At 36.2% G+C, this 57,159-nt stretch carries 63 protein-coding genes, 1 tRNA gene and 2 pseudogenes (1 of these 66 only partly in view); 40 read left to right on the top strand and 26 right to left on the bottom strand.

Annotation, left to right across the window (positions count from 1 at the left end; genetic code table 11):
- The 5 genes from hflK to rimI all read left to right on the top strand — a co-directional run.
- Positions 1–218, top strand: the 3' portion of a protein-coding gene (hflK, locus tag HNR69_RS08220; protein ID WP_075294244.1) for an FtsH protease activity modulator HflK. 1,033 nt of this gene lie to the left of the window's left edge; 218 of the gene's 1,251 nt are visible here — the last part of the coding sequence; the start codon falls outside the window, past its left edge; the stop codon is at positions 216–218.
- A complete protein-coding gene (hflC, locus tag HNR69_RS08215; protein ID WP_012340890.1) occupies positions 218–1,105 on the top strand; it encodes a protease modulator HflC in 888 nt (295 codons plus the stop codon). Before hflK ends, hflC begins: the two co-directional genes overlap by 1 nt.
- Positions 1,106–1,393: 288 nt before the next feature.
- Entirely contained in the window at positions 1,394–3,805 is a 2,412-nt protein-coding gene (lon, locus tag HNR69_RS08210) for an endopeptidase La (RefSeq protein WP_011608646.1), read from the top strand.
- A 177-nt stretch (positions 3,806–3,982) separates the two neighbouring features.
- Positions 3,983–4,387 (top strand): DNA polymerase III subunit psi, encoded by a 405-nt coding sequence (locus HNR69_RS08205; protein WP_012340888.1) that lies wholly within the window; start codon positions 3,983–3,985, stop codon positions 4,385–4,387.
- A gap of 3 nt (positions 4,388–4,390) precedes the next feature.
- A complete protein-coding gene (gene rimI / locus HNR69_RS08200) occupies positions 4,391–4,837 on the top strand; it encodes a ribosomal protein S18-alanine N-acetyltransferase (protein ID WP_075294243.1) in 447 nt (148 codons plus the stop codon).
- 369 nt (positions 4,838–5,206) lie between these two features.
- On the opposite strand, the gene HNR69_RS08195 is transcribed toward rimI, so the two are convergent.
- Together HNR69_RS08195 and dapA are read right to left on the bottom strand one after the other, a co-directional pair.
- Positions 5,207–5,935, bottom strand: a complete 729-nt coding sequence (locus HNR69_RS08195) for a hypothetical protein (RefSeq protein WP_087449182.1) — start codon at positions 5,933–5,935, stop codon at positions 5,207–5,209.
- Positions 5,936–6,118: 183 nt separating this feature from the next.
- Positions 6,119–7,015 carry a 4-hydroxy-tetrahydrodipicolinate synthase gene (dapA, locus tag HNR69_RS08190; RefSeq protein WP_075294242.1) on the bottom strand — a complete coding sequence of 299 codons (897 nt, stop codon included), beginning with the start codon at positions 7,013–7,015 and terminating at the stop codon, positions 6,119–6,121.
- A gap of 110 nt (positions 7,016–7,125) precedes the next feature.
- Here dapA and bcp point away from each other — a divergent pair, with 110 nt between their 5' ends.
- Complete coding sequence (gene bcp, locus HNR69_RS08185; RefSeq protein ID WP_075294241.1) at positions 7,126–7,602, top strand: thioredoxin-dependent thiol peroxidase; 477 nt, start codon at positions 7,126–7,128, stop codon at positions 7,600–7,602.
- Between the two features lie 80 nt (positions 7,603–7,682).
- Here bcp and HNR69_RS08180 read toward each other — a convergent pair whose 3' ends face one another.
- Positions 7,683–8,720, bottom strand: a complete 1,038-nt coding sequence (locus HNR69_RS08180) for a branched-chain amino acid aminotransferase (RefSeq protein ID WP_256692940.1) — start codon at positions 8,718–8,720, stop codon at positions 7,683–7,685.
- Between the two features lie 434 nt (positions 8,721–9,154).
- On the opposite strand from HNR69_RS08180, the gene HNR69_RS08175 reads away from it, so the two are divergent.
- From HNR69_RS08175 to uvrD, 3 genes are all read left to right on the top strand, one after another.
- Positions 9,155–10,048, top strand: coding sequence for a transcriptional regulator GcvA (locus HNR69_RS08175; protein ID WP_075294239.1), 894 nt, complete (start codon positions 9,155–9,157; stop codon positions 10,046–10,048).
- A complete protein-coding gene (gene rlmM / locus HNR69_RS08170) occupies positions 10,041–11,126 on the top strand; it encodes a 23S rRNA (cytidine(2498)-2'-O)-methyltransferase RlmM (RefSeq protein WP_075294238.1) in 1,086 nt (361 codons plus the stop codon). Before HNR69_RS08175 ends, rlmM begins: the two co-directional genes overlap by 8 nt.
- A 147-nt stretch (positions 11,127–11,273) precedes the next feature.
- Positions 11,274–13,454 (top strand): DNA helicase II, encoded by a 2,181-nt coding sequence (gene uvrD, locus HNR69_RS08165; RefSeq protein ID WP_075294237.1) that lies wholly within the window; start codon positions 11,274–11,276, stop codon positions 13,452–13,454.
- Between the two features lie 65 nt (positions 13,455–13,519).
- Here the strand turns inward: uvrD and lpxH are convergent, their stop codons facing one another.
- Positions 13,520–14,224 carry a UDP-2,3-diacylglucosamine diphosphatase gene (gene lpxH / locus HNR69_RS08160; RefSeq protein ID WP_075294236.1) on the bottom strand — a complete coding sequence of 235 codons (705 nt, stop codon included), beginning with the start codon at positions 14,222–14,224 and terminating at the stop codon, positions 13,520–13,522.
- 110 nt (positions 14,225–14,334) lie between these two features.
- On the opposite strand from lpxH, the gene HNR69_RS08155 reads away from it, so the two are divergent.
- Both HNR69_RS08155 and HNR69_RS08150 read left to right on the top strand, forming a co-directional pair.
- Positions 14,335–15,060 (top strand): 1-acylglycerol-3-phosphate O-acyltransferase, encoded by a 726-nt coding sequence (locus tag HNR69_RS08155; protein WP_075294235.1) that lies wholly within the window; start codon positions 14,335–14,337, stop codon positions 15,058–15,060.
- 15 nt (positions 15,061–15,075) lie between these two features.
- Positions 15,076–16,479, top strand: coding sequence for a multicopper oxidase domain-containing protein (locus tag HNR69_RS08150; protein WP_075294234.1), 1,404 nt, complete (start codon positions 15,076–15,078; stop codon positions 16,477–16,479).
- 49 nt (positions 16,480–16,528) lie between these two features.
- Here the strand turns inward: HNR69_RS08150 and rnt are convergent, their stop codons facing one another.
- The 4 genes from rnt to pth form a co-directional block, all read right to left on the bottom strand.
- Complete coding sequence (gene rnt, locus HNR69_RS08145; RefSeq protein WP_012340875.1) at positions 16,529–17,185, bottom strand: ribonuclease T; 657 nt, start codon at positions 17,183–17,185, stop codon at positions 16,529–16,531.
- A gap of 87 nt (positions 17,186–17,272) precedes the next feature.
- The gene (gene gloA / locus HNR69_RS08140; protein ID WP_011608659.1) at positions 17,273–17,683 is read right to left on the bottom strand and encodes a lactoylglutathione lyase; all 411 of its coding nucleotides are present in this window, start codon (positions 17,681–17,683) and stop codon (positions 17,273–17,275) included.
- A 244-nt stretch (positions 17,684–17,927) separates the two neighbouring features.
- Positions 17,928–19,019: a redox-regulated ATPase YchF gene (ychF, locus tag HNR69_RS08135; protein ID WP_011608660.1), complete on the bottom strand. Its 1,092-nt coding sequence runs from the start codon at positions 19,017–19,019 to the stop codon at positions 17,928–17,930.
- Positions 19,020–19,085: 66 nt separating this feature from the next.
- Entirely contained in the window at positions 19,086–19,670 is a 585-nt protein-coding gene (gene pth, locus HNR69_RS08130; RefSeq protein ID WP_011608661.1) for an aminoacyl-tRNA hydrolase, read from the bottom strand.
- A 178-nt stretch (positions 19,671–19,848) separates the two neighbouring features.
- Between pth and HNR69_RS08125 the strand changes: the two genes are divergently transcribed.
- From HNR69_RS08125 to ruvC, 5 genes are all read left to right on the top strand, one after another.
- Positions 19,849–20,283 (top strand): type II toxin-antitoxin system RatA family toxin, encoded by a 435-nt coding sequence (locus HNR69_RS08125; protein WP_041604069.1) that lies wholly within the window; start codon positions 19,849–19,851, stop codon positions 20,281–20,283.
- Entirely contained in the window at positions 20,276–20,608 is a 333-nt protein-coding gene (locus HNR69_RS08120; protein WP_011608663.1) for an RnfH family protein, read from the top strand. The genes HNR69_RS08125 and HNR69_RS08120 overlap by 8 nt, the downstream gene beginning before the upstream one ends.
- Positions 20,609–20,822: 214 nt before the next feature.
- Complete coding sequence (gene nudB, locus HNR69_RS08115) at positions 20,823–21,275, top strand: dihydroneopterin triphosphate diphosphatase (RefSeq protein ID WP_075294233.1); 453 nt, start codon at positions 20,823–20,825, stop codon at positions 21,273–21,275.
- Position 21,276: 1 nt separating this feature from the next.
- Entirely contained in the window at positions 21,277–22,017 is a 741-nt protein-coding gene (locus HNR69_RS08110) for a YebC/PmpR family DNA-binding transcriptional regulator (protein WP_012340870.1), read from the top strand.
- 158 nt (positions 22,018–22,175) lie between these two features.
- Complete coding sequence (gene ruvC, locus HNR69_RS08105) at positions 22,176–22,745, top strand: crossover junction endodeoxyribonuclease RuvC (RefSeq protein ID WP_011608666.1); 570 nt, start codon at positions 22,176–22,178, stop codon at positions 22,743–22,745.
- A 79-nt stretch (positions 22,746–22,824) separates the two neighbouring features.
- Here ruvC and glpQ read toward each other — a convergent pair whose 3' ends face one another.
- Positions 22,825–23,910, bottom strand: coding sequence for a glycerophosphodiester phosphodiesterase (glpQ, locus tag HNR69_RS08100; protein ID WP_011608667.1), 1,086 nt, complete (start codon positions 23,908–23,910; stop codon positions 22,825–22,827).
- Positions 23,911–24,023: 113 nt separating this feature from the next.
- Entirely contained in the window at positions 24,024–25,469 is a 1,446-nt protein-coding gene (glpT, locus tag HNR69_RS08095; RefSeq protein WP_011608668.1) for a glycerol-3-phosphate transporter, read from the bottom strand.
- A gap of 325 nt (positions 25,470–25,794) precedes the next feature.
- Between glpT and glpA the strand changes: the two genes are divergently transcribed.
- From glpA to glpC, 3 genes are read left to right on the top strand one after another with little or no spacing between them, the layout of a single operon-like run.
- A complete protein-coding gene (gene glpA, locus HNR69_RS08090) occupies positions 25,795–27,483 on the top strand; it encodes an anaerobic glycerol-3-phosphate dehydrogenase subunit A (protein ID WP_011608669.1) in 1,689 nt (562 codons plus the stop codon).
- Positions 27,473–28,771 (top strand): glycerol-3-phosphate dehydrogenase subunit GlpB, encoded by a 1,299-nt coding sequence (glpB, locus tag HNR69_RS08085; RefSeq protein WP_041605154.1) that lies wholly within the window; start codon positions 27,473–27,475, stop codon positions 28,769–28,771. The genes glpA and glpB overlap by 11 nt, the downstream gene beginning before the upstream one ends.
- A 10-nt stretch (positions 28,772–28,781) precedes the next feature.
- On the top strand, positions 28,782–30,053 hold the full coding sequence (gene glpC / locus HNR69_RS08080) for an anaerobic glycerol-3-phosphate dehydrogenase subunit GlpC (protein WP_011608671.1): 1,272 nt from the start codon (positions 28,782–28,784) through the stop codon (positions 30,051–30,053).
- Between the two features lie 49 nt (positions 30,054–30,102).
- Here the strand turns inward: glpC and HNR69_RS08075 are convergent, their stop codons facing one another.
- Together HNR69_RS08075 and HNR69_RS08070 are read right to left on the bottom strand one after the other, a co-directional pair.
- The gene (locus tag HNR69_RS08075; RefSeq protein WP_075294232.1) at positions 30,103–30,861 is read right to left on the bottom strand and encodes a DeoR/GlpR family transcriptional regulator; all 759 of its coding nucleotides are present in this window, start codon (positions 30,859–30,861) and stop codon (positions 30,103–30,105) included.
- Positions 30,862–31,133: 272 nt separating this feature from the next.
- Positions 31,134–32,621: a leucyl aminopeptidase gene (locus tag HNR69_RS08070; RefSeq protein ID WP_075294231.1), complete on the bottom strand. Its 1,488-nt coding sequence runs from the start codon at positions 32,619–32,621 to the stop codon at positions 31,134–31,136.
- A 118-nt stretch (positions 32,622–32,739) separates the two neighbouring features.
- On the opposite strand from HNR69_RS08070, the gene lptF reads away from it, so the two are divergent.
- From lptF to HNR69_RS07965, 21 genes are all read left to right on the top strand, one after another.
- The gene (gene lptF, locus HNR69_RS08065; protein ID WP_075294230.1) at positions 32,740–33,843 is read left to right on the top strand and encodes an LPS export ABC transporter permease LptF; all 1,104 of its coding nucleotides are present in this window, start codon (positions 32,740–32,742) and stop codon (positions 33,841–33,843) included.
- A 12-nt stretch (positions 33,844–33,855) separates the two neighbouring features.
- The gene (gene lptG, locus HNR69_RS08060; RefSeq protein ID WP_075294229.1) at positions 33,856–34,926 is read left to right on the top strand and encodes an LPS export ABC transporter permease LptG; all 1,071 of its coding nucleotides are present in this window, start codon (positions 33,856–33,858) and stop codon (positions 34,924–34,926) included.
- Between the two features lie 147 nt (positions 34,927–35,073).
- A tRNA-Leu gene (locus tag HNR69_RS08055) sits at positions 35,074–35,160 on the top strand.
- Positions 35,161–35,429: 269 nt separating this feature from the next.
- Positions 35,430–36,677 (top strand): tyrosine-type recombinase/integrase, encoded by a 1,248-nt coding sequence (locus HNR69_RS08050; RefSeq protein WP_075294468.1) that lies wholly within the window; start codon positions 35,430–35,432, stop codon positions 36,675–36,677.
- A gap of 292 nt (positions 36,678–36,969) precedes the next feature.
- The gene (locus HNR69_RS08045; protein WP_075294469.1) at positions 36,970–37,227 is read left to right on the top strand and encodes a hypothetical protein; all 258 of its coding nucleotides are present in this window, start codon (positions 36,970–36,972) and stop codon (positions 37,225–37,227) included.
- 9 nt (positions 37,228–37,236) lie between these two features.
- Positions 37,237–37,746, top strand: coding sequence for a hypothetical protein (locus HNR69_RS08040; protein WP_075294470.1), 510 nt, complete (start codon positions 37,237–37,239; stop codon positions 37,744–37,746).
- Between the two features lie 167 nt (positions 37,747–37,913).
- On the top strand, positions 37,914–38,135 hold the full coding sequence (locus tag HNR69_RS08035; protein ID WP_012340798.1) for a helix-turn-helix transcriptional regulator: 222 nt from the start codon (positions 37,914–37,916) through the stop codon (positions 38,133–38,135).
- A 9-nt stretch (positions 38,136–38,144) separates the two neighbouring features.
- Positions 38,145–38,390, top strand: coding sequence for a helix-turn-helix domain-containing protein (locus tag HNR69_RS08030; protein WP_075294471.1), 246 nt, complete (start codon positions 38,145–38,147; stop codon positions 38,388–38,390).
- Complete coding sequence (locus HNR69_RS08025; protein ID WP_075294472.1) at positions 38,391–38,630, top strand: hypothetical protein; 240 nt, start codon at positions 38,391–38,393, stop codon at positions 38,628–38,630.
- A 13-nt stretch (positions 38,631–38,643) separates the two neighbouring features.
- Complete coding sequence (locus tag HNR69_RS08020; RefSeq protein WP_081376605.1) at positions 38,644–39,171, top strand: ash family protein; 528 nt, start codon at positions 38,644–38,646, stop codon at positions 39,169–39,171.
- Positions 39,172–39,346: 175 nt separating this feature from the next.
- Positions 39,347–39,805, top strand: a complete 459-nt coding sequence (locus HNR69_RS08015) for a hypothetical protein (protein ID WP_232451467.1) — start codon at positions 39,347–39,349, stop codon at positions 39,803–39,805.
- Positions 39,798–40,016, top strand: coding sequence for a hypothetical protein (locus tag HNR69_RS08010; RefSeq protein ID WP_075294474.1), 219 nt, complete (start codon positions 39,798–39,800; stop codon positions 40,014–40,016). Before HNR69_RS08015 ends, HNR69_RS08010 begins: the two co-directional genes overlap by 8 nt.
- Positions 40,003–40,371: a hypothetical protein gene (locus tag HNR69_RS08005; RefSeq protein ID WP_041604074.1), complete on the top strand. Its 369-nt coding sequence runs from the start codon at positions 40,003–40,005 to the stop codon at positions 40,369–40,371. The genes HNR69_RS08010 and HNR69_RS08005 overlap by 14 nt, the downstream gene beginning before the upstream one ends.
- Positions 40,368–40,895 carry a hypothetical protein gene (locus HNR69_RS08000; protein WP_183405666.1) on the top strand — a complete coding sequence of 176 codons (528 nt, stop codon included), beginning with the start codon at positions 40,368–40,370 and terminating at the stop codon, positions 40,893–40,895. The genes HNR69_RS08005 and HNR69_RS08000 overlap by 4 nt, the downstream gene beginning before the upstream one ends.
- Before the next feature lie 2 nt (positions 40,896–40,897).
- The gene (locus tag HNR69_RS07995; protein ID WP_075294476.1) at positions 40,898–42,808 is read left to right on the top strand and encodes a DNA primase family protein; all 1,911 of its coding nucleotides are present in this window, start codon (positions 40,898–40,900) and stop codon (positions 42,806–42,808) included.
- A 528-nt stretch (positions 42,809–43,336) separates the two neighbouring features.
- Positions 43,337–43,618, top strand: a complete 282-nt coding sequence (locus HNR69_RS07990; RefSeq protein ID WP_011608691.1) for a type II toxin-antitoxin system RelE family toxin — start codon at positions 43,337–43,339, stop codon at positions 43,616–43,618.
- A 35-nt stretch (positions 43,619–43,653) separates the two neighbouring features.
- Positions 43,654–44,049, top strand: coding sequence for a type II toxin-antitoxin system RelB family anti-toxin (gene relB, locus HNR69_RS07985; protein WP_011608692.1), 396 nt, complete (start codon positions 43,654–43,656; stop codon positions 44,047–44,049).
- A gap of 138 nt (positions 44,050–44,187) precedes the next feature.
- The gene (locus HNR69_RS07980) at positions 44,188–44,481 is read left to right on the top strand and encodes a type II toxin-antitoxin system HigB family toxin (protein WP_075294477.1); all 294 of its coding nucleotides are present in this window, start codon (positions 44,188–44,190) and stop codon (positions 44,479–44,481) included.
- A 12-nt stretch (positions 44,482–44,493) separates the two neighbouring features.
- Complete coding sequence (locus HNR69_RS07975; RefSeq protein ID WP_075294478.1) at positions 44,494–45,081, top strand: Panacea domain-containing protein; 588 nt, start codon at positions 44,494–44,496, stop codon at positions 45,079–45,081.
- Entirely contained in the window at positions 45,074–45,520 is a 447-nt protein-coding gene (locus tag HNR69_RS07970; protein ID WP_075294479.1) for a terminase, read from the top strand. The genes HNR69_RS07975 and HNR69_RS07970 overlap by 8 nt, the downstream gene beginning before the upstream one ends.
- A 176-nt stretch (positions 45,521–45,696) precedes the next feature.
- Positions 45,697–45,891 carry a hypothetical protein gene (locus tag HNR69_RS07965; protein ID WP_136122091.1) on the top strand — a complete coding sequence of 65 codons (195 nt, stop codon included), beginning with the start codon at positions 45,697–45,699 and terminating at the stop codon, positions 45,889–45,891.
- A gap of 624 nt (positions 45,892–46,515) precedes the next feature.
- Here the strand turns inward: HNR69_RS07965 and HNR69_RS07960 are convergent.
- The 14 genes and pseudogenes from HNR69_RS07960 to HNR69_RS07895 form a co-directional block, all read right to left on the bottom strand.
- A pseudogene (locus tag HNR69_RS07960) lies at positions 46,516–47,655 on the bottom strand (hemagglutinin repeat-containing protein); the annotation flags it as partial.
- A gap of 280 nt (positions 47,656–47,935) precedes the next feature.
- A complete protein-coding gene (locus HNR69_RS07955) occupies positions 47,936–48,364 on the bottom strand; it encodes a hypothetical protein (RefSeq protein ID WP_075293969.1) in 429 nt (142 codons plus the stop codon).
- A 173-nt stretch (positions 48,365–48,537) separates the two neighbouring features.
- Positions 48,538–48,819, bottom strand: coding sequence for a barstar family protein (locus HNR69_RS07950; protein ID WP_041605126.1), 282 nt, complete (start codon positions 48,817–48,819; stop codon positions 48,538–48,540).
- Complete coding sequence (locus HNR69_RS09695; protein ID WP_198351458.1) at positions 48,810–49,685, bottom strand: ribonuclease domain-containing protein; 876 nt, start codon at positions 49,683–49,685, stop codon at positions 48,810–48,812. Before HNR69_RS09695 ends, HNR69_RS07950 begins: the two co-directional genes overlap by 10 nt.
- Before the next feature lie 47 nt (positions 49,686–49,732).
- The gene (locus HNR69_RS07940; RefSeq protein ID WP_075293970.1) at positions 49,733–50,119 is read right to left on the bottom strand and encodes an immunity 41 family protein; all 387 of its coding nucleotides are present in this window, start codon (positions 50,117–50,119) and stop codon (positions 49,733–49,735) included.
- 2 nt (positions 50,120–50,121) lie between these two features.
- A pseudogene (locus HNR69_RS07935) lies at positions 50,122–50,274 on the bottom strand (toxin C-terminal domain-containing protein); the annotation flags it as partial.
- A 64-nt stretch (positions 50,275–50,338) separates the two neighbouring features.
- Positions 50,339–50,584 carry a MafI family immunity protein gene (locus HNR69_RS07930; RefSeq protein ID WP_012340764.1) on the bottom strand — a complete coding sequence of 82 codons (246 nt, stop codon included), beginning with the start codon at positions 50,582–50,584 and terminating at the stop codon, positions 50,339–50,341.
- 4 nt (positions 50,585–50,588) lie between these two features.
- A complete protein-coding gene (locus HNR69_RS07925; RefSeq protein ID WP_147590743.1) occupies positions 50,589–53,153 on the bottom strand; it encodes a hemagglutinin repeat-containing protein in 2,565 nt (854 codons plus the stop codon).
- Between the two features lie 569 nt (positions 53,154–53,722).
- Positions 53,723–54,151: an Imm42 family immunity protein gene (locus tag HNR69_RS07920; protein ID WP_075293973.1), complete on the bottom strand. Its 429-nt coding sequence runs from the start codon at positions 54,149–54,151 to the stop codon at positions 53,723–53,725.
- A gap of 141 nt (positions 54,152–54,292) precedes the next feature.
- The gene (locus HNR69_RS07915; RefSeq protein WP_075293974.1) at positions 54,293–54,616 is read right to left on the bottom strand and encodes a hypothetical protein; all 324 of its coding nucleotides are present in this window, start codon (positions 54,614–54,616) and stop codon (positions 54,293–54,295) included.
- Positions 54,617–54,739: 123 nt separating this feature from the next.
- On the bottom strand, positions 54,740–55,210 hold the full coding sequence (locus HNR69_RS07910; RefSeq protein ID WP_075293975.1) for an Imm42 family immunity protein: 471 nt from the start codon (positions 55,208–55,210) through the stop codon (positions 54,740–54,742).
- Position 55,211: 1 nt separating this feature from the next.
- A complete protein-coding gene (locus HNR69_RS07905) occupies positions 55,212–56,582 on the bottom strand; it encodes a VENN motif pre-toxin domain-containing protein (RefSeq protein WP_157665521.1) in 1,371 nt (456 codons plus the stop codon).
- 13 nt (positions 56,583–56,595) lie between these two features.
- Positions 56,596–56,811: a hypothetical protein gene (locus HNR69_RS07900; RefSeq protein WP_041605136.1), complete on the bottom strand. Its 216-nt coding sequence runs from the start codon at positions 56,809–56,811 to the stop codon at positions 56,596–56,598.
- Positions 56,808–57,159, bottom strand: a 352-nt coding sequence (locus HNR69_RS07895) for a hypothetical protein (protein ID WP_183405665.1), incomplete at its 5' end; no start/stop codon positions are given. The genes HNR69_RS07900 and HNR69_RS07895, both read right to left, overlap by 4 nt.

The following is a 57,159-nucleotide window of genomic DNA, read 5'->3' as shown; positions in this document are numbered from 1 at the left end:
AAGTCATGTTAGATACACAGAGTGGAAATAATTTAACCGTATTGCCGTTAGAGCAGATCTTGAATAGTAAAACGTTAGCAGAGAAAAGCAATACGCTCGTTAAAACTGATCAATCAAGTGAAAAAAAGGTTCCTGAAAGAGCGGTAACAAATCCGGAAATTTCGCAACCGAACAGTCTTTATCAAGTTATAGAAGGTCGTCAAGGGAGATTTAATTAATGCGTAAATTCTTAACTCCTATTCTTATCGTATTGGTCGCACTGATTTATTCAAGTGTTGTGATTATTGATGAAGGAACTCGTGGCATTATGCTACGGTTTAGTAAAGTACATCGTGATGCAGATAATAAAGTGGTTGTTTATAGCCCTGGCTTGCATTTTAAAATCCCATTTATTGATCACGTCAAAATCCTTGATGCTCGCATTAGAACTTTAGACGGTCAACCTGATCGTTTTGTGACTGTAGAGAAAAAGGATCTATTAGTTGATTCTTATGTTAAATGGAGAATTAGTGATTTCGGTCGCTTTTATACAGCCACTAGTGGCGGAGATTATGTACAAGCCTCGAATCTTTTACGCCGTAAAGTAAATGATCGTTTGCGTTCTGAAATTGGCTCCAGAACTATTAAAGACATTGTATCCGGTACTCGTGGTGAATTAATGGAAGATGCGAAGAAAGCATTGAATACAGGACAAGATAGTACTGCTGAATTGGGTATTGAAGTCGTAGATGTTCGTGTAAAACAGATCAATTTACCTGATGAAGTATCTTCTTCAATTTATCAACGTATGCGTGCTGAACGTGATGCAGTGGCTCGTGAACATCGTTCACAAGGTAAAGAAAAAGCCGCATTTATTCAAGCTGATGTTGATCGTAAAGTTGTGGTTATTTTGGCAACAGCAAGTAAAAAGGCACAAGAGTTGCGAGGTGAAGGCGATGCAACAGCAGCAAAATTATATTCAGATGCGTTTGCTCAAGAACCGGAGTTTTTCAGTTTTATGCGTAGTATGAAAGCCTATGAAAACAGCTTTGAAGGTTCGAATAATATGATGATTTTAAAACCGGGTAGTGATTTCTTCCGTTTTATGGATCACCCTAAAAAGTAAAATCCTTATAAAAACACACCGCACTTGAAAATGATCTGCACACTAAAAGTTGGAGTAAATAAACAACTGATTAAGGTGCAGATTTTTATTTCTAAAGATACATCACTCTTCGTACAACAGGTGCTTGAATTTTCTTCGAAATAAGCAAAAGAAAGTGCCGGAATGTTTTGTAGCATTTTAGATAGAATGATGTTGATTGTTTTAGCAGGTTGGGTTTCGCTTGAACTTTAACAAAAAGCCCCCATATCCTGTGCATTCAGTCTATTTTTAAGAAAGAGAGTAAATTATATGAACGCAAAACGAACTAAGCTAGAGCATCTTCCGGTTCTACCATTGCGTGATGTGGTAGTTTTTCCTTATATGGTCATGCCATTGTTTGTTGGTCGTCCCAAGTCTATTCGTAGTTTAGAGGAGGCGATGGAAAATAATAAGCAATTATTATTGGTTTCACAAAGAAAACCTGACATTGAAGAACCTAAGATCGCTGATCTTTATAAGATTGGTACATTAGTCAATATTATTCAATTGTTAAAATTGCCGGATGGTACTGTAAAAGTTCTTGTTGAAGGACAACAAAGAACTAAACTTATTGATTTGCAAGATAATGGGGAATTCTTTTTAGCGTCTCACGAATTAATTGAAACACAATGGAGTGATGAGAAAGAATTAAGTGTATTGAAGAAAATTACTTTATCCGAATTTGAAAAATATGCGAATTTAAATAAAAAAATTCCCGCAGATATTATTTCTGCATTGCGACGTATTAATGATATAGAGAGATTAAGTGACACGGTTGCAGCTCATCTTCCGGTATCTATTAATGAAAAGCAAAATATCCTAGAAATAGGAGATTTGTCGGCACGGTTTGAATATTTATTAGGATTAATGGTAAGCGAAGCCGATATATTGCAAGTTGAACAACGTGTGCGTGGCAGAGTTAAAAAACAGATAGAAAAAAATCAACGTGATTACTATCTGAATGAACAAATTAAGGCATTACAAAAAGAGCTGAATGATGATGAAAACACAGTTGATGAAGTTGAGCAATTACGCAAGAAAATAGAAGAGGCTAAGATGCCGATAGAGGCTCGTGAAAAAGTGTTTGCCGAATTGCAAAAATTAAAGATGATGTCGCCAATGTCTTCCGAAGCAACGGTTTTGCGTAGTTATATTGACTGGATGGTTCAAGTTCCTTGGCATAAGCGAACTAAAGTTAAAAAAGATCTTGCCAAAGCACAGGAAACCTTAGATGCGGATCACTATGGCTTAGAACGTGTTAAAGAGCGTATATTGGAGTATTTAGCGGTACAAAGTCGCTTAAATCAATTAAAAGGCCCTATTTTATGTTTAGTTGGCCCTCCGGGTGTGGGAAAAACATCGCTAGGGCATTCTATTGCCAATGCAACGGGGCGTAAATATGTACGTATGGCATTAGGCGGTGTGCGAGATGAAGCAGAGATTCGTGGACATCGTAAAACGTATATAGGTTCTTTACCCGGCAAATTAATTCAAAAAATGGCAAAAGTGGGGGTAAAAAATCCGCTGTTTTTACTTGATGAAATTGACAAAATGGCAATGGATTATCGAGGTGATCCAGCATCTGCATTATTGGAAGTGCTAGATCCTGAACAAAATTCACATTTTAATGATCATTATCTTGAAGTCGATTATGATTTATCTGATGTAATGTTTGTTGCTACGTCCAACTCAATGAATATTCCAGCACCTTTACTGGATCGTATGGAAGTCATTCGTCTCTCCGGTTATACGGAAGATGAAAAACTCAATATTGCGACACGTCACTTATTGAATAAACAAATTGAGCGTAACGGATTGAAGACTGATGAGTTGGTTATCAATGAAGAGGCTATTTTAGATATTATTCGCTATTATACTCGAGAAGCCGGTGTTCGTTCTTTAGAGAGAGAGATTTCTAAAATTTGCCGCAAAGCAGTGAAAAATCTGCTATTAGATAAAAGTTTGAAATCTATTCAAGTGAATTCTAACAATTTGCAAGAGTATCTTGGGGTTAGACGCTTTGAATTTGGTCGAGCAGATACACAAAACCGCATTGGTGAAGTGACAGGATTAGCTTGGACCGAAGTTGGCGGTGATTTATTAACAATAGAAACGGCATCTGTAATCGGTAAAGGTAAATTGATTTATACCGGTTCTTTGGGCGATGTGATGAAAGAAAGTATTCAAGCTGCGATGACTGTTGTAAGAACTCGAGCTGAAAAGTTAGGTATTGCTAATGACTTTCATGAAAAACGTGATATTCACATTCATGTACCGGACGGTGCGACTCCGAAAGATGGACCAAGTGCGGGTATTGCTATGTGTACAGCATTGGTTTCTTGTTTAACCGGTAATCCGGTAAAATCTGAAGTGGCAATGACGGGGGAAATTAGTTTACGTGGCAAAGTATTACCGATTGGTGGGTTGAAGGAAAAATTATTAGCAGCTCATCGAGGTGGTATTAAAACGGTGATTATACCCAAAGAAAATGTCAAAGATTTGGAAGAAATCCCTGAAAATGTGAAAAATAATTTAACTATTCATGCGGTTGACACTATTGATGAAGTCTTAACAATTGCACTAGAAAATCCACCGGAAGGAGTTGATTTTGTGAAGCTTTCTCCAATTCATAAAATTAAATCTTCTCGTAAGCGTTCTTCTCGAACAAAAAGTTTGAATTAAAATTCTACTGGAGTGTAGAAGGTCAAAACTAATTTAATGATTTCTTATTTAGGTTTGATCTTCTACGGTTGAGTTTCTTCACTTTATATCAAATCCAAGAGCTAAAAATGGACACAATTATTGCTTAACCTCATTTCGGTTACGGTTTAAAATAGCCTGTTATTTAGGAAAATAGAAATGAACAGACGAGATAAACTCTTACAAGAAATGGGTATTTCACAGTGGAAATTACGCCATCCCGAGATTTTAAAAGGGTTGGTAAATGTCTCTGTGGCAAAAAATATTCGTTTGATTATGATTTCTGAACAGCCGGTTTTAAAAGAACAACCGTTTTTACAAGATATTTTTCGTAGTCTTGAGCTAATGAAAGAAGATTGTTTATGTATTGACTTTGATTTTTTGCCTTATCTTCAAGTCGAACATGAAGTGATTTATTGGTTACTCACAAACGATCAACAGAAAATAGACCGCACTTTAAGCGATAAGCAATATATGCCTTGTTGGAAAAGTAATGAACTTGAGAGATTAAAGCAAAGTCCTCAGGAAAAACGTCAGTTTTGGCAGCAAATTCAGGAAATATAGAAAATGATTTCATATATTGATGAACAAGATTTTGCCGAATTATTTGCGATCGAACAAAAAGCACATATTGTTCCTTGGTCATTAGGCACATTAAAAAATAATCAAGGCGAACATTATCTTAATTTAAAGAAAGTGGTTAATGGAAAAATTGTTGCGTTTGCCATTTGTTATCTTGTGTTAGATGAGGCAACGTTGTTTAATATTGCCGTCGATCCTGATTATCAAGGATTGGGGTTAGGAAAAGAATTACTGAAAGAATTAATTCAACAATTATTAGAACGTAATATACAAACCTTATGGCTTGAGGTGAGAGAAACGAACATTAAGGCAAGACAGCTATATCACAATTTGGGATTTAATGAGGTGGATATTCGTAAAAATTATTATCCTTTACCTGACGGAAAACGGGAAAGTGCGGTGGTAATGGCATTTTATCTAATCGTGCCGTAAAACCACGTCCTTTAGGGCGTAGATATAAGGCACAAATATGATATACTTCTTACTGCTAACAGAGGTCGCTTTAGACTCTCAATGACGGCATAATCAGGGCAGGACGTGCCCGTAGCGTCTGTGAAGTGAATCGCATTGGCGGTCAGCAGCAGAAACCCACCGAGAGTAGCCCATTGCTTGCAATGGGAGCTGGTAGGAATCTCCTTGCTTTAGCTAGGGGAGGACGTCAATTCGGTATGATGTAGCGTTTTTGTAAAGATTTAACCGATTGAAAATATTAAAATCCCTACTGAATTGAAATGTTATTCAATAGGGATTGTTTATTATGGTAGAAAGTTTAGCTTAAAGATTTATTCTGTTTTGTGTTGTTTAGAATTTAAATCCAAGCGTTAAACGTATAGCATCGTTGTTGTAAGGGTGCCATGAATAGCTTCCGTCGCTTTTATAATTAACTTTTGCATGAGTATGATAATATCCAATATCTGCTAAGAAAAACTTATATTCAAATCCAATGCCTAAACCTAAATATAGACCGTTTTGAGCTTTAAAATTTTGAAATCTACTGCTAAGGCTATCTAGCTCAAGTTTACCACTTACATCTGTATAGTAATTATATTTTGTGTTATCAATTTTGTTGATTGAATAACCTATATCCCCTTTTAGATAAAATTTGCTGTTTGCATTTAACGCATAATTTTGTTTCAACGTGAAATAAATTGGTAGGGAGGAATAACGATTTATTCTATAGTTTTCCACTGCATTGTTATCACCAAAACCAATATTACCTTGGTTTGAGATCTTCCAAGTAGCAGAATGATCAAAGCCTTTGCGTTTAATATAGCCTAGTCCGAGACCGATTTCTGTTTGTGGTAAAATATTGTAGGTGGTTTCAAGAAAGATACTTGGTGAGAAGGTGTTTTGTCTTGAACTTGCAGGAACATTTGCCTCTTTATTGATGTTCGGCAATATTATTTTCATCGTTTCAAAACGAGACGTTAAATCAATCCCCGCCTTGCCATAAAAATTAAAATTACCCCCCCCCGCATGGGCAAAGGCTGGAAGCGTAAATAATAACGCTAACGACAGTTTGTATTTCATAAAAAGTCCTTATTTTGTAAAAAGATAAGCGTAGATTGTACGCATGACATTAGGTGACGAATTATACAATACAAACCTTCAGAAAAAAATAAAATTTATTTTGCCCTTCAAAACAACCGCACTTAACCTAGAAATCGGTTAAAAAATAGGGTCGTTTGCAGACCCTAATGTTTAGTAAGAAGACTATAGCAATCCGGCATTTTTTAATGCTTCAATAACTTTCGGTTGCGATTGTTCGCTTAAAGTTGTCAGCGGCAAACGTAATATCGGATCAGGGACTAATCCTAATTTATAAGCTGCCCATTTTACCGGAATAGGATTTGATTCGATGAATAAATCTTTATGTAAAGCTCTTAATTTATCATTAATGATTTCTGCTTCATCAAATTTTCCGGCTAATGCCAATTCACACATTTTTGCCATATCAGCGGCGGCAATATTATTTGTGACGGAAATGACTCCTTGACCGCCAAGTTTCATACTTTCAAGCCCTGTTGCGTCATCGCCGCTGAGGAAAATGAAATCTTCCCCCGCCATCTGTTTAATTTTCGCTACACGACTGACATCACCTGTTGCTTCTTTAATTCCAACAATATTTGCAATTTGAGCTAAACGACCAACGGTTTCAGGCAATAAATCACTACCTGTACGGCTAGGAACATTGTAAAGAATTTGCGGAATATCCGTACATTCTGCAATGGCTTTAAAATGTTGATACATACCTTCTTGAGTTGGTTTATTGTAGTAAGGTACAACGGATAAACAACCTGCAACACCACTATCATTTAACAGCTTGGTCATCGTAATCGCTTCGCTGGTTGCATTTGCTCCGGTACCTGCAATAACAGGTATTCTTCCATCGGCAAACTCAAGAGTTTTTAAAATTGTTTTTACATTTTCAGCGATGCTTAATGTGGCGGATTCTCCGGTTGTACCGACAGAAACGATACCGTGAGATCCTGAAGTAATATGGTATTCAACCAGTTTTTTTAATGCGTTAAAATCAACTTCCCCATGATCATCCATTGGCGTAATAAGTGCGGTGATACTGCCGTAGAATAAAGGTCTGTGTGTGGTCATAAAAATCTCCTTATTATGTTTGCATATTAGCTTGAAAAAGTCCGTTTAGGATCGTTAAAATGGCAACACTTTGCAAGTATTTTTTTATATTTTTTAAAAGGTAATATTTTATGAAAACATTAAAAGCCGGCGATTTTGCACCGCACTTCAGTCTATTAAATCAAAATAATGAACAGGTGAGTCTTGAGAATTTTCACGGGAAAAAAGTATTGGTCTATTTTTATCCAAAAGCGTTGACGCCTGGTTGTACAACGCAAGCCTGTGGGTTGCGTGATAGCAAAGCGGAGCTAGAAAATAAAGGGGTTGTTATCTTAGGAATTAGTCCGGATTCGCCGAAAAAATTAGCCAATTTTATAGAAAAGAAAGCATTGAATTTTGATCTTCTTTCAGATGAGCAACATATTGTGGCAGAACAATTCGGTGTTTGGGGAGAAAAAAAGTTTATGGGAAGAACCTTTGATGGTATTCATCGCATTAGTTTTTTAATTGATGAACAGGGAAAAATTGAAAAAGTTTTTGATAAATTTAAAACTACGGATCATCATCAAATTGTCTTGGATTATTTAAATTCATTGGAACAACGTTAAGATATTTTTATGTCAGAAAAAATCTGCAATTTCATCGGAAAGTTACTTGATTAAATTGCAGATTAGTTGTGTATTTTTTATTATTCTACTTTAACAATCCAGCCTTCTGGTGCGTCAACATCACCAAACTGAATACCGACCAGCTCATTATAAAGCTTTGTTGTTATTTCACCTACATCAGTTTCAGAATAAAAAACATGGAAATGATCGCCATATTGAATACCACCGATAGGCGTGATGACTGCCGCTGTTCCACATGCACCGGCTTCTTTAAATTGATCTAATTGATCAATATAAACATCGCCCTCAATCACTTCCATTCCTAACCGCTCTTTTGCTAGATAGAGTAGAGAATATTTAGTAATGCTTGGCAAAATTGACGGCGATAATGGAGTAATAAATTTATTGTCTTTAGTTATACCGAAGAAGTTTGCAGAACCGACTTCTTCTATTTTTTTGTGTGTAGTCGGATCAAGATAAATACAATCTGCAAAATGACGTGTTTTCGCCATTTTCCCCGGATAAAGACTGGCGGCATAATTTCCCCCCACTTTTGCCGCTCCAGTGCCTTGTGGTGCGGCACGATCATAGTCAGAAACGATAAAGTTAGTCGGTTTCATACCGCCTTTAAAGTATGCACCAACAGGACAACAAAAGATTGAGAATATATATTCAGGAGCCGGACTAACCCCGATATTATCACCAACACCGATTAAAAATGGGCGTAAGTAAAGTGTTGCACCGGAACCGTAAGGACCTAGCCAATCTGCATTTGCTTTGACGACTTGTTTACAGGCATCGACAAACATTTCCACCGGAATTTCGGGCATCAACAAGCGTTGGCAACTTTTTTGCATGCGTAGTGCATTTTGTTCAGGGCGAAATAAGTTAATTGAGCCGTCTTTGCAACGATAGGCTTTTAAGCCCTCAAAACATTGTTGACCGTAATGGAGTGCGGTTGAACCTTCACTGATATGCAAAACATTATCTTGTGTCAATTCACCTTTTGACCATGCTCCATTTTTCCAATAAGCAATGTAACGATAATCTGTTTTGATATAACTAAAACCGAGATTTTCCCAATCAATATTTTTATTCATTTTTACTTCCTTCTTGATGTTTATAAAATAGTGAATTTAATCTACACTATTCTCATCAGGTTGGAAACTGGATATTTAAAATATAAAGGGATTTTTATCGCTCGGAATGATAGAGATGGGAAATTTTATGATAGAATTTTGCCCATAAAAAAATACCGCTCATAAAGAGCGGTACATAACCTAAAAAACGGTTTAAATATACATACAGGAAGTAAATGAGTAACTTAAAATTTGTTACTCGGTTCGGTTTCCCGAACAATATGCAAACACAACATCATACTTAAGTCCGAAACTCTTTAACCAGTAAGGAATTACCAATCGTTAAGTATGCGTGCATTCTATGGAGAATGGATAGGTCAGACAAGATATATTTTTTTATATATGGTATTAGAAAAACTAATCTGATAGCAATTTCAACCGTTATAATTTAAACAATACAATTGGGAAGAATGATGATTAAACGTTTGCCTCCTTTAAATTCATTGAAATCTTTTGAAAGTTCAGCAAGGCATTTAAGTTTTACTAAAGCCGCAGATGAACTTTTTGTTACACAGGCTGCAGTTAGCCATCAAATAAAATTATTAGAAGATTTTTTAGGTGTTATATTATTTAAGCGTAAAAATAGAACATTAGAATTAACCGATTTGGGTCGGGCTTATTTTTCCGATGTCAGCAAAATTCTAAATAATTTAGCCGATGCTACAACAAAATTAATGGCTCAGAAAAATGAGCAATATCTTTCAATTAGCGTTCCGCAAACTTTTGGTATGCAATGGCTTGTACCAAAATTAAGTGAATTTAATCAACGATATCCGGATATTGAGGTGAGATTAAAAGGGGTTGATCAAGACGAAATACCTTTGAGTAATGAAATTGATATTGCCATTTATTATGGCAAAGGAAATTGGGTGGGATTACAAGTTGAAAAATTGGCAGAGGCAAAATTGTTGATTTTGGCTTCCCCTAAATTACTCGCTAAACAACCTGTTACGCAAGCAACAGATTTGTATCACCATAATCTTATTCATGTTCATACTAGAGATAACTGGCGTAATATGGCGAATTTACTTCAACTGGATAAATTAGATATTCGACATGGACCGGTATTTAGTCATACATTTATGGCATTACAAGCCGCTGTGCATGGACAAGGTATTGTGTTGGCAAATAAAATTCTTGCTCAACACGAAATAGAGAACGGAAACTTACAAGTTGTGTTATCTATCTCTCTACCTGATCCAAAATCTTTTTATGTGGTAAATTCTCTTAATCGAACCAATACAGAACAAATTAACGCATTCCGTCAATGGATTGTGCATGCAATGAAGCAAAATAAACATGAATAAATTAGCGTTATATTGCCGTAGCGGCTTTGAAAAAGAATTGGCGGCGGAAATAACCGAAAAAGCCACCGCACTTGGTGTTTTTGGCTTTGCCAGAGTAGTAGAAAATTCAGGCTATGTTATTTTTGAATGTTACCAAATCGGTGAGGCGGATCTCCTCGCTAGAAAGATTACATTTAGTCAACTGATTTTTGCTCGACAAATGATTGTCGTATCTGATCTTATTAGTAATCTTTCCGTGCAAGATCGTATCAGTCCGATTATTGAATATTATCGTCAACAAGAAAAAATCCTCAATCTCAAACAGAGTAGTGATATTTGGGTAGAAACCGCCGATACCAATGAAGCTAAAACACTGGCCGCTTTTTGTCGAAAATTTACTGTACCGCTTAGACAAGCTCTCAGAAAGCAAGGCTGGCTACAAGCAAAAAACAAAAAGAGCGGTATTACTCTGCATATTTTTTTCACTCAATCCAACAGTTGTTACATTGGCTATTCCTATAACAATAACCATGCTGAACATATTATGGGGATTCCACGACTAAAATTTCCGGCAGAAGCGCCTAGTCGTTCAACATTAAAATTAGAAGAGGCAATTCTTTATTTTATTCCCCGCAATCAAGAAGCAACACGTTTTAACGAAAATAAATATGCTGTTGATTTAGGGGCTTGTCCGGGAGGGTGGACTTATCAATTGGTTAGACGAGGTGTTTTTGTGTATGCAGTGGATCATGGCAAAATGGCAACAAGTCTACATGAGACCGGCAGAATTGAACATTGTGCTGAAGATGGCTTTAAATTTCGGCCTCCTAAGCATTGTAAAATTGACTGGCTGGTTTGCGATATGGTTGAACAGCCACGTAGAATTGCTGATTTAATCAGTCAATGGCTCGTCAAAGGTTGGTGTAAGGAAACTATTTTTAACTTAAAATTACCTATGAAAAAGCGTTATTTTGAGGTTAAGCGGTGTTTACAACAAATTAAAGAAAGACTAAATGAACAACATATATCTTTCCAAATACAAGCAAAACATCTTTATCATGATAGAGAAGAAATAACCGTTTATATTCGACTTATGTAGGAAATTTGTTTGATATTTAAATGGATTGGAAATTTGGGAAGGAAAGTTGGCGAAATATGCTTCAGCATTTATTCGGTGATTCTTATCTTGCTTTTTCCGGTTAAAACAATATAATCAACTGTATAAAAACACAGTTTATGGGCGACAATGGATATTTCAGAATTACTTAATGATCTTAATGAAAAACAACGCAATGCTGTTGTTGCACCTTTGGGGAATTATCTCGTACTTGCTGGTGCTGGAAGCGGAAAAACTCGAGTATTAACGTATCGTATTGCTTGGTTAAGTGCGGTAGAAAAAATACCTGAATCAAGTATTATGGCGGTAACTTTTACCAATAAAGCAGCGACGGAAATGCGTCATCGTATTGAGGCGACTTTAGCTCGTTATTCCCATCAACGTTTATTCGGTATGTGGATTGGCACTTTTCATAGCATTGCAAATCGCTTATTGCGATCCCATTACGCAGATGCCGGATTGCCACAGGATTTTCAAATTTTAGACAGTGAAGATCAACTTCGCTTAGTTAAGCGTTTGATGAAATTGCATCAATATGATGAAAAAGCCTTTCCCTATAAACAAGCTTGTTGGTATATCAATAATAAAAAAGAAGAAGGATTACGCCCTCATCAGATTGAAGATAATAATGATCGTCAAGAGCGAGAGTGGATCAAGATCTATAAAATTTATCAAGATGCTTGTGATCGATCAGGTCTAGTAGATTTTGCTGAATTATTATTGAGAGCTTATGAATTGTGGCTAAAAAATCCACATATTTTGCAATATTATCAACAGCGTTTTCAGCACGTTTTGATCGATGAATTTCAGGATACTAATAAAATTCAATATGCTTGGATTAAATTATTAGCCGGTTCGCAAGGCAATGTGATGATTGTCGGAGATGACGATCAGTCTATTTATGGTTGGCGTGGTGCTCAAGTTGAGAATATTCATCGTTTTCTTAAAGATTTTGCAAAAGCGAAAATTATTCGTTTAGAGCAAAATTATCGTTCAACCGGCAACATTTTAGAAAGTGCAAACCGTTTAATTTCCAATAATAGTAACCGGTTAGGTAAAGATCTTTGGACTGCGGGTGAAAAAGGAGATCCTGTGGGGATTTATGCGGCTTTTAACGAGTTGGATGAGGCTTTGTTTGTCTCCGGTCAGGTACAAAATTGGCTGGATAACGGCGGTAAGGTTGATGATTGTGCAGTTTTATATCGTAGTAATAGCCAGTCCCGTGTCATTGAAGAGGCATTTCTAAGGGCTAAAATTCCTTATCGCATTTATGGCGGTATGCGATTTTTTGAACGACAAGAGATTAAAGATGCTTTAGCGTATTTGCGTTTAATTGCCAATCGACAAGATGATGCGGCTTTTGAACGTGTTGTAAATACGCCACCACGAGGTATTGGTGAGCGTACTTTAGATATTTTGCGTAATTTAACTCGTGAAAGACAAGTGACTTTATGGCAAGCAACTCAGCTTGCCATTCAAGAAAATTTAATTCCTATCCGTTCGGTAACTGTTTTGTTACGTTTTATTGAATTAATCAATTCCTTACAACAAGAAACCGCAGAAATGCCCCTATTTGTACAAACTGATTTTGTGATTAAACATTCCGGTTTATATGACATGTATAAACAGGAAAAGGGGGACAAAGGGGAAGTGCGAATTGAAAATTTGGAGGAGTTGGTTACCGCAACGAGAGAATTTATAAAACCGGATGAGGCTGAAGATATGTCTGATTTAGTGGCGTTTTTAACACATGCCTCTTTGGAAGCAGGAGAAGAACAAGCAGACTCTCACCAGCCTTGTGTGCAAATGATGACATTGCATTCAGCGAAAGGCTTAGAATTTCCAAGAGTATTTATTGTTGGTATGGAAGAGGGGCTTTTCCCAAGTTTTCGTTCGGGTGAAGACTTGGCACGTTTGGAGGAGGAACGCCGTTTAGCTTATGTAGGGATTACTCGAGCAAAACAGAAATTGACATTGTGTTATGCGGAAGTTCGCCGCTTGTATGGTAAAGACGAAAAACATATTCCTTCTCGTTTTATTGCTGAATTACCGCAAGAATGTATTCAAGAAGTTCGTTTACGTGGCACAGTGACTCGAGCTTATAACCGAAGTGCAGTGGGTTCTATCGTCAAAACTGATTTATCGGATAATAGTTGGAAAGTTGGACAAAAGGTGAAACATGAAAAATTTGGTCAGGGAACAGTGATTAATGTTGAGGGGGCTGATAATAATACCCGATTGCAAATCGCTTTTCAGGGACAAGGGATTAAATGGCTAGTCGCTCATTTAGCCAAATTGGAAAAAATTTAGTTGTGATGGAAAAAGGGCATATTTTGATCTCTTTTTCTTTATGTTTAGGTTTTGTGCCTGACGAATTAGATAAACTGAAACCCATTGGCTGAAACCTCTAAAACAGAAGCTGTTGCTCCCCAATCACCTAAAACTATGCGAGTAAAGTGCGGTGGATTTTGATGAATATTCTGCTTGTGCGTATGTCCATGAATCAAAATGTTGACCTGAAACTGTTGCATAATCTGTTCTACAAAATCCTTGTTGACGTCCATTATTTCAATACTTTTATGTGTTTTATCCGTTTTGCTTTTTTGGCGAATTTTTTCTGCAATTTTTAACCGCACTTTTAAAGGTAAGTGAAGAAATAGCCATTGCAGCCATTTTTGTTGTACTTTTTTGCGATATTGTTGGTAATCAAGATCGTCAGTACATAGCGTATCACCATGGCAAATAAGTACTTTTTTACCATATAAATTAACGATCTGATAGGTTGGTAATAACTCCATTCCGCAACTGTTGGCAAAATGTCTTCCCACCAAAAAATCACGGTTTCCATGAATAAAATAACAAGGAATACCTTTTTGGCTGAGCTGTAATATTTGTTGTTGAACTGTTTCGATCAAGGCTGATTGTTCATCATCACCAATCCAAAAATCAAATAAGTCGCCTAAAATATAAAGCTTTTCTGCTTGTAGTGCTTGCGTTTGCATAAAATGAACAAAGAGTTCAGTTAAATGCGGTCGGTTTTCGCTTAAATGTAAATCTGCAATAAAGAATGTTTTTTTCATGCTGAGGTTCCTAAAATATTTGTGCTAGCCTAGCACTTTTTTATGCTTTTCTACACTTATTTTTAGATTTTCGTTATACTTGGCGTATACAAATTTTTAGGGGTATATTTATGTTGATATTATTAAGAGCCATCGTTGTTATCTTCTGTAGTATTTTAATTTGTGTAGTAGGATCTCTTTATTCACTTATTCGTTTTAAAAATCCAAGTAATGTAGGTGTGATGGCTCGCTGGTTTGGGCGTTTATATCCTTTTTTTGGATTAAAAGTTGAACATCGTTTTCCTGAAAATGTCGATAGTATCGGTAGGTGCATCTATATTGGTAATCACCAAAATAATTATGATATGGTGACTGTTTCTGCTATGGTTCGCCCTCGTACAGTCAGTGTAGGCAAGAAAAGTTTGGTTTGGATTCCCTTTTTTGGTCTTCTTTATTGGGCAACGGGAAATATTTTGTTAGACAGAGAAAATCGCTCCAAAGCCCATAATACAATAAACCAACTTGCTCGTCGTATAAATGAAGATAATTTGTCAGTTTGGATGTTTCCTGAGGGGACACGTAGTCGTGGGCGTGGATTATTACCTTTTAAAATGGGGGCTTTTTATGCGGCAATTACCGCTGGTGTGCCAATTGTTCCGGTCGTTTGTTCAACCACCCATAATCGCATTGACCTAAATCGGTGGGACAATGGTAAAGTGATTTGTGAAATGATGTCTCCTGTAGATACATCAAACTACACAAAGGATAATGTACGGGAATTAGCTGAATATTGTCATCAAATTATGCAACAACGCATCGCAGAGCTTGATGCAGAAATTCAACAGCAATCTGTATAAGCAGCAAGGTAAAATATGAGATCTTTGACTCGACGGGATTTTTTGAAAAGCGGTATTTTAGCCGGTTCTTTATCATGTATCCCTCAATCAGTAATGGCTGCTAGCCGTTTGCCTTTATTTATTCCACCGTTATTGGAGGCAAAACGTGGGCGACCGATATTTTTAACGATGCAAGCTGCTCAAACTTCATTCATAGAAAAAAAGCTAACGGAAGTTTGGGGATTTAATGGGCATCATTTAGGTCCTACCGTAAGAGTTGAGCAAGGTGATTTTGTGAAGTTAAATTATCGTAATAATTTAACGCAGGCAGTTGCTATGAATATACAAGGTTTACAAGCACACAGTGAATTAATTGGTGGTATTGGGCGAGTATTGATGGCAGGGGAAGGATGGGCTCCAATTTTACCTATTACTCAACCGGCATCAACTTGTTTTTATCATGCCTGCACTTTAGCTAATTCAGCGTATCAAACGTATCGTGGCTTAGTTGGCATGTGGATTATAAATGACAAAGATACTCATCAATCTAAACTGCCAAAAAAATATGGCGTTGATGATATTCCACTTATTTTGCAAGATGTACTGTTAAATTCTAAGGGAGAGCAAGTATTTCAAAATCAACCGCACTTTCTAGGCGAGCGGTTATTGGTCAATGGTGTTGAAGCACCTTATTTGAATGTACCTAAAGGATTGGTACGTTTACGTTTGTTGAATGCCTCTTTATCTCGTTCTTATGATTTAACATTTGATGATGAGCGGGCATTTTTCTTGATTGCCAGAGAACAAGGTTATTTGCCACAAACAAAAATTGTCAAAAAAGTTTCTCTTGCACCTAGTGAAAGGGTTGAATTATTGGTTGACTTAAGTGAGGGCGGAAATGCTACCTTAATTACTGGTAGTAAAAGAAATCTTTTGAATAAGATAGGTACAATATTCAGTTCTGATATGCTGGTTGATAATGTTATTGTTGAGTTGAGAACAGAGGGGGTTAAATCAGTATTTTATAATCCAAGTCATTGGCAATTTCATACTGATGCACCTAGTTTATTGGCAAAGAAAAATATGAAAACGAGAGAGTTTTATTTTGATGTGAGCAATGCAACCATTAATCAACAACGGTTTGAACCGAATAGAATAGATATTAGTACCAAAAGAGGGCAGATAGAACGCTGGATTCTAAGTTCTTCAAGGCCCGTCGGATTTAAAATTCAAGGTGCTCGTTTTGTCATGAAAAGCATAAATGATCAGCCGGTAGAACAATCGGATATTGCATGGAAAGATAGTCTTTGGATTGACGGCAAGGTAGAAATTTTAGTGCAATTTAATCATGCGTCCTCTACTAAATTCCCTTTTATTTTCGGTTCATCTGATTTAGTGTTAGCTGATCAAGGTTGTTTAGGGAGTATTGTTGTACAGTAATTTGAATAATGAGTAACGCAAAAGAGCGGTGCTTTGTTAGCACCGTTTTTTATGAGTTTATTGCCACATGGGGAAAACCGCCCAGTTTTTTTAAATGATTTACCATATAACAAAAAAGTTCAGCTGTTCGTTCCGCATCATATAAAGCAGAATGTGCTTTTTTTCCATCAAAAGAAATATTGGCAACCTGACAACCTTTGACCAACACTGTTTGTCCGAACATAAAACCGCTTAACGTTGCGGTATCAAATATCGAAAAAGGATGAAACGGATTGCGTTTTATTTTCGTACGTTCTGCTGCTGCCATAACAAAACTTTGATCAAATGTCGCATTATGAGCCACGATAACTGAACGTTGACAGTCAGCCTTTTTTTGCCCATGACGCACCATTTTAAACAATTCACTCATAGCAACATTTTCTGATATAGCACCACGCAACGGATTGTCTATATCAATACCATTAAATTTGAGTGATTCAGGATTAATATTAGCCCCTTCGAACGGTTGAATATGAAAATGGCATTTTTCATCCGGTACTAATAGACCGTTTTCATCCATTTTCAGTGTGAGTGCAGCTAGCTCCAGCAAGGCATCTGTTTGAGCATTAAAGCCTGCTGTCTCCACATCAATAATGACAGGAAAAAAACCCCGAAAGCGATTTTTAAGTAAATTATAATCCACTGCTTGTTCTGAAAGTGCGGTCACGAAATATTACCTTATAAGAATGAGATAAATGTAATACTTAAAATAGGCAGATAAAAAGCCCATTTTTTAGGATAAAAATTGTTGAGGTTATTGATTACCTAGCCCTGCTTGTGCCATTTTATTTTCAATAAACTCAATTTTATAGCCATCAGGATCTTCCACAAATGCGATGACAGTTTTTCCGCCTTTTACTGGACCAGGCTCACGAGTAATTTTCCCACCTGCTTCTTTAACCGCTTTACAAGTGGCATAAATATCTTCAACTCCAATAGCAATGTGACCATAAGCAGTCCCCATTTCATATTTACTTACACCCCAGTTATAAGTTAGCTCAATAACAGATGAGTTTTCTTCATCATCATAGCCTAAAAAAGCTAAAGAATATTTATATTCAGTGTTTTCGCTTGTACGCAATAAACGCATGCCTAATACCTGTTGATAAAAGTGGATCGAGCGATCCATATCGCCCACACGTAACATAGTATGTAAAATTCTCATGTAATCATTCTCCTCTAAGTCGCTGAAAAAACGATGCCTATTATGACACAAGCCACACTAAAGATCATTCATTCGGTTATTGTCTTCTCGCAGGATCATCTGCTAAATCTTCAAAATCAACAAACCTCTCCCAGTTAAAAACTTTAATGGAAAACTGGATAATAAAATGCGATTTTATTTTACTCCATAAACAATACCGCACTTTTTCAACTTGAAAAATGCGGTATAAAATTAGTTGTGAATATTAAACATTAAAACGGAAGTGCATTACGTCGCCATCTTGCACAATATAATCTTTACCTTCCAAACGCCATTTACCGGCTTCTTTTGCACCTGCCTCGCCCTTATATTGAATAAAATCATCATAAGCGATGACTTCTGCTCGAATAAAGCCTTTTTCAAAATCTGTATGAATAACGGCTGCCGCTTTGGGTGCCGTTGCACCGACGGAAACTGTCCAAGCTCGCACTTCTTTTACACCGGCGGTGAAGTAGGTTTGTAAATTTAATAACGCATAGCCTGCACGAATAACACGATTTAAACCGGGTTCTTCAATACCGAGATCTTGTAAAAAATCAGTTTTTTCATCATCATCCAATTCAGCAATTTCCGCTTCAATTGCAGCACAAACTGGTACCACAACAGAACCTTCTTTTGTAGCAAACTCACGCACTTTGTCGAGATATGGATTATTTTCAAAGCCATCTTCATTCACATTAGCAATATACATAGTTGGCTTTAAAGTTAAGAAGTTGTAGCTTTTAATGGCATGTAATTCGTCTTTATCTAAATCCAAAGAACGAATCATACCTGCATTTTCCAGTACAGGTAGAATTTTTTCCATGACCGACAACTCAAATTTTGCCTCTTTATCGCCACCTTTTGCACGCTTTTGCAAGCGTTGAATAGCTCGTTCACAGCTATCTAAGTCTGCTAAAGCTAATTCAGTATTAATTGTTTCAATATCATCTAACGGATCAATTTTACCGGCAACATGAACAATATCATCGTTCTCAAAACAACGCACAACATGACCAATAGCATCCGTTTCCCGAATATTTGCCAAGAATTTATTCCCTAAACCTTCACCTTTACTGGCACCGGCAACTAATCCCGCAATGTCCACAAATTCCATTGTGGTCGGTAGTATACGCTCAGGCTTAACAATGTCTGCCAGTGCATCAAGACGAGGATCGGGCATCGGTACAACGCCCGTATTCGGTTCAATAGTACAAAACGGATAGTTTGCCGCTTCGATACCTGCTTTAGTTAACGCATTGAAAAGAGTGGATTTTCCTACATTAGGTAAACCGACAATACCACATTTAAATCCCATAAATTTTCCTATTTTTTATTAGTAGAGTAGAAGAGTTATTTCAGCCCAAAGATTGGTGAATTTTGTTTATGCTTTAAAAGCATTCAGTCTATTTGTTGCTTTAGTTATTCCCTCTTTCATGAGGATTTCAATACAATCCGTCGCCTCCTCTAAAGAGCGGTCAATTAATTGCCGATCTGTGGGAGATGGCTTATTAAGAACGTAAGACGCAACTAAATTTTTATCACCCGGATGACCAATACCTATGCGTAATCGATAGAAATTTTTATTATTCGCTAGTTGAGCAATAATATCTTTCAAACCGTTATGTCCGCCATGTCCTCCGCCTTGCTTAATTTTAGCGATGCCCGGGGAAAAATCCAATTCATCATGAAGCACTAAAATTTGTTCCGGCGGAATACGATAAAAATTAGCTAAAGCACTTACTGCTTTGCCACTTAAATTCATAAAAGTGGTAGGAACAAGAAAACGCATTTCTTGACCACTAATGACCGCTCTTGCCGTTTTTCCTGAAAATTTGGATTCAACAGAGAGATTGAAGTTAAAGCGTCTTGCCAAACGTTCAATTAACCATTCTCCTGCATTATGACGAGTATCGGCGTATTTATCGCCCGGATTGCCTAAACCTACAATTAATTTAATTTCTGACATTGGTATTTTTGTTCGCTAAAAATAGTGGGCTATTGTAGCGGAAAATTGATGTATGCTCAATTAGAAAGCCAACGACATTAACTGCTTGTTGTATGAATCATTCTTTTCTATTTTGTCTCTTATTTCTACCGCACTTTTCCGCTATAATTGCAACATTTTTTGTTCAACATCTTATTTTATGCCAAGTATAAATCAGCGAGCTTTAGTGTCTTATAGTGCTAAACAAATGTACGATATTGTTAATGATTACGAAAGTTATCCACAATTTTTACCCCATTGCATTGCGGCAAAAGCATTGCAGTCGATAGACAATGAAACGATCGGAGAATTAACCATTAGTACAGCCGGTATCAAACAGGTTTTTGCGACTAAAAATCAATTAATTCCCAACCAAGAGATTACGATGCAGTTAGCTTCCGGACCTTTCAAATATCTGCAGGGTAAATGGGTTTTTCGTGAAATTGATGAGCAAAGTTGTGAAATTGCGTTGCAATTGGAGTTTGAATTTTCCAACCCTGTTATTGCTTTTGCTTTCGGGCGGATTTTTTCACAATTGACAACGAAAATGATCGAAGCGTTTAAACAACGAGCAAAGGACGTTTATCTTGATTAATATAGAAATTACTTATGCGTTACCGCATAAATATTATTTGAAAAAACTTCAAGTTGAGAAGGGGACAATCATTCAAGCAGCCATTTTCCAATCTGGTATTTTGCAGGAATTTACGGAAATTGATTTACGTGAAAATAAAGTCGGCATTTTCAGTCGCCCGGCAAAATTAACGGATATAGTGAATGAAGGTGATCGTATTGAAATTTATCGCCCATTATTGGCGGATCCGAAAGAAATTCGTCGTAAACGTGCAGAGCAACAACAAAAAGAATTAGAAGAAAAGAAAAAGGCAGAAAAATTTGCTAAAAAAGTCGGTACTATGTAGCAATGATACGAAATTTAAAATACTATCTTAATTATTAATGATGTTTTAATATTTTGATTTATTAAGAGATTTTGGGGCAGATCAATTGTTGTTTTTTCATTTAACATTATTTTGGTTAATGTGAGTGATGATGACTTTAAGAAGGTAATCCAAATGAACTATTAACATTATTTTGGTTAATGTGAGTGATGATGACTTTAAGAAGGTAATCCAAATGAACTATAAAAATCCCAACAGTATTTTGGTCGTTATTTATGCCAAGAAAAGCAACCGTGTTTTAATGCTGCAACGTCAAGACGATTCGGAATTTTGGCAATCCGTAACCGGTACGATGGAAATAGGTGAAACACCTGTTCAAACAGCAATCCGAGAAGTGAGGGAAGAAACCAGCATAGATATTCTTGCGGAAAACTTACCGCTCTTTAATTGCCATAAACAGATAGAGTTTGAAATTTTTCCGCATTTTAGGTATAAATATGCGCCTGATATAACTCACTGCATTGAGCATTGGTTTTTGTTGCCGTTAGCTGATGAAAGAGTAATAAATTTAAGTGAACATTCAGCTTATCAATGGTGTTCGGTACAGGACGCAATTAAATTGACTAAATCGCCCAACAATGCAGAGGCGATTAATGAATATAAAAGTACAATCATAAAAGGAATATAAAATGGCAGGACATAGTAAGTGGGCCAATATTAAACATCGTAAAGCAGCACAAGATGCACAACGTGGTAAAATTTTTACTAAATTAATTCGTGAATTAGTAACAGCGGCAAAATTAGGAGGCGGAGATGTTGGTGCTAACCCTCGTTTACGTGCCGCAGTAGATAAAGCTTTATCTAACAATATGACACGAGATACTATCAACCGTGCTATTGAGCGTGGTGTAGGCGGTGGTGATGGCACCAATATGGAAACTAGAATTTATGAGGGCTATGGTCCGGGCGGGACTGCAGTGATGGTTGAGTGTCTCAGCGATAATGCTAACCGCACCATTTCTCAAGTACGACCAAGTTTTACAAAGTGCGGTGGTAATTTGGGAACAGAAGGCTCAGTAGGGTATTTATTTAGTAAAAAAGGGCTAATTTTAGTTGAGTCTGCTGACGAGGATGCCTTGACAGAGGCAGCCATTGAAGCGGGTGCTGATGATATTCAAGTACAAGAAGACGGTAGTGTTGAAATTTACACAGCATGGGAAGATTTAGGCTTAGTGAAAGACGGTATTGAAGTAGCCGGATTTAAAGTTGTTAATGCTGAAGTAACAATGATACCTTCCACAATGGTTGATTTGGATGCAGAAACCGCACCTAAATTGTTAAGACTGATCGATATGCTGGAAGATTGTGATGATGTACAAAACGTTTATCATAATGGCGAGATAAGTGATGAGGTTGCTGCTTTACTTTAAAAGTTAGCTTCATTTTTTCTATCGGGAACATTTATGAAATTAGTTGAGAGGCATGATGAAAAACGTTTCATCAGCTCAATCTCTTAAACTTGCAAAATAATTTTTAGTCTATATTAAATGGATCTCAAATGAGGTTCATTTATTTTTTGGAAAATAGGATGTCTATTATTTTAGGAATAGATCCGGGATCTCGAGTAACCGGATATGGTGTTGTTCGTCAAGTTGGGCATAAGCTAGAATATTTGGGAAGTGGCGTTATTCGTACCTCAATAGATGATTTACCAACTAGATTAAAACGAATTTATGCCGGAATAACAGAAATTATTACGCAATTCAATCCCAATGAATTTGCCATTGAACAGGTTTTTATGGCGAAAAATCCTGATTCTGCTCTAAAATTGGGGCAAGCAAGAGGAACTGCGATAGTTGCCGCAGTCAATCAAAATTTACCCGTATTTGAATATTCACCTAGAACGATTAAACAAACGGTCGTTGGAACAGGTGCGGCTGAAAAATCACAGGTACAGGAAATGGTGGTTCGGTTATTACAACTTTCCGATAAACCGCAGGTTGATGCAGCAGATGCGTTGGCAATTGCCATTACCCATGCAAATTCTATTCATAACTCATTACAGATTGCTAATTCTATTGCAATAAAAACACCGGATAAAATAACCGCACTTTTACGCACGAAATATCGTAGGGGGAGGTTGAGGTTGAAAGGCTAGGATAATGGAGAAATGGTTATTTACAACAAGAACAAAAATCTGTCATTCATTTAAAAGAATGACAGATATTAATGTCGAATTATTTATGGGTTTTTAAGTAATTTACACCTGTATCAGGGAAATCAGTAAATACTCCCGTTGCACCGCCTTTAAATAGAGCATCATACATTTGATCTACATTATCAAAAAAGTCAGGTAAAGCATCTTTGCGAACGGTATAAGGATGTACCTCTAATTTATATTTTGCCAATTCTTCTGCTAATGGAGTATAAGCGACGGCATTCGGTTTAGATTTTTCTTGATCGATCATCATGTACCAGCCAGGGCCTATACCATCAGCATATTTTGCAATTTTTTCTACCGCACCCGGTTTAAACATCCAATCATAATCGTAATTAACCCACTTGCCTTGAGCATTTTTTTCTTGTGTTTCACCCCAATCAGAATAAGCCACTAATTGAACAAGTTTTACATCCATACCTAGTTTAGGCAACAATTCTGTTTTAATTCGTTTTAGCTCATTAAAATCAAAAGTTTGTAAATAGACTAAGTCATCTTTTTTCGTATAACCGTATTTTTTCAAAACTTTTAATGTTGCTAAAGCAATATCTTTGCCTTCTTGATGATGTAACCAAGGTGCTTTAATTTCGGGATAGATACCGATTTTTTGACCAGTTGATTTTTCAAGACCTTGAATAAATTCTAATTCATCTTCAAAAGTATGAATACGGAAATGAGATTGCCAAAGCGGGAATCTATTTGGGTAAACCTGAACCTGTTTTCCGTCTTTCAGACTAAAATTTTCCGTCATTTCTAATGATTGAATTTCTTTCAGCGTAAAATCTACTACATAATAACGTCCATCTTTTCTATGACGATGTGGAAACTTTTTCGCCACATCTGTTAAACCATCTAAAAAATGATCATGAATGACGATGAGATGATTATCTTTGGTCATTGCAAGATCTTGTTCTAGATAATCAGCGTGTTGGCCAAAAGCAAGTGCTTTACTTTCTAACGTATGCTCAGGTAAATAACCGCTTGCTCCACGGTGAGCAATGATAATTTTATCTTTTTGGTTAACGTTGTTTTCAAATTGTGCAGAACAACCTGATAGTGTTGCAGCTACTAAAGCAATTGCACAAAGAGGGGTAGCTAATTTCATTGTATTTTCCTTAAGCAGAAGTAAAATCTGTGATAAAAATGTGGTTAAAATTTGAATACATAAACCTAATAAAGAAAAAGGAAGGACAGTTTCCTGTCTTTCCTTTTTAACGATTATTTACCGTAATGATCGTCTAGTTTTGCTTTATGTTTACCTTCTTCTATCATGGTGATAAACATTAACAGGATGGCTAAAATACCACCAGTTATCATGACGTAGAAGCCACCGTCCCAGCCGTAGTATTCTGCAGCCCAACCTACAACGGCTGAAGCGGATACTGTACCACCGAGATAACCGAATAACCCTGTGAAACCTGCTGATGTGCCTGCTGCTTTTTTCGGTGCAAGTTCAAGTGCATGTAATCCGATCAACATTACCGGTCCGTAAATTAAGAACCCAACTGTTGTCATTAAAATGAAGTCAGTTAATTGATATGGATTTTGATACCACGCTTTTCCTGCATACTGTGCTAATTCATGTTCTGGTGTTGCTGGGTTCATCCATAATGCTACCACTGCAATAGTAGTTAAAATCATGAAAATGAAACCGGTTAAACCACGTTTACCTTTAAATACTTTGTCGGAAACCCAACCACATAATAATGTACCCGGTACCGCAGCTAACTCATAAATAGTGTATGCCCAAGCAGTACCCTTAATATTAAAATGTTTTACTTCTCCTAAATATACAGGGGACCATTTCAACACTCCATAACGAATGAGGTACACAAATACGTTTGCAATAGCGATATACCACAACAATTTGTTTTTTAGAACATAAGTAACAAAGATCTCTTTTGTTGTTAAATTGTTTTCATAGGTTTTTTCATTATAGTCATCAGGATAATCATTACGCCATTTTTCAATTGCAGGTAATCCGCAAGATTGTGGTGTATCTTTCATCACAAAATAGACCGGAATTGCACAAATCATAGCGGCAATACCTGGATAATATAAGGCTTGTTGCCAAATATCTTTTGCAGTTGCCTGTACTCCAAACTCGCTGAAATAAATCGCACTTGCCAACAATACCATTAATCCCGGTACCATACCTCCGATATTATGTGCACAGTTCCAAATAGAAACGATTGTTCCACGTTCGGATTTAGACCACCAGTGAACCATTGTACGACCACATGGAGGCCATCCCATTCCCTGAAACCAGCCATTTAAGAATATCATCACAAACATAACAGCAATACCGGAGGTTGCCCAAGGCATTAAGCCCATCATTGTCATACATAACCCTGACAATAATAAACCGAAAGGCAAGAAAACTTTCGGATTTGAGCGATCAGATATACCTGCCATCACAAATTTTGACAATCCATATGCCAAACCTGCTCCCGTACCGATAATTCCCAACTCCGCTTTATTGTATAAACCGGCTTCAATTAACCCTTTTTGAGCTAGGTCAAAGTTAGCACGAACGAAATAATAAGCCGCATAACCGAAAAATATTCCCATGAATACTTGCCAACGCAACCGTCTATAAGTTGGATCGATTCTATCTTTTGATAGCTCCTCAATATACGGTGCGGGCTTAAATGGACCAAACATAATAAATCTCCAGTAGTTTAGTTAGATTAAAATATAGCAATTATCAAACCAATCTTATGTATAAAAAATTAGGAGCGATAAATGCACTTTTTTGAACGTTCACTCATATAATAACCAAAAAGTGAAATCTAAAAAGCTAATTTAATTTATGTTGTGATGTAAATCACAAAAAAACACAAAAAAAATTCAAATCGAAACTAATAAAGTGATCTTAATCACATTATTTGATAAGAAATCACTCATTTTATTTTCTAAAACGAACATTTAACGTATTATATAATCACTTTCTAATAGTAATTTTTTACATTCAATGTGGGGGATGATTATGTCAATGTCGTCTCAAAAATTTTCTAAAGATTTTCCACCGCTCAGTGCTGATGTCATTATTATCGGCGGTGGGGCAACAGGAGCCGGTATTGCACGAGACTGTGCACTACGTGGGATTGACTGCATATTATTAGAGCGTTATGACATTGCCACAGGTGCAACAGGACGTAATCATGGTTTATTGCATAGCGGTGCAAGATACGCTGTTAATGATCATGAATCGGCAGAGGAATGTATCTTAGAAAATAAGATCTTAAAACGTATTGCACGTCATTGTGTTGAAGATACCAAAGGGCTTTTCATTACGTTACCTGAAGACGATCTTAATTATCAAAAGATATTTATTCAATCCTGTACAAAAGCAGGTATTGAAGCAGTACCGATTGAGCCTGACCTTGCCAGAATAATGGAGCCTTCAGTAAACCCGGAGCTTATAGGTGCGGTTGTTGTTCCCGATGGTTCAATTGATCCGTTTCGTTTAACCTCTGCCAATATGTTGGATGCACGTGAGCATGGAGCTAAAATTTTTACCTATTGTGCAGTTACTCAACTGATTCGTGAAGGCGGAAGAGTGATTGGTACAGAAGTATATGATCACAAAAATAAAATAAATCGCCGTTTTTTTGCTCAGGTTATTGTTAATGCGGGAGGAATTTGGGGACAGGGGATTGCTGAATATGCCGATCTCAAAGTCAAGATGTTTCCTGCTAAAGGTGCATTACTTGTCATGGGGCACCGCATTAATAATTTGGTAATTAATCGATGTCGCAAACCAGCTGATGCGGATATTTTAGTTCCTGGCGATACTATCTGTGTTATCGGCACCACATCAGATCGTATCCCTTATGATCAAATTGATAATATGATTGTTACTCCCGAAGAGGTGGATATTTTATTTAGAGAAGGCGAAAAACTTGCACCGAGTTTACGTCATACTAGAGTACTTCGTGCCTATGCAGGTGTTCGTCCTCTGGTAGCGAGTGATGATGATCCATCAGGACGTAATGTTAGTCGTGGTATTGTATTGCTTGACCATGCAAGCCGTGATGGTCTTGAAGGTTTTGTCACTATTACGGGAGGTAAGTTAATGACTTATCGTTTGATGGCGGAATGGGCAACTGATTTAGTTAGTAAAAAACTTGGCAAACAAACTGTTTGTACAACTGCCCAAGAATTACTTCCAGGTTCTGAATCTGATCAAAATGTTCCTCATATTAATAAAATCATATCGTTACCAACACCTCTTCAAATTTCCGCACGTTATCGTCATGGGCAACGGGCTTCTCGTTTGATTGGAAAAGAGCGGTCAGATTGTACACTTGTTTGTGAATGTGAAGCGGTGACTGCCGGTGAAGTACGTTATGCTGTAGAAGAATTGAAAGTCAATAATCTTGTTGATTTACGTCGTCGTACACGTGTGGGCATGGGAACTTGCCAGGCTGAACTTTGTGCTTGCCGTGCGGCAGGATTAATGGCACGTTTTCATATGGCAACACCTAGACAATCTACACTGCAATTATCATCTTTTATGGAAGAACGTTGGCGAGGTATTGAACCGATTGCTTGGGGCGAAGCAATCCGTGAAGCGGAATTTTCCAGTTGGATATATTACAGTTTATTAGGCTTAAATAGTGTTCAATCTTTAACTGAACAAGCACAGCAAGGAACAGATGGCAATGAAATTTGATGTAGTGATTATCGGAGGCGGGCTTGCGGGGTTAACTTGCGGAATTATGCTTCAACAAAAAGGGAAATGTTGTGCGATTATTAATAATGGTCAATCAGCCATGAATTTTTCATCAGGTTCAATGGATCTTTTAAGCCAATTACCAAACGGTGAAAAGATAAATTCTTTTGAACAAGGTTATGACAGCCTTGAAGAACAACTTCCAAATCATCCGTATTGTTTGTTTGGTAAACAACATGTTTTACAAAAAGCCAAGCAATTTGAACAATTAATAGAGAAAATTAATCTCAATGTGACGGGAAGCTATAAGCAAAATCATTTTCGTGTTACACCGTTGGGCGGATTACACCGCACTTGGCTGTCCGCTGATTGTATTCCAACAATGGATCTTCATGATGAACATTTCGGATACCAAAAAATTACTGTGTTGGGCATTGAAGGGTATCATGATTTTCAACCGCACTTACTGGCTGAAAATTTAATACAGCATCCGCAATTTACACATTGTTCGATAACGACCGCACTTTTACATCTTCCCGAGTTGGATCAATTGCGTTTAACTTCTCGTGAGTTTCGCAGTGTCAATATTTCCCAATTACTTGAACATCGTTTGGCGTTTCGAGAATTGGTACAGGAAATAAAACAAGCCTCCGGAGATGGGGAAGCAATTTTTTTACCGGCTTGTTTCGGTTTGGATAATCAAGATTTTTTCAATAAATTAACGTTGGAAACTGGATTAAATTTATACGAATTGCCTACATTACCGCCTTCATTAGTGGGATTGCGTCAACATAAAAAATTAAAAACGTATTTTGAAAAACTGGGCGGTTTTATTTTAAATGGTGATAAAGCATTGCGTGCCGTTATTGAGGATCAACAGGTTAAACAAATTTACACTCAATTACATCAAGAACATGGTATTTTCGCAGAACATTTTGTTCTTGCTTCCGGTAGTTTTTTCAGTAATGGTTTGGTGAGTGTTTTTGATCGTTTACTTGAACCTATATTTGACGTGGACATGATTGGCAATTCAATGATTGATATACAAAACAGACTCACTTGGACTGCTCGGCGTTTTTCTTCACCTCAGCCTTATCAGTCTGCGGGCGTTGCAATTAACAGCCGTTGCCAATTAAAAAAGAGCGGTCAGATTATTAAAAATTTATATGCTGCTGGAAATGTTATTGGCGGATACAATGCATTGGAACTAGGGTGTGGTTCCGGAGTGGCAGTTGTTACTGCACTAACAGCTGCCGATAACATTATCGAAGCACAAAATCGAGTATAAGGGGCAAAATATGAATATTCAACAACTCATTGAAAATGCAAAACAACATGCTGCTTTTCCTATTACTCAGCACCATACCGATGAAAGTTTTGAGAGCTGTATAAAATGTACTGCTTGTACTGTGGTTTGCCCTGTTTCTCGTCAAAATCCTTTTTATCCCGGACCTAAACAGGCGGGACCGGACGGTGAACGGTTACGCTTAAAAAGTGCGGCACTTTATGATGAAGCATTAAAATATTGTATCAATTGTAAACGTTGTGAGGTTGCTTGTCCGTCAGACGTTAAAATTGGTGATATTATCATTCGTGCTAGAAATAAATATCTTGACCAACAACATAAATCACCAATACATAAATTACGTGATGCTGTATTAAGTAATACGGATATCATGGGTAAAATGAATACGCCTTTTGCTCCGATTGTAAATGCGATTACCGGATTAAAAGCAACCCGATATGTTTTAGATAAAACCCTTAAGGTCAGTAAGCACCGCACTTTACCAAAATATTCATTCGGTTCGTTCCGTCAATGGTATAAAAAATATGCTCTTGACCGTCAGATCTATTTTCGGGATAAGATAGTGTATTATCACGGTTGTTATGTAAATTATAATTATCCTCAACTTGGCAAAGATCTCATTAAAGTACTTAATTCGATTGATATTGGCGTGATTTTGCTTGAAAAAGAAAAATGTTGCGGTTTGCCGCTCATGGTGAACGGTTTTCCTGAAAAGGCTAAAAAACAAGCAGAGTTTAACATCAAACAAATTGAACGGGTGATTCAAGAAAAAGCATTGGATATTATTGGTACATCTTCAAGTTGTACAATGAACTTACGTGATGAATATCATCATATTTTGGGGATGGATAATGCGAGAATTCGTCCTCATGTCAATATTGCAACCAAATATCTTTACCGACTATATCTTGATGGAAAAATACCGCACTTTAAGTCTACACCTCTTAAAGTTGCCTATCATACCGCCTGCCATGTAGAAAAAGCGGGGTGGGCACCTTATACGTTGGCATTGCTTAAACAAATACCGGATCTTGATGTTACTATTTTACCGTCTCAATGTTGCGGTATTGCTGGAACATATGGCTTTAAATCTGAAAACTATCAGACTTCACAGGCCATCGGAAAAAGTTTATTTGAGGTTATTGAACAAGGTTGTTTCGATTATGTCATCACTGAATGTGAAACTTGCAAATGGCAAATTGATATGTCAACAAGTGCTTCTTGTTTACACCCTGTCAGTTTATTGGCGAGGGCATTAAATTGATTATTGTGTAGAAGATAAAATCTTCTACACATCTCTATTGATAAAATTTCTATTGACAAATATGCAGTTTTACATTGCTTGAATGAATAAGGCTAAGCATGGAGTCAGGTGGTGTGGTGTCTGTAAACAAATAGTCTACTTCTGTTAACGAACCTAAATATACCATTGCTCGGCGAGTAAATTTGGAATGATCTGTTACTAAAATAGTATTTCTTGAGCTTTCCATAATTGCACGTTTCACTTGCACTTCATGATAATCGTAATCCAATAAAGAACCGTCCAAATCAATACTGCTGATGCCTAATATTCCGAAATCCAAACGGAATTGTCCGATAAATGCAATTGTCGCTTCACCAATAATACCACCATCTTGACGCAAAGATCCGCTAGCCATCGTAATATCAAATGTTTTGTTTTGCATCAAAATATAGGCTGCGTTAAGATTATTTGTAACAATTCTTAAGTTTTGATGATCCAATAATGCTTTAGCAACAGCTTCCGGTGTTGTACCAATATCAATGAATAAAGATGAACCGTTAGGAATAATTTTTGCCACCTCTTGACCAATACGCCGTTTTTCAGACGAGAAGAAATGTTGACGTTCACTATAATCACTGTTCTCTGATGTTGAAAGTGAAGTAGCTCCACCGTGATGACGTGTAATCAGATTATTTTCAGCCAATTCATTTAAATCTCGCCTAATAGTTTGAGGGCTAACGTTAAGAATGTTAACCAATTCCTCTGTACTCAAATAGCCTTTCTGTTTTATTAATTCAATTATCTTTTTATGACGCAGAGATTGTTTCATGAGGTATCCTTAAAAATCATCCTTGCTAAAAAACTCGGCTACTTTAGCTCATTTCATTCATAAAATCATCTTTTATACTGAAATTTTATAGATCAAAGTTTAATAAAATTCTGGATTAGTTGTATTAGTTAAGTAATGATGGCGATAGATAGAAGGTAAGTGCGGTGGAAATCTCAGCCAAATGGATCAGTGGAATAAAAAATGAGAGTCTCCTTTTGTTTAGATTGAATTTTGATACTCATATTCTAAAAGAGAAACTCTCACTTTTGCAGTTATTTAGATTGATTAATTAAGAATTGCGTTAGTAAACTTACCGGTCGTCCCGTTGCACCTTTGTTTGTACCTTGTAACCAGGCAGTTCCTGCAATATCTAAATGAGCCCAAGGATAATTTTTCGTAAAGTTAGCTAAAAATGCACCGGCGGTAATGGCTCCACCCCAACGTCCACCAATATTAGCTAAATCAGCAAAATTAGATTTTAACTGTTCCTGATACTCTTCGCTTAAAGGTAAACGCCAAGCTTTATCGGTCGTTTCTTCTGCCGCATTTAATAATTTTTCAGCAAGTTTTTCATCTGTTGCGATTAAGCCACTGTTATGTTGACCTAATGCCACTACACAAGCACCTGTTAGTGTTGCTACATCAATGACCAACTCAGGGTTAAACCGCTCAACATAAGTGAGTGCGTCACATAAAACTAAACGTCCTTCCGCATCAGTATTTAAAACTTCGACGGTTAATCCTGACATAGTGGTTAAAATATCTCCCGGTCGATATGAATTTCCGTCCGGCAAATTTTCACAACCAGCCAATACACCAATTACATTTAAGGGTAATTGTAATGTTGCCAGAGCGTACATAACACCGAATACAGAAGCTGCACCGCACATATCATATTTCATTTCGTCCATACTATCAGCGGGTTTTAATGAAATACCGCCGGCATCAAAGGTTAAACCTTTTCCAACTAAAACAATAGGTTTGGCATTTTTATCGGGGTGATTACGATATTCAATCACCGACATTTTTGCTTCGTTAGCACTTCCTTGCGAAACAGCTAAATACGAGAACATGTTCAATTCTGCCATTTCTTTTTCACCCAAAACTTGCACGTTAATCAAGTTTGAGTGTTTAGCGAGGGATTGTGCTTGTTCGGCAAGATAAGTTGGGTTGCAAACATTAGGCGGGCAATTGGCAATATCTTTTGCATATTTGACTCCTAATGCAATAGCTTGTGCGTAACTAATTGCTTGTAGTGCATTTTGTTGTAATTCGGTTGGCACATTAAAAATAAATCTATCCAATACTAAACTTGCATCAGTTTTTTTACTTTTGAAAGTATCAAATTGATAATGACTTGCTTCAATGGTTTCAATTGCAAAACGAATATTCCAATGAATATCACGATTTTTTAGTTCAATTTCATTTAGAAAGCTCACAACTTCACTTGCTTGAGTCTCAAGAATCGTTTGAATTGTTTTTTGAATAATCTGTTTATATTGACGTTCTGTTATTTTATCTTTTTTACCGCACCCTACGATAAAAATACGTTGTGCTTGGCAATTCGGTATATCCCGTAAAATAAGAACTTGTCCCTGTTTTCCGCTAACTTCACCTACTTGAATTAAGCGAGTTAGGTAGCCTTGACTGAGTTGATCAAATTGCATTGCTGTCGGAGAAAGTTTTCCGCCCTCAAATACGGCTAAAATAATGTTGCTGTCAATTTGAGAAAGTGCGGTATTTTTTGCACTATATTTCATGTAATCCTCACGAATTTACTGTTTTCAATAAAAAAATACGTTATCATACATCGCCATGTATGTGATTTCGTAAATTACTGCTTTTTTTTAAAATTGCAAGAGAAATATAGGTAATTCAGTGATATTAATTCGATATTTAACCAAAGAAGTTTTTAGAAGCCAAATTGCAATCTTATCTATTCTTTTACTGCTTTTTTTTAGTCAACAACTTGTGCGTGTATTAGGTTCTGCATCTGTTGGTAAAATTCCGGCTGATTTGGTTTTTGCTTTGCTTAGCTTGGGTATGCCGACGATGGCACAACTTATATTTCCCCTTTGCTTATTTATTGCTATATTGCTGACATTTGGACGTTTATATGCAGAAAGCGAAATTACCGTCATGCGGGCTTGTGGTGTTGGTCAGCGTATTCTTGTTGGTGTTGCGTTAATTTTATCTTTATTGACAGCAGGATTGGCAACCTATAATGTGTTTTATCTGTCCCCTTGGGCAATGCAAAAACAAATTCAACTTATTGATGATGCAAAAGCAAATCCAACAATGGGGGCTTTAGCGTCGGGACAATTTGTTAATGTCGGAAATACTGATGTTGTGCTATTTATCAATGAAATAAAAAACAATCAAATTCAAGATATTTATGTTTTCCAAATGGAAAATAAAAAAAATCAGAAGCCTTCCGTAACGGTAGCTGAAACCGGTCAGTTGAAGGCGTTACCCAATGGCGATCAAGTTCTTAGTCTAGAAAATAGTCAGCGAGTTGAAGGAACCGCACTTTTACCTGACTTTCGTATTACGCATTTTGACCAGTATCAAGCCTATTTAGATTATAAGACAACAGATAAGGATACATCTGAAACGGAAATTTTAAGCCTAAAGGAATTAATTAATTCTAAATCACCTGCAGCTAAGGCGGAATTGCATTGGCGTTTGACCTTAATTTTTGCTGTTCCGATTATGGCACTTATTGCAGTACCGCTCAGCCGAGTCAATCCGAGACAAGGGCGGTTTGCTAAGATTTTGCCCGCACTTTTATTGTATTTAATTTATTTCTTGTTACAAAGTTCATTAAAATCAGCGGGGGCTTCCGGTAAAATTGAAGCACATATTTTTATGCCGTTAGTCAGTATTTTCTTTTTATTTTTAGCTGTTTTATTGAACAGTTGGAATAGTGTTTTTATGTATAAAATACGTTATTTATTTAACTTTAATTCAAGTAAAAGGTAATCAGGAATAATGATGATGAATACCTTAGACCGCTATATTGGAAAAAATATTTTAGGTGCTATTTTGGCGACATTGCTGATGTTGGTGGGTTTATCAGCGATTATTAAATTTGTTGAACAATTTCGTAGTATTGGAAAAGGAACTTACGATGTTATTCAGGCAACACTGTTTACTTTATTAACTATGCCAAAAGATATAGAAACATTTTTTCCTATGGCTGCATTATTAGGATCACTTATTGCACTTGGTAACCTTGCAAGTCGTAGTGAACTTATTGTGATTCAATCTGCTGGATTTTCTCGCTTTAGAATCGGTTTAGCCGTGATGAAAACCGCATTGCCATTGATGCTTATCACAATGATTATTGGCGAATGGGGTATTCCACAGACGGAACACTTTGCCAGAGATATGCGTGCAAAAGCAATTTCCGGAGGCTCCATGCTTTCAGTAAAAAATAGTATTTGGGCAAAAGATGGTAATGATTTTATCTATGTTGGTCGTATTACTAATGATATTAGGTTGAATGATATTTATATTTATAGTTTTGATGATAAGCGTCAATTGAAACAAGTTACACATGCGAACCAAGCAAGTTTTGAACATGGCAAATGGAAATTAAGCGGAATTAATCAATCACAAATTTTTGCTGATGAAATTAAAACGATTAATCGCTTGAAAGATAATTGGAGTACAACGTTAACACCCGATAAGCTGGGGATAGCTTCTTTGCGTCCAACGTCGTTGTCTATGACCGGATTATACAACTATATTAAATTCATGAAAGAAACGGGACAAGATGCTAAACGTTTTGAACTTACTTTTTGGCAAAAAGTCTTTCAACCGGTCTCTGTTGCGGTGATGATGTTGTTGGCACTTTCTTTTATTTTCGGATCTTTACGCAGTGTTACTGCAGGAGCAAGGATTGTAACAGGTATTTTTTTTGGGTTTCTATTTTATGTTATCAACGAAATTTTAGGGCGATTAAGCCTTCTGTATGATATACCAATTGTACTTGCAGCCCTCATTCCAAGTTTACTTTTTATGATTCTCATTTGGTGGCTTCTTAATAGAAAAAGAGAGTAAAAAAACAACCGCACTTTACTATAAAATATTTTTGTAAAGTGCGGTTGAGGTAACTTTGTTGAAAATTAAAACAAATAAACCAAAATATTAAATTACCACTTGCAAGGTAAGTTTATAAACGTATAATGTCGAGCAATAAAGCACACAGCCAGTGTGACGAAATTGGTAGACGTAGCGGATTCAAAATCCGCCGCCCTTAAAAGCGTGTCGGTTCGAGTCCGACCACTGGCACCAACTTCAATTTTCCATTCTTTCCCACTCTTTCAAATTCATTAAATAAACCCTTGTAAATACTGGCTTTAACGTGCTTTTATTGTTTTTCTTCTTTTGTGTTTATTCGTATTTATATGTTTAAAGCAATGAATTTTAGTAGTATAAATGGTAGTATAAAATCAAAAAATACATTTTTATCTAAAAAATTATACTACTAAAAACCGCTAGAGCCTTGATTTTAAAGGGTGCAAAGCACTTTATTTTTTTTCTTTTTTTATACTACTAAACTTATGGCAAGATTAATCAAACCTCTTTCAAATACAGAAATAGAAAAAGCGAAGATTAAAAAAAAAGCTTATCCATTAAGAGACGGCAACGGGCTTTTTTTATCTGTAGAAATTAGCGGTTCAAAGATATGGCGTTTTAACTATTACAAGCCTTATACTAAAAAGCGGACAGAAATCAGCATTGGCAAATATCCTGAAATATCACTACTACAAGCAAGAAAGATAAGAGACGAGTATTTAGCCCTGCTCGCTCAAAATATCGATCCTAAAACACACAGAGACCAAAAACAAAACACACAGGCATTAGAACGAAACACTTTTAAATATGTTTGTGCTAAATGGTATGCTGAAATATACCCAACAAAAGCACCCAATGAAGACACTAGAACGAGGAATTGGCAAAGGTTAGAAAGGCATATATTCCCCAAGCTCGCAGAAATACCACTTTCAGAAATAACACCTAGATTATTAATAGACGTTTACAGAGAAATAGGGGCTAGCAATACTCTTGATAAATTACATAGACTTGTCAAAGCTACTCTAGATTATGGCATTAAGCTAGGCATTATAGAGGGGCATAATTGCAATTTAGCAAAAGATGATTTTATAGCACCACTGGCAAAAAATCACCCAGCTATTACACCTGCAGAGCTACCGGAGCTATTAAAGGCAATAAACACCGCTTTCAAGGAGGGTAAGCTAGAGTTTAACACACTCTTTGCATTTAACTTGACTTTGCTCACAGGGTTGAGACAGAAAGAGCTAACACGCATTGAATGGGTTTTTATTGATGATGATAATAAGTTGCTTATTATCCCCTCGGAGAACATGAAACAAACTAGAAAGCTAAGAGAACAGCCCAAAGATCATATAATTCCTTTATCCTCACAAATGATTAAACTTATAGGCACAATTAGGCAATTTAACGGCTCAAGCCCTTATTTATTCCCCAGAGTGAGAAACAGAAATAAAACCATAGGACTAGATACTGTAAGTAATGCGTTAAGGGATAACGGCTATAGAGATAAACAAGACGCACATGGGTTGAGGGTAGTATTTAGATCCTATCTTAGTCAGATTGGCTTTTCTGTTGTCGTTGGAGAGTTGGCAATAGCACACAATTCAACAGGGAAAGGGAAAATACAGGCTATATATGATAGATATGATTACCTAGAGGAAAGAAAGCAAGCATATCAAGCATGGGGGGATTATTGCGAAAAGTGCGGAATATTATTAACACTTTCTGAATAATCTAAAATCAATTCAATGAATAATAGCCTTGTTATCTAGCAAGGCTTTTTATGACGCATTTATTACGATTGTTTAATTTAGTTGATGACTGTAAAAATAAACAGTAAAATAGAAACACAACCGAAGAAATACAAATAGACAAGAAGAAAGGATTGTTTTATATATAACAACAAAGCATGAATTTTCAAATTGGTGCAACTAGGCACGGAGTAATTAACCGAGCCGAAAGGGAATAGCCCTATCTATCTCTTGTTGCACCCTCACTAGATAGGGAAACGAATAGGGGCGTTTTATGAACCAAATAAGTCAAAATGAAGATGATTACATTTCTGTTTATGAATTGATAGAGTGGGCGAGAGAAGTCGGTGATGGAAGTATAATAAATGCCACTTATCTTTTATTAAAAGACCTAGACGAGAAAACTATTCAAACTTACAGAAAATCGCCACTCACTAATAGAATTTCCAAAACAAATACAAACCTATTTGACATGCTAAAAGAAGCTAACAAATTTAATAGCTATGATTGTGATTGTGATATTCCATTTTAGGCAGAAAATATGATATTTCGTGAATATGATTTTAAAACCACGCTAATTAACAGGGCAGAAATTGAAAAGGTATTAGGAATTTCTATTCCCAATAAAGAAAAACAAGATGGACATAGAGCGGTTAAAATTGATCAAACTAAAAACTATGATAACGAGGATATAAAGCAGGTAGTAACCGCTAAAGATGAAGAAATAGCAAAGCTAAAAGCAGAAATAGAAAACCTGTTAAAGTCTATTGATCAAAGTAAAAGTGCAGTAGATTATAAAAAACATTCTATTCATGGGCATTTTAGTGATAATTTTGAGGTACTATTCAAAATATCCAAGCTAATAGCCGAAAAATGCGATCCTGATAATCCTCACTCTTACCCAAACAAAGAACAAATTAGGGAGCATGTAAAAAAATATTACTCAGATAGTAAAGAGCTGGCAGACGCATTTTATAAAATAATTATTCCTGAAAAAGTAAAAAATAGAGGTAGACCACCGCAAGGGGTAGAAACCTTTAAAGGCTTTTAATAACAGGGCTTTCAGTGTTTTACAGGGCTATATTTTAAAAGGTGGTATAGCCCTTTTTTAACCTCTCTCTATCCATACCTTAGGAGCTGTTACAGACTATTCACATAATAAAAACAAGTATCTAATTCCCCTCACAAACAAACACAAATAAACCGAAAGGGGAAATTATGACAACACAAAGCGAAACTATCCAAACTATTGAACAAGCTCAATCTGTTCAACCTTACCAAAAGAAACTAATTAATATTGAAGATGTGAAAGCAATTACAGGCTTTTCTACTACCACAATTTACAAGCTAATGAATAAGGGCGAGTTTCCAAAGGCGAAGAAGTGTGGGCGTTCTACTCGTTGGCGGTTAGCTGATATTGAAAGCTATATCGCAAGTTAAGGGGGGAGCATGGTAGGAGTTCTAAAAGACAATTCAAAAGCGACACAGTGCAGAACTATTTTAAAGGTATTGAGAGAGCGTAGCTCAAGTACTTTTGATTTTAGGCAGATGGGGATTGTCTCGCCCGCACAGAGAATTAAAGAGTTACGTGAGAAAGGCTATCAAATCGAAACCACAAGAATTAATAGCATAGACCATACAGGGCAACCACATGGCGGAATTGCACTTTATCAATTAATTAGCGAGCCTGATTAAATGCAAAAACCAAAACGCAGAATAAAGGCTTTTTATGTGGTAACAGGCAAAACCATAGACGGCAACAATGAAAATATTGCGGAGTTTACGCACAAAGGGCAGATATTTAAAGGATTGAGAAAGATAGGATTAGATTTTGATAAATATCAATCTATCACAATTCACAAAAGCCCTATTGTCGTTTATGAGTATGCGAAAGAGCCTAACAGCAATCACTACAGACCAAAATTAATCAAATAACAGGATTATTTCAATGATTTTAAAAAAATGTGATTTAGATCACTTTACAAAGTGCGGACAATTTTTTACTATTTCCACGCACTTGAACAAAGCAAGTGCCAGCCGTGAGAAGCTGAAAAATACAAAGGCGAATAGCACGCCTCAAGCGTGTTTTTTTATTCGTAATTTACGCACACCTAAAATAAATCTAGCAATAGATCTATTCTCAATGGTAGAGCGTAAAGGGCAACCGCTTGCGGTTGGCTATGTTCCTTTGTACGTAGTTTCTCACCCCTTTACGCTTTACCGCCCGACCGTGAGAAGTCTAGCGGAAAGCCTTTTAAACATTACAAAGGACACCGCAAAAATGCTTTATAAATTCATTTTATTAGGAGAAAACCGCCTACACCTCACTATTTTAGCCGACAGCGAGCAACAAGCACGCAACCGCCTAATCCTTACCCGTGCTATCTGTTACGCACGTATTAACCCAAATCATCACCGCACTTTTAAGCCTTGTAAGCGATTGGAGATGATAGCAAAAACGATAGAAGAACCCTAAGGGACAACACCAAGATTACACCCAGTTTAGTGGAAATAACCCAACAAAAAAGCCCTCAACCAAATGGCAAGGGCACAAGTAAATTAACTTAACTCATAGGAAAGAAATAAATCATGGAGTTCTAAAAAGAACGTCATGGATTATAGCCTAAATGAGTTTGAAAAGGTACAGAAACATGACAAAAATCAAATTTTCAGTATTGCTAAAAAATCAAAGTGCGGTTAGTATTGGCGACACTACTACAAAGAACGGCTACCGCACCCGTAAGACTTGCGGAATTTTTTTACCTCAAATTCCTATGATCAATGGCTTGAGCCTACTAAGCTCAATCTGTTTATCTGAATTTGTGGCAAGGTTGATAAGCGGAAATAAGGCGAGCACTCGCACGAATAACGCTAGCCGTTTCTTTGCGGTAGTTGAAACCTTGCTACACCCTTTAGGGAACAGCAATTCACATTTACTAAACAAAGAGACAATCAAAATGCTATTCAAATTTATCCTATTCTTAGGCGAAAACCGTCTAAAACTGGCTATACGTGCTAATTCAGAACAACAGGCACGCCAATTATTAAACCTTCAATCTAACGCTTTATTTATCGCACGCATTAACGACAAAGGGGGTATTTATGCTTAATGAGATAGAACAAAATCACCGTTACGGCGTAATCCTAACCTATGAAGACGGGAGAACGTTTGAATGTGCTGAGGGCGTAACCCTGGCAAGAGCCTTAGAGATTAAAGCTAATGCTAAAAAACAAATTCAAGCAAAAGAGTTAGCTTTTTTTGATGTAGTTAATATCGAAATCATTCCAAGCACCACAGGGGGAGATAATGAACAGAAATAATAAAACCTACTGGAAATTATTGACGGCTTTTGTTTTTAAAGAGTTCACAATCCCCGTAATTTATCGTTTCGCACACACGGAACAACAGGCACGCAAATTTCAAGAAACCTTTTTACTTGAACGTGGCGAATTGTTACGAATTGAGCCAATGCGAGAAAGTGAAGTTTTATTGATGTGTGAACTTGCCAATGTTGAAAATATAACAAGGGCTTTTCTGCTCAATTCAGTGAAGAAAAAAGAGGTTCAAAGCGTGATTAAAAACTTTTCTATTGCTTTCCCGATATTTAGCAATTTTCAACAGAAAACTATCCATGATTTAGATGTGGCTAGATTTATCTTACAGGGGGACAAATGAGAACGACTATTAACGCCTTGAGCGATTTAAGCCAATGGAAAGGACGGTTCAAGCCGTCCACCAACAAAAAAGGGCATATCTCAAAAACGCAATATAAATCTCATGACGAAGATTTAGCAAATAAACAGCCCAACACAAATACAAAAGCTAAAAACACTGATACGGCTCAATCTATCCCCTTTAGATTTACATTATCGCAAACTAACCGATTATTTGAGCTAAACAAGCAAGCTATTGAGCGTTGCAAGCTAAATTTTCCCGATCATTATCATCACAAGTACAAACTGGCGGAAGAGTGTACAGAGATAGCAAAAAGATTAGCTACAGCACGCTATTTAATTAAGTGTTTGAAGAGCTATACATCCGAGCAATCTCAAGAACAAGACAGCATGACAAAAGAAAGTCTAGCAGTTTTGCACTATTTAGCCGATAAATTCGGGGAGATATCTGAGTTTGTTAAGCTGGTGGACGAAAACGGCAACAAGCTAGAAAGTTTTGATAATAAGAGCGATTTAGAGGGGTAACAATGAGTAAGCTAATTAATGCACCTAACCTAAAGAAAATCATTAAGCAAAATATTCACCCAGCACAAGAAATTTTGATTTTAATTGGCGATAATCCTTGGAGTTTTTACCGCAAAAACCCGAAAGATGAAAAGACCAACGGGCAGGGCTCAGGCTGGATGTTATTAGCCGACAATATCGACGGAGAGAACCCGAACAGATACAAAGAATTACCGATTATTATTGATGAACGGAATTATAAAGAATTGGATAAATTGGCACTTTTACCGAATGAACATAAAAGTGCAAGTTTAGTAGATACTAGCGGGCTTTTTAAGGTTAAAAGCAATAATAACGGTATCACAATTAGAGAAAATGAAGAGCTTTTGCGTAATATTTGCATTAATTTAGCGAAATATACGCAAGTAAACGCATTCAGCCTTAGAGATTTGTTAGGTCAACACTTGGAGGATTTAAGCACTTATATTGAGCGATTGAGAGATGAATATTCACAGGAAAGCGAGGGAGAACCCGAGCTTATCGAACTAGATGCGGACACACTCAAAAAAGCAACGCCAAGCGATAAAGCGGGGTATTTTTTGAAATGGCTGAAAAAGCCATTAGCCTATAATCAAACTCAAGGGCTTATTTATTTTTACAATGGGCAAATATGGCAAGTTAAGGACGAAAACGCACTACAGCGAGAAATTAAAAAATTTTTTGCGGAATATAAATCGAATTATGGCAGCGTTGAAACTATAAACAATATGATCAAATGTTTAACCGTTGATTTACCGCTATTTGATGACGAAATAAAAGCAGCGATGGATTATCAATTCTTAGCCTTTAAAAATGGCGTTTTGAATAAGCGTACGCTTGCTTTTTTACCGCATAAAAAAGAATATTACCTTACAGCGATCAACCCTTGCGATTATCTAGAAACACAGACACCAACACCGAATTTTGATAAATGGCTTGATTTTATCAGCAATGACAGCATAGAGCGGAAAAAAGCACTTTTAGCCGCTTTATATATGATTTTAAATAATCGCAGTGATTGGCAATTAACTCTTGAATTTATAGGCGAGCCGGGGAGTGGTAAATCGACTTTTTTAAACGTGGCAAAAATGCTTTCAGGCGATGCTAACCATGTAGCCATTGACTTAGAAACCTTGCAAAGAGACAGCAAGACAAGAGACATGCTATTAAATAAAACTTTTCTATATGCACCAGACCAAGGGCGATACATTGGCGAAAGTTCTGTTTTAAAAGCAATTTCCGGGGGAGATGAAATTCTAGTAAACCCGAAAGGAAAGAAAACATTTAGCGTAAGGATAAACGCTATTATTGCTATCTGTTCTAATACCTTGCCAATTTATAAAAATGACGGGGGCGGAATGGAACGCAGAAGAGTGGTATTTCCTTTTTACAAGGCAATAGACGACAGTGCAAGAGATGACAAGCTCACCGAAAAAATTCAAGCCGAATTAGGGGGAATTATTAGAAAACTTTACGATGAGTTCAAAGACCCTGAGGACGCAAAGCAAGCATTAAAGCAACAAAAAGCAAGTGCGGAGGCGTTAAAGATGAAAACAGAAAACGATCATATTTTAGAATTTATACAAGAATTTGAATTAATATCTCAACCCTCAAATGATTGTTTGATTTTAGGCAGTAGCCGAGGCATTCCAGCTTATGAAAGCCCTTTAATATTTGAGCGTTTTTACTGGTGCTATTTGTACTATTGCTACATCACAGGGCGGGAAGGGAAATTTATATTAAAACCAGTAGAATTTAAAAAAGAAGTTATCCAAGCATTTAAAACCATAGGCGAAAAACCATTCACAGCCCGACAATTAGGAGGGGGATATAACTACACAAACGCAAAATTCAAGAATAAACATGAAACTGTTAACAAATGGCGAAACGCCTAAAAACTCAGTAAAGCCGGATATATACCGGCTTTTTTATACGCTTTTTTCACTATTCAGAACCTTGACAATAAACTCTATTCACTTATTCACCTATTCACTTTTTTAACTTAACTATATGATATATAAAGAGTTTTAAAGAGTGAATAAGAAGTGAAAAAGTGAAATAGTGATAAAAATAGCAAAAAGGTGAATAATTTTTAATCAATTTATTTTATTCACTCTTGTTTTTTTCTTTTAAAATCAATAAATTAAATTCAAAAAAAAGAAAAAGTGAATAAGTGAATAAAAAAGTGTTTGTTGACTCGGTTGCGTTGTTAGTAAGGGAATTAATTGCATAAATTTGAAATGGTATTTAGCAAAATTAGCCCCAAGAGTTCATTAAAACATCATATTAAGCCTTGTTATCAGACAGGGCTTTTTATTTTAGAGCTAAATATTATTAGATAAAATACAACTAATTAGATTAATTATTAGTTTTATGTTGCATTTATTAGATATTTTACTTATAATATAAAGCATGAAAGGCAAATGAATGCTAGTGCAATGAATAATAAAATTATCATTACTTCAAAAGCAGATAAACAGCTTGAACGAATTGATAGCAGATATAAAAAAGCAATTATTGAAACTATCTCAACACTAACTAACTTTCCTGATTTAGTGCTAGATATAACTAAATTAAAAGGGTATATGAGCAAGTACAGGGCTAGAGTTGGAAAGTATAGAATTTTGTTTGAGTGGATAGAGGGAGAGCCGAGAATAATAGAAATTCAAGAAATTAAAAAGCGAGATGAAAGAACTTACAACTAGGGTGATAAAAGCCCTATAAACACAGGAGCAAGACAATGAACAATTTACAATATATCAGAGACAACAGCGGAAAGCCTTTATATGTGATTTTACCTATAGCAGAGTTTGAAAAACTGGTAGAGGTTGATGAGTACGGCTTTAGAATTGAAGAAGATGATAGTGAAGAATGGCAAGATGTACCCTATGAAAAAGATGATAATGATGCAGTTACTATCCCTTTTGATGTTGTCAAAATCAAGCATGAGAATAATATAAATCTTTTAGGTGCATGGCGTATCTATAGAGGGCTATCGCAGAAAGATGTTGCGGTTAAAGTTGGCATCACTCAAGGGGCTATTTCACAAATGGAACAGCCCGACAATAAACCACAGAAAAAGACATTAGAGAAGTTCGCAGCAATCTATGAATGTGAAGTAGAACAGATGTACTAATCACAATCCACCACCAACAGAAAGGGCTATAAAGCCCTTTTTTACTCTTAACCACATTAAAGCATAAAAAATAACAATTCTTGTTATAGTCCCTAAATGGGAGATAATAAATAAACTTGATCAATACTTAGGCTTATTATGAGAATAATCGCTATATCTACTTTAGTTAGGTACTATCATGCACACCCTGAAGCAGAGCAACCGCTAAAGGCTTGGATAGCAGAAGTTAAAAAAGCAGACTGGCAGAACGCCCACGATATAAAAGCAAAATATAAAAACGCTAGCGTGCTAAAAAATCGTAGAGTAGTTTTCAATATTAAAGGGAATGAACACCGCTTAATAGTTGCAATGGCGTTTAAAATTGAGAAAATTTGCTTGATACCGTTTTTAAAAATAATACAATACGAACCAATTAAAACCCAACAAACCTAATAAGGGATAAATATGTTTAATGAGTTAAAAGTAGCTCAAGCAACCGCTTATTTGTTACATAAAGCAGGCGGAACAATGGAACATATAAAGGCAATGAAACTTCTTTATCTTGCCGATCGTTTATCGTGGCAAAAATATAACTACTCTATTTCTAACGATGAATATTACTCTTTGCCTTATGGTCCTGTGCTAAGCAATACCTTAAATCTTATGCGAGGAGAAGAAGCAAGCCTATATCAGAATAATAGCATATGGGGCGAATGGATAGCAGATAAAGAAGATCATAAAATCAGTCTAAAAAGAACGGTAGATACTGCAGATGAATACTTTTTTGATTGCTTATCAGAAAGTGATACAGAAATTTTAGATGAAATCTTTGCGACTTTTGGGAGTTATAAGCCTTTCGCCCTAGTAGAATATACGCACAATCCTAAATATATCCCCGAATGGGAAAACCCACAAGGAAGAAGCAAACCGATATATCTTGCTACACTCCTTTCAAATCTAGGAAAAACAGAAAGAGAAATTGCCGATATATTAGAACAGATCGAAGAAAAAAAGAAGATGGATAGTTTTTTTACAGGTGTGGATAATGCCTGAAATTAAAAGACAAGTTACCATTCTTAGACCGACTGACTACGGCAAAGACGAAAGCAACTACAAGCATTTATATATTTTACTTACTGACCCTTGTTTTGACGGGGAAAGCGGCAAGGAGGATATGATTTTAAGTGTTAGCTGCTCAAGTATAAAAGATGGCAAAGCCTTAGATGAAACTTGTATTTTAAAAGCTGGTATTCACGAATTTATCACTAGAGATAGTTTCATTTTCTACCGTCATTTAAGAATTGATTCATCAAAAGAGATACAAGCGAATATAGAAGCTGGATATTTCATTCAGAAAGCATTAATCAATGATGAAATCTATCAGCAAATATTAAGGGGCGTATTATCTTCTAAATCTGTAGATCGCAAGTATAAACGCTTTCTTAAAAATGCTATTCGCCAAAATGCTTGCCATGATATTAATGAATATTAAGCCTTAATCTAATGATTAATGGCTTTTTTCTTGCCTGTTATACTTGAAAACACCTCTATCACTGTAATAAACATTTAGGCATTGCCGCCGATGTACTTATTCAAACCTAACAAACTCAAATTTGAGGAAATCTAAAACGACGCTACATTAGAAATTGCGAAAAACTACATGAGAAATTGCGACGAAATGGACGGAAAAACTGCGAAACAGCGAAAAGATATTTTTTCAGTCGCTTTAATGCTGTAAAGCATGGTGGCTATGCAAGTAGTAATTATTTTACCGCCATTGCCAACAATGAAAGACTACAACAACGCAAACAGGGGCGTTTTGTGGACAAAATAAGCTATGCCACTTATCAAAAAACCGCATAAAAAAAATCAGATCCGCCACCTGAAAAAATCTATTTTTACCCACTATATAGGAAAAATAGATAAAATTGAAATGATTAAAAAACAGGCGTTTTATAGGGGTACTTTTGATTTTAGTAGTATAAATGGTAGTATAAAATTAAAGATAATAAAAAAATAAACATAATAAACAATGACTTATATTATCAATTCGAGTCCGACCACTGCACCAGCTTCAATTTTCCATTCTTTCCCACTCTTTCAAATTCATTAAATAAACCTTTGTAAATAATAACGTTAAGTTGCTTTTTCATGTCTCAATCTGCTCAAAAGCCTCTGGAAGAGTGGCGAAAGAAACAGATCGGGAGCCCTGATAAATAAAGGGATTAACGATAAAAAACGGATTGGTGAAGCATACGAAGATTTAAGTATATTTAACGGTATTAAGGACAAGAACGAGAGCAAAAAACTAATTTTACATACCTATTTCCCATCATGGCACATTTCTTACGCTTGTTGTAATAACGTTAGAGGTCGATTTTCCTGTTAATGGATTGCTGTTCATATATAATGGTGTATTATTTTCATCTTCATAATTAAATGCTAAAAAATCAAAAACCTCTTCTAAAGACTTAGAAAATATATTATTTATCTATTGAAAACCGCATCCGAAAGGAACATTGCCGTAGCCTCACCTGCCACACCGGTAGTCGCTCCGACAAGGGCATTTGTACCTGATAGATGTGCTTCAGTAGTAGAAAGTAAAGCGTGAGCTAACAAATTAGCCATTTTACTGTCTTTTGTCATTGTGTGAATTTGTGCATTCAGCTCAGGGGAAATCGCAACAACGACAACTTGCCCAGCACTGCCACCACTTAAAATTGCCCCTACCGTAGCAACGACAGCATCAAGTTTACGTCTTTTTGAACCGCCCTCTTGCCATTCCACATCTTGTGTTTCTTTTGCCTTGTTATTGGCATAAATATTTACTGCCGAACTAATATGTGACACTGCCTGAGCAATCTCCTTTTGCTCCGCCAGTAGTTTTTTCACCTCTTTTGGTTTTGCCACTTGGCTGTTTGCTTGGCTAAGGTCGGTATTAATTCCCAACGCTTTTGCTGTGGTTTTGATTGGGTTTGTGTCTTTGTTTAAGGTGATTTTCCCTTCCGTAAGCGTCGCTTTGGTGATTGAGCTGTCATTACTTTGACTATGCATCGGTAAGCTCGGGGTTATGTTCGGAGCGGTTTTTCCTTCAACCAACATCGCATTTTCTGCTCCTTTTTTGCTCAGTTTGCCGGTTTCACTATCTTGGTAGTAATCTGCTCCTTTACCGTAAGTGCCTGAGATTGAAACACTTGTTGCCTTATGACTTGATTCATTTTGAATGTCATTAAAAGTGAGGCGATTGGTTCGCAGTTCACTGTTGTTTGGGGTAGTTGAAGCAATGGTACTGCCTTTCAAGTGGACGTTGTTTGCCTCTATATGATAACCGCCTTTGCCTGCAATTAAACCTGCCTGTTCATTAACTTGTTTATAACTGCTTTTGCCTTTCTCACCTGAAGCAAAACCGCTCACACTCCAAGCATTACCAAAACTCACATCTACACTAATCCCTGCCTGACTACCTTTGCTGTTGTAATTGTTGATGTCTTGCTTGCTTTCAATCCGAAGGTCGCCTTTAGCATTCACATCAATTCGCTCAGCAGTAGCGGTTGTGCTGTTGAGGGTAATATCCCCTTGGCTGTTAAACTTAATATGTTCTGCATCTAAATGGCTGTTATGAAAGCTCGTGTCAGCACCTGCAGATTCGTATCATCATAATCTTTGGCTCGGTAAACATTATTGTAATTAAACATTGGTTTTAATTTTACCGTGTTGCTGTCATCCAAACTCTTTACCCCTAGAATTTGCAAAATCTTAATCATAAACAACCGCTTGTATTACTCTCGTATTCTACATTGTATGCAATGAAAAATTCTTATGGTAAAGAAACCTATATTTTCAAGGTTTTCAAAAAGGAAAATTTATAAACAATATACCTTGTAGAATATCTCTGGTATCTAACAAACTATAAAAATAAAACTTTTATAATAGCTAACAATATAGGTATAACAAACCAAATTCTATAATATAAAAAACGGATAAATCTTTTTATTATTGATTCAGTTTGTTCTTGATATATAAGTTCACTTGCATATATATCAGATAAATTTTTATATATTTCACCATTATCTCCCATGACTATACTTTCATCATTAAATGATTCAGCAATTTCCATTAAGACTTTTAATGAAATTTCATCAGGATTAGAGAGCCATAAGCTATTATCATCATAAGATATAAAAAATTCATACTTATTTTTATAAAAAATTCTTTTTTCATAATCTACGGAGAATCCTAAACTCGTCATCTTGTTTATAACCCGCTCAAAATCATATAATATTTTATCAGTGCTAAGTTTATCTGACTTATTTACAATAGATACATGATAGCCCATATTATTTTTCCTGCTTATCTGTAACTGTTTTATAAAGTTCTATCTAACAAATCGGGTTATTACCACATTCCTCAAGCATAGCTTTACGGTTAGATTCGCTTATGCCTTTATATTTCTCAAAAATCGCTTTCGGCTCTTTACCTTCTTTCTCAGCTTGAGCCAGTTCTCTAATATCACAATAGTATTATATTTATTTTGCCATTCTTTATTTGTTTCAATTTTTCATTTCTTGCTTTGTATATATTTATTATTTTATAAACATATGATCCGATATTTTTTTCAGACATCAAAAAATCTTTCCATATAATAGTTTTACCATCAAAAATATCTATATAATCCCAAAGGGCATCCAAGTTATTTCCAAAATATTCTCCTAATTCTGGAACTTGCTTGGATAATTGCTTATAAAAATCATCTGGAGAAAAAATTTCCTTTCCTTCAATTATTATTTCCATCTTCCAACCTCTTTAAATGTTTTATAATGATCTGTAGTAATAAATAATAAACCGTCACTTGAATATAATAATCTCGTTCCTAGTTGTTTATTTCTACCTATATTGTTATTAATACCAATATCAGCCTCATACCAAACTCTTCCATCTTTACTAGGTAATAAGTTACTTTCGTTTCTAAAAATATCCCCACCAATTTGCCCTTGTTTTAAAGGTTTGCCACTTGACCAATTATATAATTCTTTAGCTATATCCTTAGTTACATACTCATCAGGTAATTTTCCGGTTTTTTTCAAACTATCAATGACTAGAGCTGTATTTTGTTCTGCTTGTAAATCTAATTTTAATTTAGGATACAACGCTACATTCTCAGCCCCGCTTGATACCCTTAGCTTAGCATCCTGCTTCTCGTAACCTTTTGGTGGTGTAACAATAGGCTGTCTAGTCAGATATCCTTTTATTTCCCTTAAAGATAAAGAACCACCACCTACAGCCGCCCCAGCTTCAATAGCCATGCTGGCATAATGAACACTACTTGGCAAGGCTGCATAGCTGTTTGTATTCTCATCTCCTACAAAGGTCGCCATTTTACCTTTAAGGCTATTACTTAATCCATTTACATAAGATATCACTCTCAACGCAGAAAGGTTTTTATAAACTTCATCATTCCCTGTTCCCATTTGATAAATATGGGGAAGATAACAAATCGGGTTATTACCACATTCCTCAAGCATAGCTTTACGGTTAGATTCGCTTATGCTTTTATATTTCTCAAAAATCGCTTTCGGCTCTTTACCTTCTTTCTCAGCTTGAGCCAGTTCTCTAATCAGCTTTTCTACCTCATAGTTATTGAGATAGTTATTCTCCACCGCACTTTCCTCAATCTCTCCACTCAATGCTGCATTTTGTACGGTGTTCACCGTGCTATTTGATTGATTGTTTTATCGGGATTGTAAGAAAAAATATCCAAATCTATATTTTCATCTGTAAATATCTTAGAGATTATATATTTAAATCTCTCATATCTGTCATAGATGTCAGAATTATCTTTAGTTAAAAGGGTAAAACTATCCCAATTTGGAATTATCAATAATTCAATTATTCGCATAATCCCAATTAAAATATCTTGTTTTATCAATTTTGTGTTTTTATAGGTTATTGCTATATTTATCAAATCTTTTTCTAGTTTCCAATACTCATCATCATTCCATTCTGAGTAATCCAACCATCTTCCTATAAATGAATTTTCATCATATAGCCTTGAATAGGTTACATTTCTATAAAAATCTGCGTATTCTGCCATATTTAATCTCCAATTTTATTTAAGTTAATATCAAAAGTTCCGTTTCTTGTTTCTTTTTTATTTAATTTTTCAGGACTAGCTGCTTCTTTCCAAGCTCCTCCATTATGACCATCCACATCTCTAGTTATATAGCTATTACCTTTTTTAAACACAACTGCACCAGACTTATCATCAAATTTTGTTCACTGACTTTTTAAAGTTTGACGTTTTCCTTGGTTGTCAATTGTTTTCAACTCTAATCCCATCAGCTAATTCTAGGTCTAATTCCATATCTATGATCAAATTTATAATAATTTTTTTTGCATCATTCGTAATTGAAATTTCTCTCTCATATAACTGAGTACAGATCAACTCAAGAGCTATACCATACTCATCATAATTAATTAAATCCATTGCATTCTCACAATCCTCTTCAGGCAAATTTTTATAAAGCAAAGATAGTAGATTTTTCATTTTTTCTTTCATTATATTACTCCTGTTTAATAGGGAATGCGGTAATTACACCATTTCCCATTGGTTCTACAATAACCCTAATTCTAACGCCATCAACAACTCCCTCAACTTTAAATCTACTCGGAACCCCCTTTTTAGTATACAAACTTCCTTTTGTTCCTGTTTGTTGTACCCATTCTAAATTAGGATCAGTAGCAATATTAGATATAACGTCGAGAATTTTTTTCTCAGACCAGTGTATTGGGAATTTAGATTTTCCATTCAGAATATTTGTAAAAGAAAATTTATGCCCACCACCTGTTTTATCTCCATATAATATATGTTCAGCTCTCTGAGAACTGACTAGAGATACCATATTTTCTCTAGCAGTTATTAGATTAGAGACATTTTTAGTAACAACTTTTTGAAATACATTTATAGCTTCACCCGTCAATAAAATACTCGGTGCTTCCAACGATTTACCCAGACTAAGCATATAGCCTTGCATTTCTGCGGCTAACATAGAGTCGTTTTCTAAAGCCCAATTTAACTGCTCATTCCATTGTTCCGCTGAAATCACCACTTTATCAAAGGTCTCTTTCGGGTTTTGGATTACATTCGCCAGTGTTGCAACGGTTTTATCAAGATTTACTATCCCATCAACTGTGCCTTGTACACCTTCTACAACCGCTTTAGCTTCCCCAATTTTCATTGCATCATAATAAGCTTCCGCTAATTCCTCCGCATTTTCTTTATCTTTGAAAAGCGTTTTGGCAAACATTTCTATCGATTGCTTACGTTCTTCTGATGGGTGAATGTCATCACCAAGAAAATTAAACTCCACCGCATTCTCAGCCACCCTCATTCCCGTACTCACTGTCGCCAATGTACCGGCTGCGGTATCACTGCCTGCAGCTACACCACCTGCCACACCTGCAATCCCTTTGATAACCTGAATAAGTTCTTGCTTTTCCATTTCCGTCAGTTCTGTTGGGGATTTGCCATAGACGGTTTCGCTTAAGATTTTCGCACCCACTTCACCCACGCCTGTAGCCACTGCACCTGCCGTCGCACTACCACCTGATAACCGGGCTTCCATTGCTCCCCATAAAATATGGGCAGGAATATTTAAGGCTTGTAACTCAGGGCTGTCTGTCACTTTCTTAATCGCTTCATTCACATAAGGCGATACCACACCTGCCACAATTGCTTCTGTCGGTTTCCCTGCAACAATAAGGCTTAATACCGCAGCGACTGCGGTTGCCGCCTGTTTCTTGTTACCACCCGTTTGCCATTCTTTTGCAGCTTGTTGGTAAGCGGTAGCTTCTTGGGCTTTTTGGGTTGCAGTAACAAGGTCGCCTTCTTTAGCCGCTTTCGCTGCTTCTTGCTCTGCTTGTTTCGCTTTTTCCTCCAGTTCCGCTGCTTGCCGACCGGCATAGGTCATCACCGCACCTGCAACATTGCCTGCCTCTTGTGAAAGGATTTGTTGTTCTTTCAACACCTTATTAATGTCTTTCGGTGCTTCAACCTGTTTATTCGCCTTATCAAGTTCGGTATTAATCCCCAACGCTTTTGCTGTGGTTTGGATTGGGTTTGTGTCTTTGTTTAAGGTGATTTTCCCTTCCGTAAGCGTCGCTTTGGTGATTGAGCTGTCATTACTTTGACTATGCATCGGTAAGCTCGGGGTTATGTTCGGAGCGGTTTTTCCTTCAACCAACATCGCATTTTCTGCTCCTTTTTTGCTCAGTTTGCCGGTTTCACTATCTTGGTAGTAATCTGCTCCTTTACCGTAAGTGCCTGAGATTGAAACACTTGTTGCCTTATGACTTGATTCATTTTGAATGTCATTAAAAGTGAGGCGATTGGTTCGCAGTTCACTGTTGTTTGGGGTAGTTGAAGCAATGGTGCTGCCTTTCAAGTGGATGTTGTTTGCTTCTATATGATAACCGCTTTTGCCTGCAAATAATCCCGATTGTTCGGTGACTTGCTTGCTATTGGCTTTGTCGCTCGTCGCACCGGCGTTGCCGCTAAACTCCCACGCCGTACCAAACCCAAACTCCACCTTAGCGCCTAAACCTAGGCTGTGGCTGTTCGAACGTTGGCTGTCTTGCAAACTTTCGATGGTTAGGTTGCCTTTGACATCCGTTTCAATTTTTTCCGCTTTGGCAACCGCACCTTTTAAGGTGGTGTCTTTGCCGCTACTTAACGTAATATGTTCGCTGTCTACATGACTGTTTTCATACATCCGTTGTTCGCTTTCTTCTTTACCTTTGCTAAAGCCCTCTTTGGCATAGAACGACCAGCCTGTTTTAGCGCCCACGCTAAATGCCGTCCCCACTTCCGTACCGTAGCTTTGGTTTTTGCCTTGCTGTTTTTGATGGCTTTCACCGGCTTGAAGTAAGATATTTTGAGCAGCATTTAAGCTGACACGACTGTCTTGCAATCTTTCGCCGTTTTCTCCCCGTCCGGTAAAGTCCGTCTGTGTCGCCTGAATATCACCGCTTCTTGCCCTAATCTCAATCTGTTTGGCGTTGACGGTGTTGCCACTTGTATCAAATACAAGCGGTACACTTACCGCTAAAATTTGCAAAATTTTAATCATAAACAACCGCTTGTATTACCCCTGTGTTCTAAATTGTATGCTGTAAATAGTTTTTATGATGAAGAAAGCTGTATTTTCAAGGCTTCTAACGAGTTCAAATTATAAACAGCATACTTTGTGGAATACCTCCAATTATTTATATTTTGAAATAAACCAAAAATAATAAATCGATATTATCAATGAGGCAGCGGCAGATCTAAGATAAAGCTCACCCCCTGGGTATTCCATTGGCAAGTTGCCAAAATAGTAAAAAAACAAGTTTAAGCCAACTATAAATATAGTAAACACAATACTCAAACAAAGAAAAAATAATAAAAAAACAAAAATAAAACTAAATAATTTATTTTTCATTTTCCTTTACCTTTTTATATTGTTCAACTTTATCTTCCACTGTCTTTTCTAATGACTTCGAAAATATGTTATCTACTACATTTCCTGATACTGACGGTATTGAACTAGGCGTATAAAAACTAGATATCGCATTAGAAAAACTGGATTTAATCTCAGTATAATTTCTCCAATTAGGGGTTATTTTATTATTTAAAGGTATTTCTACTTATTCTTTTTATCTAGAACGTTACAGTATTTTTCCATTGTGATATAGAAAGTAACACATTAAAAATATACCCTTTATCATATTCAAAATACGTTACGTTACCTTTAGATTTTAACAATACATAGTCATTGTTTTTATTAAAAACAAAATATACATAAACTTCTTTATCTTCCATTTCGGAGCTACCTATATTAAAAGCTATATTATCAACAATTTCATTAAAATGATTAAACTCAGAAAATTCGATCGGTTTCATTGACAATAAAACCTCCTCAGTGAAGTTAGCTAAAGTAAACTTTAATTCGGATGTATAAACCTCACTTAATATCGGAACCCCATCTATATAAATATTAAAAATGCCATTTATCCAAAAACAATCATCATTCCATTCATTAATAATATCGCATTGAATTGCAAATTTATAAGGATCTCCAAAAAACATATATTACCTCGTGTTAGAATTTTAGATCTTCAGGTATTGGTAGAGGATTTTTTGAATCGCCTGAACTACCAGACCAATGATACTCTCCGTTAGTACCAAAAAATTTGTGAACATTACCTTGAGAATCTTTCGCATATCGAATCACTTTATTTGATTCAACTCTATAGACTTCTTAAATAACTCCAATGAGTCTCTAGGTTCAATTCCTGCATCTGGTCTATTTCCTGGCATACCCTTTGTATGTTTTGAATTAGATTTATATGTCACCTTCACTCCATTCTCTAACTGAACTGCTATAGGATTCGGAACAGGAATTGGAGAACCATTTGGATTAGATTTAGCTGTTTTCTTAGCAAATTCCACCTTAGAACCAGATTGATTTACAGCATCCTCTTTAGCAAGTAAATGTACTGCACCAAGGGCTAATTCAGCTCCTTTTTCTAAACCACTTTGTTGAGCTTTCAAGACTTCAATAGTTTTCGCATTTTCTTCTTCAACTAACTGATAGAATTTTGTTTGTTCATCTGCAGGTAAGCCACTCAGTCAATAATTCGCTCCGATTTACCTATAAATTTTGGTAGATAAAAATTACCTTATCAAATCAATATGTTTTTCAACCTTCAGCATAGCTAACACTTTAAAAATATGTCCTTTTTCAAAGCAATTGATTTTAACGATATCTTTCTCATATAAAATCAAATAGTCTCCTTTTTCATTAAAACAAAACAAGATACTAATCCCTTCATCATTCATTTCTGAACTTTCCAAGTTTAAAAAAGCCCCTCTACTAATAAGATCATTATAATATCTATCATCAATATTTACTAACTCTGATAGTTTTTCTAATTCTTGCTCCGAAATAGGTCTCATTTTTCTTTCAAAATCAGTGAATAGATATAGTAGATTGGTTTTAAGTTCCGTGATATGAGTACCTTTTGGATATTTGGAACTTTGTATATATATTTCATATATCCCATTAATCCAATTACTATCTGGATGGTTCCATTCTTTAACAACGTCATATCTAATAGCAAATTCAAAAGGATTTCCTACTATCATATTATTTTCCTTTTAATTGTTTTTTAATATCATTAGGGATTTTATTTTCATTTAATGGGTTTGAATGATCGCTTGTGCTACCACTCCAATGAAATTCTGATGAATTTTTATCACCAAAAAATCTATGGATATTTCCTTTGTTATCGATAGCATATCTAACATCTTTTTTAACATCTATCTTAGAGCTAGGAATTGATTTTTTAAAAAGTTCAATTACATTATTAGGCTCAAGACCAGCATCTGGATCTTTTCCATCTATATGCTTGCTGTTAGATTTATAGGAAACAACCAACCCATCTTCTAATACTACATTTTCTTCCACTACCATTTTTCTTGTTGGCTTTTGCTCAGGATTTTTTGCTTTCTTTGCAAAACTTGACTTCGGACCTTGTAAAGCATCCTCTTTAGCAAATAAAAGTACTGCACCAAGGGCTAATTCAGCTCCTTTTTCTAAACCACTTTGTTGAGCTTTCAAGACCTCAATGGTTTTCGCATTTTCTTCTTCAACTAACTGATAGAATTTTGTTTGTTCATCTGCAGGCAAGCCACTCAGCCAATTATTAAACGCTCCAGATAATTCATCTGCAAGACCAACAGCTTTCAATAATTCATTTGGTACTGTTACTCTACATTCAATCTCACAATTAGCGAACAATTCCGCTCGTTGTTTTTCACTTAACTCCCTGAATTTCTTATGAACTTCATCAACACTTTCACCATTTTGAATAGCTGCTTTTAATGCTTTTTGATATTGATAAACATCTTTAAGAGAAAGGGCGTTAAACTCCACTGCACTTTTCCCAATCTCGCCACCTAATGCTGCATTTTGCAATGTATTTGCTGTAGTGTTCGATTGTTTGTTTGCCTGTGAAGTAACACCACCTGCAACCGCCCCTGCAATTGAACTTAAAGTGATAATATGTTGCCGTTCTTCTGCTGTCAATTGGCTCACTTCGGTTTTGTTGTACAGCAATTTAGCCAACCTTGGAGCTGCCAGCTCTGCTGTTGCTGCTGAAACTGCACCTGCTGCGGCATTGCCATCTGCAACTGTTGCTTCAATTGCTCCCCAAGTGGCGTGAGCCAAGATATGAAGTGGCAGATTAACATCACCATTTTCATCGGTTGTTGCCTGTTTTATCAGGTTATTAACCGTTGGACCGGCAAGTTTTGTCCCTATCGCCCCCGCACTTTGATTCGCTAATACACCGGTTAAAACAGTGGTCAATACCTTGGCTGTTCTGTTGTATGTGCCATTGTTATCCCATTGCTTTTGTGCTTGTGTTGCTTCAATAAGTGCGGTCAGTTTTGCTTCAATTTCTGATGAACTTGCATTCGGATTCCCTTGCACTTGTTCTAAGGATTTTTCTGCCAAGTAAGAATAGGCTTTATTTAATATTAAATTTATTTGATATTATTTTTTTTATACATAATCCTATAAATAAAGGAATTGCAAAAGATAAAATATCACTTAAAGCATCTTCAGCCCAATAAAAATCACCAAATTTCCAATAGATATATATAAATATCCCTATATGCTTTAATGCCGCAGCAGAAAATACTGCCAAAAATAATGCAATTAAATAAATTATCGTCTTGATCATTTTGACAACTCCTTGTTATTAAGGTATTTCTTTACTTTTTCATAATCTTTTACTCTATTATCAAAATCTCCTCCATACTCTCCAAAAGCACCGCCAAGAATATTTCCAAAGGTAGAATCTTTAAGGCTAAATGGCTTATTTATTATAGGAGAAACTATTGCACTGAAATAATCGCTGCCTAAGGTATTTCCACTAGGATCTTTTGATAAGCTGGTTACTGTTGCAATACCTATATTAATCCTAATTTGATTACCCAATGATCGATTTCTGGTTAAAGCACCTCCTGAAAATGCACCTAACGCATCATAAGGATTAATATCTTGCCCTGTAACTGTTTTATATCCTACA

The sequence above is a fragment of the Histophilus somni genome (genome assembly GCF_014202395.1).
GTDB classification, from domain to species: domain Bacteria; phylum Pseudomonadota; class Gammaproteobacteria; order Enterobacterales; family Pasteurellaceae; genus Histophilus; species Histophilus somni.
This window is presented reverse-complemented; position numbering and strand designations above follow the sequence as displayed.

What these genes read in the sequence shown, in the direction of transcription:
- HNR69_RS07955 (WP_075293969.1), bottom strand. Translation starts at nt 48,364, where the DNA reads ATGGGCTATCATGTATCTATTGTAAATAAGTCAGATAAACTTAGCACT.
- HNR69_RS07995 (WP_075294476.1), top strand. Translation starts at nt 40,898, where the DNA reads ATGAGTAAGCTAATTAATGCACCTAACCTAAAGAAAATCATTAAGCAA.
- HNR69_RS08205 (WP_012340888.1), top strand. Translation starts at nt 3,983, where the DNA reads ATGAACAGACGAGATAAACTCTTACAAGAAATGGGTATTTCACAGTGG.
- rlmM (WP_075294238.1), top strand. Translation starts at nt 10,041, where the DNA reads ATGAATAAATTAGCGTTATATTGCCGTAGCGGCTTTGAAAAAGAATTG.
- HNR69_RS08045 (WP_075294469.1), top strand. Translation starts at nt 36,970, where the DNA reads ATGAACCAAATAAGTCAAAATGAAGATGATTACATTTCTGTTTATGAA.
- HNR69_RS08155 (WP_075294235.1), top strand. Translation starts at nt 14,335, where the DNA reads ATGTTGATATTATTAAGAGCCATCGTTGTTATCTTCTGTAGTATTTTA.
- HNR69_RS08125 (WP_041604069.1), top strand. Translation starts at nt 19,849, where the DNA reads ATGCCAAGTATAAATCAGCGAGCTTTAGTGTCTTATAGTGCTAAACAA.
- glpA (WP_011608669.1), top strand. Translation starts at nt 25,795, where the DNA reads ATGTCAATGTCGTCTCAAAAATTTTCTAAAGATTTTCCACCGCTCAGT.
- HNR69_RS08010 (WP_075294474.1), top strand. Translation starts at nt 39,798, where the DNA reads ATGCTTAATGAGATAGAACAAAATCACCGTTACGGCGTAATCCTAACC.
- HNR69_RS08050 (WP_075294468.1), top strand. Translation starts at nt 35,430, where the DNA reads ATGGCAAGATTAATCAAACCTCTTTCAAATACAGAAATAGAAAAAGCG.
- ychF (WP_011608660.1), bottom strand. Translation starts at nt 19,019, where the DNA reads ATGGGATTTAAATGTGGTATTGTCGGTTTACCTAATGTAGGAAAATCC.
- lptG (WP_075294229.1), top strand. Translation starts at nt 33,856, where the DNA reads ATGATGAATACCTTAGACCGCTATATTGGAAAAAATATTTTAGGTGCT.
- pth (WP_011608661.1), bottom strand. Translation starts at nt 19,670, where the DNA reads ATGTCAGAAATTAAATTAATTGTAGGTTTAGGCAATCCGGGCGATAAA.
- dapA (WP_075294242.1), bottom strand. Translation starts at nt 7,015, where the DNA reads ATGACCACACACAGACCTTTATTCTACGGCAGTATCACCGCACTTATT.
- bcp (WP_075294241.1), top strand. Translation starts at nt 7,126, where the DNA reads ATGAAAACATTAAAAGCCGGCGATTTTGCACCGCACTTCAGTCTATTA.
- HNR69_RS08035 (WP_012340798.1), top strand. Translation starts at nt 37,914, where the DNA reads ATGACAACACAAAGCGAAACTATCCAAACTATTGAACAAGCTCAATCT.
- glpQ (WP_011608667.1), bottom strand. Translation starts at nt 23,910, where the DNA reads ATGAAATTAGCTACCCCTCTTTGTGCAATTGCTTTAGTAGCTGCAACA.
- HNR69_RS08150 (WP_075294234.1), top strand. Translation starts at nt 15,076, where the DNA reads ATGAGATCTTTGACTCGACGGGATTTTTTGAAAAGCGGTATTTTAGCC.
- HNR69_RS08015 (WP_232451467.1), top strand. Translation starts at nt 39,347, where the DNA reads ATGACAAAAATCAAATTTTCAGTATTGCTAAAAAATCAAAGTGCGGTT.
- HNR69_RS07900 (WP_041605136.1), bottom strand. Translation starts at nt 56,811, where the DNA reads ATGATCAAGACGATAATTTATTTAATTGCATTATTTTTGGCAGTATTT.
- HNR69_RS07980 (WP_075294477.1), top strand. Translation starts at nt 44,188, where the DNA reads ATGAGAATAATCGCTATATCTACTTTAGTTAGGTACTATCATGCACAC.
- relB (WP_011608692.1), top strand. Translation starts at nt 43,654, where the DNA reads ATGAACAATTTACAATATATCAGAGACAACAGCGGAAAGCCTTTATAT.
- gloA (WP_011608659.1), bottom strand. Translation starts at nt 17,683, where the DNA reads ATGAGAATTTTACATACTATGTTACGTGTGGGCGATATGGATCGCTCG.
- lon (WP_011608646.1), top strand. Translation starts at nt 1,394, where the DNA reads ATGAACGCAAAACGAACTAAGCTAGAGCATCTTCCGGTTCTACCATTG.
- glpC (WP_011608671.1), top strand. Translation starts at nt 28,782, where the DNA reads ATGAATATTCAACAACTCATTGAAAATGCAAAACAACATGCTGCTTTT.
- HNR69_RS07910 (WP_075293975.1), bottom strand. Translation starts at nt 55,210, where the DNA reads ATGATAGTAGGAAATCCTTTTGAATTTGCTATTAGATATGACGTTGTT.
- glpB (WP_041605154.1), top strand. Translation starts at nt 27,473, where the DNA reads ATGAAATTTGATGTAGTGATTATCGGAGGCGGGCTTGCGGGGTTAACT.
- HNR69_RS07970 (WP_075294479.1), top strand. Translation starts at nt 45,074, where the DNA reads ATGCCTGAAATTAAAAGACAAGTTACCATTCTTAGACCGACTGACTAC.
- HNR69_RS08020 (WP_081376605.1), top strand. Translation starts at nt 38,644, where the DNA reads ATGATTTTAAAAAAATGTGATTTAGATCACTTTACAAAGTGCGGACAA.
- uvrD (WP_075294237.1), top strand. Translation starts at nt 11,274, where the DNA reads ATGGATATTTCAGAATTACTTAATGATCTTAATGAAAAACAACGCAAT.
- HNR69_RS08000 (WP_183405666.1), top strand. Translation starts at nt 40,368, where the DNA reads ATGAGAACGACTATTAACGCCTTGAGCGATTTAAGCCAATGGAAAGGA.
- HNR69_RS08070 (WP_075294231.1), bottom strand. Translation starts at nt 32,621, where the DNA reads ATGAAATATAGTGCAAAAAATACCGCACTTTCTCAAATTGACAGCAAC.
- HNR69_RS07920 (WP_075293973.1), bottom strand. Translation starts at nt 54,151, where the DNA reads ATGTTTTTTGGAGATCCTTATAAATTTGCAATTCAATGCGATATTATT.
- lpxH (WP_075294236.1), bottom strand. Translation starts at nt 14,224, where the DNA reads ATGAAAAAAACATTCTTTATTGCAGATTTACATTTAAGCGAAAACCGA.
- HNR69_RS08075 (WP_075294232.1), bottom strand. Translation starts at nt 30,861, where the DNA reads ATGAAACAATCTCTGCGTCATAAAAAGATAATTGAATTAATAAAACAG.
- HNR69_RS08110 (WP_012340870.1), top strand. Translation starts at nt 21,277, where the DNA reads ATGGCAGGACATAGTAAGTGGGCCAATATTAAACATCGTAAAGCAGCA.
- HNR69_RS08005 (WP_041604074.1), top strand. Translation starts at nt 40,003, where the DNA reads ATGAACAGAAATAATAAAACCTACTGGAAATTATTGACGGCTTTTGTT.
- HNR69_RS08175 (WP_075294239.1), top strand. Translation starts at nt 9,155, where the DNA reads ATGATTAAACGTTTGCCTCCTTTAAATTCATTGAAATCTTTTGAAAGT.
- HNR69_RS08030 (WP_075294471.1), top strand. Translation starts at nt 38,145, where the DNA reads ATGGTAGGAGTTCTAAAAGACAATTCAAAAGCGACACAGTGCAGAACT.
- HNR69_RS07940 (WP_075293970.1), bottom strand. Translation starts at nt 50,119, where the DNA reads ATGGCAGAATACGCAGATTTTTATAGAAATGTAACCTATTCAAGGCTA.
- HNR69_RS07975 (WP_075294478.1), top strand. Translation starts at nt 44,494, where the DNA reads ATGTTTAATGAGTTAAAAGTAGCTCAAGCAACCGCTTATTTGTTACAT.
- nudB (WP_075294233.1), top strand. Translation starts at nt 20,823, where the DNA reads ATGAACTATAAAAATCCCAACAGTATTTTGGTCGTTATTTATGCCAAG.
- HNR69_RS08025 (WP_075294472.1), top strand. Translation starts at nt 38,391, where the DNA reads ATGCAAAAACCAAAACGCAGAATAAAGGCTTTTTATGTGGTAACAGGC.
- ruvC (WP_011608666.1), top strand. Translation starts at nt 22,176, where the DNA reads ATGTCTATTATTTTAGGAATAGATCCGGGATCTCGAGTAACCGGATAT.
- HNR69_RS08040 (WP_075294470.1), top strand. Translation starts at nt 37,237, where the DNA reads ATGATATTTCGTGAATATGATTTTAAAACCACGCTAATTAACAGGGCA.
- HNR69_RS07925 (WP_147590743.1), bottom strand. Translation starts at nt 53,153, where the DNA reads ATGATTAAAATTTTGCAAATTTTAGCGGTAAGTGTACCGCTTGTATTT.
- rimI (WP_075294243.1), top strand. Translation starts at nt 4,391, where the DNA reads ATGATTTCATATATTGATGAACAAGATTTTGCCGAATTATTTGCGATC.
- HNR69_RS07930 (WP_012340764.1), bottom strand. Translation starts at nt 50,584, where the DNA reads ATGAAAGAAAAAATGAAAAATCTACTATCTTTGCTTTATAAAAATTTG.
- HNR69_RS07950 (WP_041605126.1), bottom strand. Translation starts at nt 48,819, where the DNA reads ATGGAAATAATAATTGAAGGAAAGGAAATTTTTTCTCCAGATGATTTT.
- HNR69_RS07990 (WP_011608691.1), top strand. Translation starts at nt 43,337, where the DNA reads ATGAATGCTAGTGCAATGAATAATAAAATTATCATTACTTCAAAAGCA.
- hflC (WP_012340890.1), top strand. Translation starts at nt 218, where the DNA reads ATGCGTAAATTCTTAACTCCTATTCTTATCGTATTGGTCGCACTGATT.
- HNR69_RS08195 (WP_087449182.1), bottom strand. Translation starts at nt 5,935, where the DNA reads ATGAAATACAAACTGTCGTTAGCGTTATTATTTACGCTTCCAGCCTTT.
- glpT (WP_011608668.1), bottom strand. Translation starts at nt 25,469, where the DNA reads ATGTTTGGTCCATTTAAGCCCGCACCGTATATTGAGGAGCTATCAAAA.